The sequence below is a fragment of the Streptomyces sp. NPDC058469 genome (genome assembly GCF_042721125.1).
In the GTDB taxonomy this organism is placed as follows: domain Bacteria; phylum Actinomycetota; class Actinomycetes; order Streptomycetales; family Streptomycetaceae; genus Streptomyces.
On the sequence record NZ_JBHXME010000093.1, the window covers coordinates 1 to 42,431 of the forward strand.

General features: G+C 68.8%; 40 protein-coding genes and 1 pseudogene. 25 read left to right on the forward strand and 16 right to left on the reverse strand.

Features of this window, described 5'->3' with window-relative positions; genetic code table 11:
• The 4 genes and pseudogenes from ACFWP5_RS32110 to ACFWP5_RS32125 all read right to left on the reverse strand — a co-directional run.
• Nucleotides 1-502: pseudogene (locus tag ACFWP5_RS32110) on the reverse strand (hypothetical protein); the annotation flags it as partial.
• Nucleotides 484-1,224: an ABC transporter ATP-binding protein gene (locus tag ACFWP5_RS32115; RefSeq protein ID WP_384164389.1), complete on the reverse strand. Its 741-nt coding sequence runs from the start codon at nucleotides 1,222-1,224 to the stop codon at nucleotides 484-486. The pseudogene ACFWP5_RS32110 and the gene ACFWP5_RS32115, both read right to left, overlap by 19 nt.
• A 201-nt stretch (nucleotides 1,225-1,425) precedes the next feature.
• Nucleotides 1,426-2,805, reverse strand: coding sequence for an aspartate aminotransferase family protein (locus ACFWP5_RS32120; protein ID WP_384164392.1), 1,380 nt, complete (start codon nucleotides 2,803-2,805; stop codon nucleotides 1,426-1,428).
• Nucleotides 2,790-3,308, reverse strand: a complete 519-nt coding sequence (locus ACFWP5_RS32125) for an Lrp/AsnC family transcriptional regulator (protein WP_384164395.1) — start codon at nucleotides 3,306-3,308, stop codon at nucleotides 2,790-2,792. Before ACFWP5_RS32125 ends, ACFWP5_RS32120 begins: the two co-directional genes overlap by 16 nt.
• Nucleotides 3,309-3,473: 165 nt before the next feature.
• Between ACFWP5_RS32125 and ACFWP5_RS32130 the strand changes: the two genes are divergently transcribed.
• Nucleotides 3,474-4,913, forward strand: coding sequence for a gamma-aminobutyraldehyde dehydrogenase (locus tag ACFWP5_RS32130; RefSeq protein ID WP_384164398.1), 1,440 nt, complete (start codon nucleotides 3,474-3,476; stop codon nucleotides 4,911-4,913).
• 87 nt (nucleotides 4,914-5,000) lie between these two features.
• Here ACFWP5_RS32130 and ACFWP5_RS32135 read toward each other — a convergent pair whose 3' ends face one another.
• Complete coding sequence (locus ACFWP5_RS32135; RefSeq protein ID WP_384164400.1) at nucleotides 5,001-5,573, reverse strand: hypothetical protein; 573 nt, start codon at nucleotides 5,571-5,573, stop codon at nucleotides 5,001-5,003.
• Between the two features lie 124 nt (nucleotides 5,574-5,697).
• On the opposite strand from ACFWP5_RS32135, the gene ACFWP5_RS32140 reads away from it, so the two are divergent.
• From ACFWP5_RS32140 to ACFWP5_RS32155, 4 genes are all read left to right on the forward strand, one after another.
• Nucleotides 5,698-6,354, forward strand: coding sequence for a response regulator transcription factor (locus ACFWP5_RS32140; RefSeq protein WP_384164403.1), 657 nt, complete (start codon nucleotides 5,698-5,700; stop codon nucleotides 6,352-6,354).
• Nucleotides 6,351-7,601, forward strand: coding sequence for a sensor histidine kinase (locus tag ACFWP5_RS32145; RefSeq protein WP_384164406.1), 1,251 nt, complete (start codon nucleotides 6,351-6,353; stop codon nucleotides 7,599-7,601). The genes ACFWP5_RS32140 and ACFWP5_RS32145 overlap by 4 nt, the downstream gene beginning before the upstream one ends.
• A gap of 109 nt (nucleotides 7,602-7,710) precedes the next feature.
• Nucleotides 7,711-8,901 carry an extracellular solute-binding protein gene (locus ACFWP5_RS32150; protein WP_384164409.1) on the forward strand — a complete coding sequence of 397 codons (1,191 nt, stop codon included), beginning with the start codon at nucleotides 7,711-7,713 and terminating at the stop codon, nucleotides 8,899-8,901.
• A gap of 317 nt (nucleotides 8,902-9,218) precedes the next feature.
• Nucleotides 9,219-10,142, forward strand: a complete 924-nt coding sequence (locus tag ACFWP5_RS32155) for an endo-beta-N-acetylglucosaminidase H (protein WP_384164411.1) — start codon at nucleotides 9,219-9,221, stop codon at nucleotides 10,140-10,142.
• A 412-nt stretch (nucleotides 10,143-10,554) separates the two neighbouring features.
• On the opposite strand, the gene ACFWP5_RS32160 is transcribed toward ACFWP5_RS32155, so the two are convergent.
• Nucleotides 10,555-11,175, reverse strand: coding sequence for a TetR/AcrR family transcriptional regulator (locus ACFWP5_RS32160; protein ID WP_384164414.1), 621 nt, complete (start codon nucleotides 11,173-11,175; stop codon nucleotides 10,555-10,557).
• A gap of 544 nt (nucleotides 11,176-11,719) precedes the next feature.
• Between ACFWP5_RS32160 and ACFWP5_RS32165 the strand changes: the two genes are divergently transcribed.
• From ACFWP5_RS32165 to ACFWP5_RS32215, 11 genes are all read left to right on the forward strand, one after another.
• On the forward strand, nucleotides 11,720-11,920 hold the full coding sequence (locus ACFWP5_RS32165) for a DUF6059 family protein (RefSeq protein ID WP_384164417.1): 201 nt from the start codon (nucleotides 11,720-11,722) through the stop codon (nucleotides 11,918-11,920).
• A gap of 16 nt (nucleotides 11,921-11,936) precedes the next feature.
• Nucleotides 11,937-12,587 (forward strand): FMN-dependent NADH-azoreductase, encoded by a 651-nt coding sequence (locus ACFWP5_RS32170; protein WP_384164420.1) that lies wholly within the window; start codon nucleotides 11,937-11,939, stop codon nucleotides 12,585-12,587.
• 455 nt (nucleotides 12,588-13,042) lie between these two features.
• Nucleotides 13,043-13,744 carry an alpha/beta fold hydrolase gene (locus tag ACFWP5_RS32175; RefSeq protein WP_384164424.1) on the forward strand — a complete coding sequence of 234 codons (702 nt, stop codon included), beginning with the start codon at nucleotides 13,043-13,045 and terminating at the stop codon, nucleotides 13,742-13,744.
• Between the two features lie 329 nt (nucleotides 13,745-14,073).
• The gene (locus tag ACFWP5_RS32180; protein ID WP_384164427.1) at nucleotides 14,074-15,786 is read left to right on the forward strand and encodes an FAD-dependent monooxygenase; all 1,713 of its coding nucleotides are present in this window, start codon (nucleotides 14,074-14,076) and stop codon (nucleotides 15,784-15,786) included.
• 95 nt (nucleotides 15,787-15,881) lie between these two features.
• Entirely contained in the window at nucleotides 15,882-16,754 is an 873-nt protein-coding gene (locus ACFWP5_RS32185) for an enoyl-CoA hydratase/isomerase family protein (RefSeq protein ID WP_384164430.1), read from the forward strand.
• Nucleotides 16,755-17,232: 478 nt separating this feature from the next.
• The gene (locus ACFWP5_RS32190) at nucleotides 17,233-17,793 is read left to right on the forward strand and encodes a VOC family protein (RefSeq protein WP_384164433.1); all 561 of its coding nucleotides are present in this window, start codon (nucleotides 17,233-17,235) and stop codon (nucleotides 17,791-17,793) included.
• Nucleotides 17,794-17,876: 83 nt separating this feature from the next.
• On the forward strand, nucleotides 17,877-18,815 hold the full coding sequence (locus ACFWP5_RS32195) for a fumarylacetoacetate hydrolase family protein (RefSeq protein WP_384164436.1): 939 nt from the start codon (nucleotides 17,877-17,879) through the stop codon (nucleotides 18,813-18,815).
• A 525-nt stretch (nucleotides 18,816-19,340) separates the two neighbouring features.
• Nucleotides 19,341-19,805: a hypothetical protein gene (locus tag ACFWP5_RS32200; protein WP_384164439.1), complete on the forward strand. Its 465-nt coding sequence runs from the start codon at nucleotides 19,341-19,343 to the stop codon at nucleotides 19,803-19,805.
• Nucleotides 19,765-20,169 (forward strand): transposase, encoded by a 405-nt coding sequence (locus ACFWP5_RS32205; protein WP_384164442.1) that lies wholly within the window; start codon nucleotides 19,765-19,767, stop codon nucleotides 20,167-20,169. The genes ACFWP5_RS32200 and ACFWP5_RS32205 overlap by 41 nt, the downstream gene beginning before the upstream one ends.
• Nucleotides 20,156-20,623, forward strand: a complete 468-nt coding sequence (locus tag ACFWP5_RS32210; protein ID WP_384164445.1) for a MarR family winged helix-turn-helix transcriptional regulator — start codon at nucleotides 20,156-20,158, stop codon at nucleotides 20,621-20,623. The genes ACFWP5_RS32205 and ACFWP5_RS32210 overlap by 14 nt, the downstream gene beginning before the upstream one ends.
• 356 nt (nucleotides 20,624-20,979) lie before the next feature.
• The gene (locus tag ACFWP5_RS32215; RefSeq protein WP_384164448.1) at nucleotides 20,980-21,516 is read left to right on the forward strand and encodes a lipocalin-like domain-containing protein; all 537 of its coding nucleotides are present in this window, start codon (nucleotides 20,980-20,982) and stop codon (nucleotides 21,514-21,516) included.
• 184 nt (nucleotides 21,517-21,700) lie between these two features.
• Here ACFWP5_RS32215 and ACFWP5_RS32220 read toward each other — a convergent pair whose 3' ends face one another.
• The gene (locus tag ACFWP5_RS32220; protein WP_384164451.1) at nucleotides 21,701-22,261 is read right to left on the reverse strand and encodes a YceI family protein; all 561 of its coding nucleotides are present in this window, start codon (nucleotides 22,259-22,261) and stop codon (nucleotides 21,701-21,703) included.
• A gap of 162 nt (nucleotides 22,262-22,423) precedes the next feature.
• Between ACFWP5_RS32220 and ACFWP5_RS32225 the strand changes: the two genes are divergently transcribed.
• Nucleotides 22,424-22,756, forward strand: coding sequence for a winged helix-turn-helix transcriptional regulator (locus tag ACFWP5_RS32225; protein ID WP_384164503.1), 333 nt, complete (start codon nucleotides 22,424-22,426; stop codon nucleotides 22,754-22,756).
• A 398-nt stretch (nucleotides 22,757-23,154) separates the two neighbouring features.
• Here ACFWP5_RS32225 and ACFWP5_RS32230 read toward each other — a convergent pair whose 3' ends face one another.
• Entirely contained in the window at nucleotides 23,155-24,195 is a 1,041-nt protein-coding gene (locus tag ACFWP5_RS32230) for an Lrp/AsnC family transcriptional regulator (RefSeq protein WP_384164455.1), read from the reverse strand.
• Nucleotides 24,196-24,307: 112 nt separating this feature from the next.
• Between ACFWP5_RS32230 and ACFWP5_RS32235 the strand changes: the two genes are divergently transcribed.
• Together ACFWP5_RS32235 and ACFWP5_RS32240 are read left to right on the forward strand one after the other, a co-directional pair.
• A complete protein-coding gene (locus tag ACFWP5_RS32235; protein ID WP_384164506.1) occupies nucleotides 24,308-25,747 on the forward strand; it encodes a carboxylesterase/lipase family protein in 1,440 nt (479 codons plus the stop codon).
• 160 nt (nucleotides 25,748-25,907) lie between these two features.
• A complete protein-coding gene (locus ACFWP5_RS32240) occupies nucleotides 25,908-26,756 on the forward strand; it encodes a PhzF family phenazine biosynthesis protein (RefSeq protein WP_384164458.1) in 849 nt (282 codons plus the stop codon).
• Nucleotides 26,757-26,773: 17 nt separating this feature from the next.
• Here ACFWP5_RS32240 and ACFWP5_RS32245 read toward each other — a convergent pair whose 3' ends face one another.
• Nucleotides 26,774-27,229, reverse strand: a complete 456-nt coding sequence (locus tag ACFWP5_RS32245; protein WP_384164461.1) for an Lrp/AsnC family transcriptional regulator — start codon at nucleotides 27,227-27,229, stop codon at nucleotides 26,774-26,776.
• Between the two features lie 174 nt (nucleotides 27,230-27,403).
• Here ACFWP5_RS32245 and ACFWP5_RS32250 point away from each other — a divergent pair, with 174 nt between their 5' ends.
• Both ACFWP5_RS32250 and ACFWP5_RS32255 read left to right on the forward strand, forming a co-directional pair.
• Nucleotides 27,404-28,588: a trans-sulfuration enzyme family protein gene (locus ACFWP5_RS32250; protein ID WP_384164464.1), complete on the forward strand. Its 1,185-nt coding sequence runs from the start codon at nucleotides 27,404-27,406 to the stop codon at nucleotides 28,586-28,588.
• Nucleotides 28,589-28,748: 160 nt separating this feature from the next.
• Nucleotides 28,749-30,038 carry an amidohydrolase family protein gene (locus ACFWP5_RS32255; protein ID WP_384164467.1) on the forward strand — a complete coding sequence of 430 codons (1,290 nt, stop codon included), beginning with the start codon at nucleotides 28,749-28,751 and terminating at the stop codon, nucleotides 30,036-30,038.
• A 118-nt stretch (nucleotides 30,039-30,156) separates the two neighbouring features.
• Here ACFWP5_RS32255 and ACFWP5_RS32260 read toward each other — a convergent pair whose 3' ends face one another.
• From ACFWP5_RS32260 to manD, 6 genes are all read right to left on the reverse strand, one after another.
• Nucleotides 30,157-30,798 (reverse strand): bifunctional 4-hydroxy-2-oxoglutarate aldolase/2-dehydro-3-deoxy-phosphogluconate aldolase, encoded by a 642-nt coding sequence (locus tag ACFWP5_RS32260; RefSeq protein ID WP_384164470.1) that lies wholly within the window; start codon nucleotides 30,796-30,798, stop codon nucleotides 30,157-30,159.
• A gap of 533 nt (nucleotides 30,799-31,331) precedes the next feature.
• Complete coding sequence (locus ACFWP5_RS32265; protein WP_384164473.1) at nucleotides 31,332-32,360, reverse strand: sugar kinase; 1,029 nt, start codon at nucleotides 32,358-32,360, stop codon at nucleotides 31,332-31,334.
• Nucleotides 32,361-32,403: 43 nt separating this feature from the next.
• Nucleotides 32,404-33,603, reverse strand: a complete 1,200-nt coding sequence (locus ACFWP5_RS32270; RefSeq protein ID WP_384164476.1) for an L-idonate 5-dehydrogenase — start codon at nucleotides 33,601-33,603, stop codon at nucleotides 32,404-32,406.
• Nucleotides 33,600-34,997, reverse strand: coding sequence for an MFS transporter (locus ACFWP5_RS32275; protein ID WP_384164479.1), 1,398 nt, complete (start codon nucleotides 34,995-34,997; stop codon nucleotides 33,600-33,602). The genes ACFWP5_RS32270 and ACFWP5_RS32275 overlap by 4 nt, the downstream gene beginning before the upstream one ends.
• Nucleotides 34,998-35,061: 64 nt before the next feature.
• The gene (locus tag ACFWP5_RS32280) at nucleotides 35,062-36,495 is read right to left on the reverse strand and encodes a mannitol dehydrogenase family protein (protein ID WP_384164482.1); all 1,434 of its coding nucleotides are present in this window, start codon (nucleotides 36,493-36,495) and stop codon (nucleotides 35,062-35,064) included.
• Entirely contained in the window at nucleotides 36,492-37,700 is a 1,209-nt protein-coding gene (gene manD / locus ACFWP5_RS32285; protein WP_384164485.1) for a D-mannonate dehydratase ManD, read from the reverse strand. Before manD ends, ACFWP5_RS32280 begins: the two co-directional genes overlap by 4 nt.
• 185 nt (nucleotides 37,701-37,885) lie before the next feature.
• On the opposite strand from manD, the gene ACFWP5_RS32290 reads away from it, so the two are divergent.
• Nucleotides 37,886-38,599 carry a GntR family transcriptional regulator gene (locus ACFWP5_RS32290; protein ID WP_384164488.1) on the forward strand — a complete coding sequence of 238 codons (714 nt, stop codon included), beginning with the start codon at nucleotides 37,886-37,888 and terminating at the stop codon, nucleotides 38,597-38,599.
• Nucleotides 38,600-38,628: 29 nt separating this feature from the next.
• Here ACFWP5_RS32290 and ACFWP5_RS32295 read toward each other — a convergent pair whose 3' ends face one another.
• On the reverse strand, nucleotides 38,629-39,078 hold the full coding sequence (locus ACFWP5_RS32295; protein ID WP_384164491.1) for a MarR family winged helix-turn-helix transcriptional regulator: 450 nt from the start codon (nucleotides 39,076-39,078) through the stop codon (nucleotides 38,629-38,631).
• A 128-nt stretch (nucleotides 39,079-39,206) separates the two neighbouring features.
• Here ACFWP5_RS32295 and ACFWP5_RS32300 point away from each other — a divergent pair, with 128 nt between their 5' ends.
• The 3 genes from ACFWP5_RS32300 to lpdA all read left to right on the forward strand — a co-directional run bounded on the left by ACFWP5_RS32300 (nucleotide 39,207) and on the right by lpdA (nucleotide 42,310).
• On the forward strand, nucleotides 39,207-40,301 hold the full coding sequence (locus ACFWP5_RS32300; RefSeq protein ID WP_384164494.1) for an ABC transporter permease: 1,095 nt from the start codon (nucleotides 39,207-39,209) through the stop codon (nucleotides 40,299-40,301).
• 144 nt (nucleotides 40,302-40,445) lie between these two features.
• Nucleotides 40,446-40,805, forward strand: coding sequence for a nuclear transport factor 2 family protein (locus ACFWP5_RS32305; protein ID WP_384164497.1), 360 nt, complete (start codon nucleotides 40,446-40,448; stop codon nucleotides 40,803-40,805).
• Between the two features lie 74 nt (nucleotides 40,806-40,879).
• Entirely contained in the window at nucleotides 40,880-42,310 is a 1,431-nt protein-coding gene (gene lpdA, locus ACFWP5_RS32310) for a dihydrolipoyl dehydrogenase (protein ID WP_384164500.1), read from the forward strand.
• The last annotated feature ends 121 nt before the right edge of the window (nucleotides 42,311-42,431 follow it).

Consider the following 42,431-nt stretch of genomic DNA (forward strand, 5'->3'; position numbering starts at 1 on the left):
GGCGTAGGACGAGTGCTACGGCCAGGGAGGCGATCACCGGGACGAGGGACAGCAGGGTCAACGCGGCGGGGAGGGGGAGGGGTTGGTCCGACGCCAGGAACTCCGCCGCCGCTCCGTCGAAGGGCATGCCCGTGAGGTCGCCGCGGAGGTGGAGGAAGAAGAGCAGGGCCAGCATGGAGCCGAGGGTGCAGGCGAGGGCCGTCGTCGTCGCCGAGATCGCCATCAGGCGGCCCGGGCCGAGGCCGATCGCGGAGAGGCCGGGGCGGGGTTTCGTCGCCGGGTCGGTGCGGGCGACGGCCACCGCGAAGTACACGGTGGCGGCCATCGGGGTCGCGCACCAGGCCAGGCGGAGGGCCGCGGCGGCGGGGGAGTCGGGGTGGCCGATCGCGTAGCCGAGGGTGCACAGCAGCAGGAAGCCCGTGCCCGCCGAGGCCACCGCGACCAGCAGGCGGCGCAGTTGGACGGCGGGGTGCGAGCCGCGGGTCAGACGGAGAGCGAGCACGCGGCCCGGCCTTCCGTCTCGGCGACCGGCGGCAGGTGGACCGTGTTCACCCGGCGGCCGTCGAGGAGCGACACCGTACGGTCCGCGAGGGCCGCGGTCTCCGCCTCATGGGTCGCGAGGACCACCGTGATGCCGTGCGAGCGCGCGGCTGTCGTGAGCGTGCGCAGGACCTGGGCGCGGTCCGCGCGGTGCAGCGGGGCGGTCGGCTCGTCGGCGAACAGGACCGTGGGCGCCGGGGCCAGCGCGCGGGCGATCGAGACGCGCTGGCGCTCCGCCTGGCGCAGTTCGTGCGGGCGTTTGCGGGCGTGGTCGCCGATGTCGAGGCGGTCCAGCCACTCCAGGGCGGCGGTCTTGGCGCGACGGCGGCTGGTGCCGCGCAGCATCAGGGGGAGCGCCGCGTTCTCCCAGACGTTCAGCTCCGGGACGAGCACGGGGGCCGGGTCGATCCAGCCGAAGCGGTCGCGGCGCAGCCGTTCCCGGGTGAGCGGGCCCATGGTGTGCACGGGCACGCTGTTGAACCAGACCTCGCCGCGGCTCGGGCGCTCCAGACCGGCGAGACAGCGCAGCAGGGTCGTCTTGCCGCTGCCGCGCGGGCCCATGACGGCGAGGATCTCGCCCTCCCGGACACCGAGCGAGACGCCGCCGAGCGCGGGCGATCCGTCGTTGTGCTGGAAGTGCAGGGCACGTGCCCAGAGCACGTCGTTGTCCGGCGGGGCCACCATGCGCGTACACCTCGTTCAGATCCGTTTTCCCGTGCCGCATCCCCCATGCGGGGGAACGAAGACAGGGCCGATCGGTCACTGGCACGCTAAGGAGCGGTCGGGGGGAGCCCGCACAGCACACGGCCCCGGGCCGCCGTTTCTCACTCGAACGGCGGCCCGGGGCCGGTGTTGATCATCCAGAAGTAAGATCCCTCTGAACGATCAGAGCTTCGTCCAGGCCTCGGTCAGCACCTGGCGGACGATCGTCTCGATCTCGTCGAAGGTCGACTGGTCGGAGATCAGCGGCGGCGACAGCTGGATGACCGGGTCACCGCGGTCGTCGGCGCGGCAGTAGAGGCCGTACTCGAAGAGCTTCTTGGAGACGAAGCCGTAGAGCACGCGCTCCGACTCCTCGTCCGTGAAGGTCTCCTTGGTGGCCTTGTCCTTGACCAGCTCGATGCCGTAGAAGAAGCCGTTTCCGCGCACGTCGCCGACGATCGGGAGGTCGTGCAGCTTCTGCAGGGTCTGCAGGAAGTTGGCCTCGTTGTCGAGGACGTGCTGGTTGAGGCCCTCGCGCTCGAAGATGTCGAGGTTGGCGAGGCCGACCGCCGCGGACACCGGGTGACCGCCGAAGGTGTAGCCGTGCAGGAAGGTGTTGTCGCCCTTGTAGAACGGCTCGGCCAGGCGGTCGGAGATGACGCAGGCGCCGATCGGGGAGTAGCCCGAGGTCATGCCCTTGGCGCAGGTGATCATGTCCGGCACGTAGTCGAACTTGTCGCAGGCGAACATCGTGCCCAGGCGGCCGAAGGCGCAGATGACCTCGTCCGACACGAGCAGCACGTCGTACTGGTCGCAGATCTCGCGCACCCGCTGGAAGTAGCCGGGCGGCGGCGGGAAGCAGCCGCCCGCGTTCTGCACCGGCTCCAGGAAGACCGCGGCGACCGTCTCGGGGCCCTCGAAGAGGATCTCCTGCTCGATCTGGTCGGCGGCCCAGCGGCCGTACGCCTCCGGGTCGTCACCGTGGATCGGGGCGCGGTAGATGTTGGTGTTCGGCACCTTGTGCGCGCCCGGGACGAGCGGCTCGAAGGGAGCCTTCAGGGCCGGCAGGCCGGTGATGGACAGGGCGCCCTGCGGAGTGCCGTGGTAGGCGACCGCGCGGGAGATGACCTTGTACTTGGTGGGCTTGCCGACGAGCTTGAAGTACTGCTTGGCGAGCTTCCAGGCGGTCTCGACCGCCTCGCCGCCGCCGGTGGTGAAGAAGACCTTGTTCAGGTCGCCGGGCGCGTAGTTGGCCAGACGCTCCGCCAGTTCTACGGCCTTGGGGTGGGCGTACGACCAGATGGGGAAGAACGCCAGCTCCTGCGCCTGCTTGGCCGCGGTCTCGGCCAGCTCGGCGCGGCCATGACCGGCCTGGACCACGAACAGACCCGCGAGACCGTCGAGGTAGCGCTTGCCCTTGTCGTCGTAGATGTAGGTGCCCTCACCACGGACGATCGTGGGAACGGGCGCGTTCTCGTACGAGGACATGCGGGTGAAGTGCATCCACAGGTGGTCGTACGCGGTGCGGCTGAGGTCCTTGCTCACGGTTATCGGGTTCCCCACATGTAGGTCTGCTTCTTGAGCTTCAGATAGACGAAGCTCTCGGTGGAGCGCACGCCGGGGAGGGCCCGGATGCGTTTGTTGATGACGTCCAGCAGGTGGTCGTCGTCCTCGCAGACGATCTCGGCGAGGAGGTCGTACGAGCCCGCGGTCATCACCACGTACTCCACTTCCGGCATGGCCGTCAGCGCGTCCGCCACGTTCTCGACATCGCCCTCGACGTTGACACCGACCATCGCCTGCCTGCGGAAGCCCACGGTGAGCGGGTCCGTGACGGCGACGATCTGCATGACGCCCTGGTCGAGCAGCTTCTGGACGCGCTGGCGCACGGCCGCCTCGGAGAGGCCGACGGCCTTGCCGATCGCGGCGTACGGCCGGCGGCCGTCCTCCTGGAGCTGCTCGATGATGGCGAGGGAGACGGCGTCCAGGTGAGGACTGCTGCCGTTCCTGGACTCGCGGGAGTCCCTGTGTTCTGCGCTGCGACTGGCCACGGCTTCACTGTGCACGACGTCTCGACCGTTCCGCAAGGCCGCTTCGATGAAATTCGTTGTTTACGTGGCCGAGACTTGCGGATTTCGTAGCCTTGACGCGATCGGGGGTGTTGAAAACGTGGGCCGGGCGATTAGGGTGGGTGTCTCAGTGATTGGACACCTGAACTTGGAGGGCCGGCAGTGAGCACCGAGCTGCGTCGTCTGCGCAATTACATCGACGGTGAGTTCCGTGACGCCGTCGACGGACGGACCACCGAGGTGGTCAACCCCGTGACGGGCGAGGCGTACGCGACCGCGCCGCTGTCCGGGACGGGGGACGTCGACGCCGCGATGGCGGCCGCCGCCGCCGCCTTCCCGGCCTGGCGGGACGAGACCCCGGCCAAGCGGCAGAAGTTCCTGCTGGACATCGCGGACGCGTTCGAGGAGCGCGCGGAGGAACTGATCGCGGCCGAGGTGGAGAACACCGGCAAGCCGATCGGGCTCACCCGCTCCGAAGAGATCCCGCCGATGGTCGACCAGATCCGCTTCTTCGCGGGCGCCGCGCGCATGCTCGAAGGCCGTTCGGCCGGCGAGTACATGGAGGGCATGACCTCCATCGTCCGGCGCGAGCCGATCGGCGTCTGCGCGCAGGTCGCGCCGTGGAACTACCCGATGATGATGGCCGTCTGGAAGTTCGCCCCCGCGCTCGCGGCCGGCAACACGGTCGTCCTGAAGCCCTCGGACACCACCCCCGCCTCCACGGTCCTGATCGCCGAGATCATCGGCTCGATCGTGCCCAAGGGCGTCTTCAACGTCGTGTGCGGCGACCGCGACACCGGCCGCGCGATGGTCGAGCACCCCACGCCGGCGATGGCCTCCATCACCGGTTCGGTGCGCGCGGGCATGTCGGTCGCCGAGTCCGCGTCCAAGGACCTCAAGCGGGTCCACCTGGAACTGGGCGGCAAGGCCCCCGTGGTGGTCTTCGAGGACACCGACATCGCCAAGGCCGTCGAGGACATCTCGGTCGCGGGCTTCTTCAATGCCGGGCAGGACTGTACGGCGGCGACGCGCGTCCTGGTCCAGGAGTCGATCCACGACGAGTTCGTGGCGGCGCTCGCGAAGGCGGCGGCCGAGACGAAGACCGGGCAGCCGGACGACGAGGACGTGCTGTACGGCCCGCTCAACAACGCCAACCAGCTCAAGCAGGTGACCGGCTTCATCGAGCGGCTGCCGGCGCACGCGAAGGTGGAGGCGGGCGGTCAACGGGTGGGCGAGGTCGGCTACTTCTACGCGCCGACCGTCGTCTCGGGCCTCAAGCAGGACGACGAGATCATCCAGAACGAGGTCTTCGGGCCCGTCATCACCGTGCAGTCCTTCACGGACGAGGCGCAGGCCATCAAGTGGGCCAACGGCGTCGACTACGCCCTCGCCTCCTCGGTGTGGACGAAGGACCACGGGCGTGCGATGCGGCTGTCGAAGTCGCTGGACTTCGGCTGCGTGTGGATCAACACCCACATCCCGCTGGTCGCGGAGATGCCGCACGGCGGCTTCAAGAAGTCGGGCTACGGCAAGGACCTCTCGGGCTACGGCTTCGAGGACTACACCCGCATCAAGCACGTCATGACCTCGCTCGACGTATAGCGTCTCCGAGCTCAATTGCGCGGCCCCGGACGGGAGTTGATCCGTCCGGGGCCGCGCTGTTCCCCCTCTTGTCCCCCTCCGGGATGGTCAGGTGTGCGCGAAGGCGCGGGTGAGGGAGGGCAGTTCGGAGGTGACCTTGCCGGGCTTGCCCGGCTTGTCGGGGGTCGGCAGCGGCGGCAGGTCGGCCGGGTTCGGGAAGGTGAGGCCGGCCTTCTCCAGGATCGGGCCGCACACCTTGACGGCCTTCTTGTAGCCGGCCGTAGTCGGGTCGAAGTCCCCGCCGGTCATCAGTACTTGGAGGTTGATGTGCCCGTCCGCGTCCTTCGACGCGTGGACGCGGGGGAACACCGACTGCCCCTGCGCACGCATGCACTTGGCGAAGTCGCCGTTCGCCGTGTTGAGATCGCCGGGCGCGTTCGCGGTCGGGTGGTAGGCGACCGCGAAGGCGGCACCCTTGGGGGGATCGAGGTGTTTCGGGGCGCCCTTCCCGTTGCCCTTCTCCTGTACGACGGACACGCCGGACTCGACGGTCCTGGGGGACTTGGCGGTCGCGGTGTCGGACGCCTGGGCCGCCGACGCGGTGACCGTGCCGAGCGCGGCGGCCGACAGGACGGCGATACCGAGGGCGAGCCGCTGCGGCCTGGTCGCCAGAGCGCGCATGGTTCCTCCTGCTGCTGATGTGCGGGTGCTGCCGGACGGGACCCACACAATCGCCCGGCCGGTTACGCCACGGGAACGGCCGCCCTTATATCCGTGTAACCGCTCGCCCGCCACACTGACGGCCATGCGTGTGCTGGTGGTCGAGGACCACGAAGAACTCGCCGAGACCGTGGCGGCGGGGCTGCGCCGCGAGGGCATGGCGGTCGACCTCGCGTTCGACGGTCCTACGGCCCTGGAGCGCGCGGAGATCAACGGCTACGACGTCGTCGTACTCGACCGTGATCTGCCCGGCATCCACGGCGACCAGGTGTGCCGGACGCTCGCCGCCGGGGACAGCCGGGCGAGGGTGCTGATGCTCACCGCGTCCGGGACGGTCGCCGACCGGGTCGCGGGGCTCGGCCTCGGCGCCGACGACTATCTGCCCAAGCCGTTCGCGTTCACCGAACTCGTCGCCCGTATAAGGGCGTTGGCACGTCGTGCGCAGCCCGCGCTGCCGCCGGTGCTGGTGCGCGGGGAACTCCGGCTCGACCCGGCGCGCCGGGTAGCCACCCGGGCCGGCTGCCAACTGCCGCTCAGCCCCAAGGAGTTCGCCGTACTCGAACTCCTTCTCGGCGCGCAGGGGACGGTCGTGTCCACCGAGGAACTCCTGGAGCGCGCATGGGACGAGGCCGCGGATCCGTTCAGCCAGACGGTGAAGGTGACCGTCAGCAGACTGCGACGGAAGCTGGGGGAACCGCAGTTGGTCGAGACGGTGGACCGGGCCGGGTACCGCGTTCGATGAGGGCACGGGCGGCTCTACGAGGGTTGCGGGTGCGCGGTCCGCGTACGGTCCGGTGGCGGCTGACCCTGCTCTACAGCTCGCTGTTCGTGGTGGCCGGGGCGCTGTTGCTGGCCTTCACGTATCTCCTCTACGCGCACAACGAGGCCGGGCAGGCCGTCAGTACCTTCGAGGGGCCCCGGCCGGTGGGCGGCGCGCCCGGAGTCGGCCCCGACGCCGCGCCGATGGTCACCGCCGTCGTCGCCGCCGTGCGCGAGGACCAGCGGCACCAACTGCTCGTCGAGGCCTGTATCGCGCTCGCGGTGATGGCGCTGGCGTCGCTCGCGCTGGGCTGGCTGATGGCCGGCCGGGTGCTGTCCCCGCTGCGGGCGATGACGGTCTCGGCGCGCCGGATCTCCGCCGACAATCTCCACGAACGGCTCGCGGTGCCCGGCCCCGACGACGAGTTGAAGGCGGTGGCGGACACCTTCGATGCCGTACTGGCGCGGCTGGAGGGCGCGTTCGAGGCGCAGAAGCAGTTCGTCGCCAACGCCTCGCACGAGCTGCGCACCCCCCTCACGCTCCAGCAGACCATCGTGGACGTCACCCTCGCCGATCCGGACGCCTCGGTGGAGACCCTGCGCGCTGCGCTGGCCCGGGTGCGGGCGGCCGGGCAGGAGCAGGAACGGCTGATCGACGCGCTGTTGACACTGGCGCGCAGCCAACGGGGGTTGGAGGCGAGGGAGTGCGTGGATCTCGCAGCGGTCGTACGGGAATGGCTGCCCGATGCGGACCGGTCCGACGCGGCCCTGTCCGATGCGGGCCCGCGTGTCGAGGCCCGGCTCGCGTTCGCTCCCGTCCTCGGTGATCCGCAGCTCATCGAGCGGCTGGTGGTCAACCTGACCGACAACGCCGTACGGCACAACCTGCCGACGGGGGAGGGGAGTTGGGTGAGTGTGTGGACGGGACTCGACGCGTTCGGCCGGCCCGGGCTGCGGATCGAGAACAGTGGGCCGGTGATCGCGGCCGACCAGGCGGCGGGGCTTTTCGAGCCGTTCAGGCGGCTGGGGGTGGAGCGGGTCGGCAGGGCCGGGAGGAGGGACGGGCTCGGTCTGGGGATGTCCATCGTGGCGGCGGTCGTAGCCGCGCACGGGGGTCGGGTGTGGGCGTGGACGCGTCCGCAGGGCGGGCTGGTGGTGGAGGTGAGCCTGCCGAGGTACGCCCTGCCGCCGGCCCCGGTGCCCGCCGGGGTGGGCGGGCACCTCATGTGAACAGGCGGTCACTTCACAGACAACCGATCGACAAGGTGTCGGGTCCGCGGGAACCCGCTCGACGCAGCGTCCATTGATCGGACACGGGTTCGCAGGTCATGCTGCGCGGGTGCCCCAGACTCCGAAGTCGTACCCGTCCTCCCGTCGCTCCCTGCTGCGCGCGCTCGGCTCAACGGCCGCGCTCGGTGCGCTCGCCGGGTGCGGTGTGCCCGCCGCGTATGTGAAGGCGGGGGACCGTGCCGGCGCCGATCTGTCCGCCACGGACAAGCGACTGACCTGGGCGAACTGGCCGCTGTACATCGACACCGACGAGGATGACGAGACCAAGCGGCCCACGCTGGACGCGTTCGAGAAGCGCACCGGGATCTCCGTCGACTACATCGAGGAGATCAACGACAACGACGAGTTCTTCGGCAAGATCAGCCCGGCGCTGATGAACCACCAGCAGACCGGCCGCGACCTGATCGTCATGAGCGACTGGATGTGCGCGCGGTTCGTCCGCCTCGGCTGGGTCCAGCGGATGGACCGGTCCGCGCAGCCCAACGTGGCGAAGCACCTCGACCCGCAGCTCAGCTCGCCCGCGTTCGACCCGGGGCGCCGGTACACGGTGCCGTGGCAGTCGGGCATCACCGGTATCGCGTACAACCACCGCAAGCTCGGCCGCGAGATCCGTCAGGTCTCCGACCTGTGGGCCGGCGACCTGAAGGGCCGGGTCACGCTGCTCTCCGGCCTGGACGAGGCGTTCGCGCTGCTGATGCAGGGCAACGGCGTCGACATCACCAAGTGGACGGCCGCGGACTTCTACAAGGTGTGCGACCAGATACAGACCCAGATCAGCCGGAACCAGATCCGCCGCTTCACCGGCAACGACTACACCAAGGACCTCGTCAGCGGCGACGTCCTGGCCTGCCAGGCCTACTCCGGCGACGTGATCCAGCTCCAGGCCGACAACCCGGACATCCGCTTCGTCGTCCCCGAGGAGGGCGCCGAACTCTGGGCGGACTCCCTGATGATCCCCGACCTGGCCCGCCACAAGACCAACGCGGAACGTCTGATCGACTACTACTACGACCCCGAGGTCGCCGCGGAACTCGCCGCCTGGGTCAACTACGTCTGCCCCGTCCCGGCAGCCCAGGCCGTCCTCGCGGCCTCCAAGGACAAGGACACCGCGGCCCTGGCCGAGAACCCGCTGATATTCCCGGACACGACGATGCGCAAGCACCTCGCGATCGCGCGGGACATCACGTCGACGGAACGGGTGGAGTTCGCGAAGGAGTGGAACAAGATCGTGGGGTTGTAGGGGGCCTTTCCGGGGAGTGCGACGAGGATTCGCTGCGGTCCGCGGCGTGCATGCCTGGTTCGTCCGCGTCGGCGGTGATCGCGTCGATGTCGGTCTCCCGTGGGTTCCGTCGGTCGCGGGCCTGAGACAGCGCGGCAGCGTAGCGTTCCAGCAACTCCCTTGCCCGGATTGAGAGTTGTGGCGGGACATGGGTGGAGTCGGGAAGAGTTCTCGCAGGGTTCCGGGGATTCGGTCCCGGGAACGGAAGGGTCGGGAGACCCACTCGGCGCTCGCGAACAGGTCGGGCGCCGCTCCATGCGATGGGAGACCGATCAACGATGTTCACTCCGGTGCGGAGCAGAGTACGGACGGCCGCGCTCGCGCTCTTGGCCACTACGGCCCTCGCCTTCGGCGCGACCACCACGACCGGCGCGGAAGCGGCCCCCGTTGCCGCTTCCGCGAAACAGGGACCAACCTCGGTGGCGTACGTCGAGGTGAACAACAACAGCATGCTGAACGTCGGCAAGTACACCCTCGCCAACGGCGGCGGCAACGTCTTCGACGTCGCCGTGATCTTCGCGGCGAACATCAACTACGACACGGGCACGAAGGCGGCGACCCTGTACTTCAACCCGAACGTGCAACGCGTCCTCGACAACGCCGCCACCCAGATACGGCCGCTGCAGCAGAAGGGCATCAAGGTCGTCCTCTCGGTGCTCGGCAACCACCAGGGCGCGGGCTTCGCCAACTTCCCCTCCCAGCAGGCGGCTTCGACGTACGCGAAACAACTGTCGGACACCGTGGCCAAGTACGGCCTCGACGGCATCGACTTCGACGACGAGTACGCCGACTACGGCAACAACGGCACCAGCCAGCCCAACGCCAGTTCGTTCGTGTACCTGGTGTCTGCACTGCGCGCCAACATGCCGGACAAGATCATCAGCCTCTACAACATCGGCCCGGCAGCGTCGCGCCTGTCCTACGGCGGCGTCGACGTCTCGTCCAAGTTCGACTACGCCTGGAACCCGTACTACGGCACCTGGCAGGTCCCCGGCATCGCACTGCCCAAGTCGAAGCTGTCGCCGGCGGCCGTCGAGATCGGCGGGACCTCGCAAAGCACGGCCGCCGCCCTCGCCAGCCGCACGGTCAGCGAGGGGTACGGCGTCTACCTGACGTACAACCTCGACGGCGCCGATCGCAGCGCCGATGTCTCCGCGTTCACCAAGGAGCTGTACGGCAGTGACGCCAACTACACGCCGTAGGACAACCACACTCACGGGCGTCCGGTGCCCCCTCGGGGCTTGCCGCATCCCGTAGGGCCGCGCCTCGGGCAGGCCGCGCTTTCGACAACGATGTCGGAGGCGCGGTCGCCACAGATACCGTGACCTGCGCTGTACCAGAGTGCCAACTGTCTCCCTGATTCCGCGCTTCCGGCCGCTGAAGCTCGTTGGCATCCGCAGGCCACGAACGCCGCCCGATGCCAGCCGGCAATCCTCGTCACGGTTTGTGGCTGGACGGGATTCCCCACGTCTGGGGTCGCTGCCCAGTTGGCCAACCGGCCCATCGCGCGGATTGCCGTCCGGCCGGCTTCGTCACCGGGCTGTGCGTACCGGGGCCGGCCCCGGCGGATCAGGCGCAGAGGCTCGCGCTGACTGTGAAATCGCCGAGGCAGCGCTATCTCGGGGAGGCCAGGACGAGGGGGAGCAGTACCTGGTCGATCATCTCGGCGATGTCCTGCTCCGTCAGATCGTGCGTGTCGAGGAGGGCGCGCTTGATGACCAGTGCGTGGAGGACCTCCAGGACGGGAGGGGTCAGCCGTTCGGGATTCACCTCGCCGCGCTCGGCGCCGTCGAGCAGCACGGCGGTCAACGCCGCGAAGAGCGGCTCGAGTACCTGCGATGTGAACCTGGCCAGAAGCTGTGGGTAGCGGTGCGCTTCTCCCAGCAGGCTGCGGAACGCCTCGGCCCTTTCGCCTGTCAGCGACGCGGTCATGTGGCGGGTGAGCCCGATGAGGTCGTCCCGCAGTCGCCCGGTCCGTTCATAGCTGTCTGGATCCGAGCCCAGCTTCTCCAGCGTGTCGATCACCAGAGACGTCGTGTCGGGCCACCGCCGGTACAGCGGGCTCTTGCCCGTGCCCGCGCGCTCGGCGACGCCGTCGAAGGTGAGCCGCCCGAACCCGACCTCGGCCAGTTCGGCGAGGACCGCATCGGAGATCGCCTTCTCCACCGCGGCTCCCCGTCGCCGTGTACGGACAGGGCGCTCGGTCGGATCAGCGGTGCTTTGACGGCTGGCCATATCGCAAGCGTATACGAGCTGGGTGCGCCGAAGTTCGACGTACCGGGTGGAGGTGGTACGGGTGCGCAACGGCCAGGGATCAGTAGAAGGGCTCACGCGGGAACAGCACTCGACCTGCAACTTCGCGGGCCGCTGACTGACCGGCAGCAAATAAGGACGAATCTGTCCTTGACGGATGGAGGGACCGTAACTACTGTTCCGCATTAAGGCGGTTCCTCGGAGAAAGGGACCGTGAGGTGCTGGCAACTGGACGGTCGCGAGGCGACGACCGGCCGGACCGGCGACACACAGCAGGCACTACCCGACACCGTCGCAAGCGCTCGGCCGCAACGCCGTGCGGATCTCTCTTGAGGAGAGCCACGAGACGGTCACCTCTTCAAGTCGCCGGATCGGCGCGCCGACAAAGACGCCGACACCGGCCCGAGGAACATCAGCTCGACCTTCAACTCTTCAGACGTGGTTGGGGCTTGGACATCACCTGGTCAGAGGTTCTGCGATGTCTGATTCGCGCTCCATGTGCATGTCCTGGTGGAGCGTGGGGTGAGTGGGCGGGACAGGTTCAGATGGGCAGGGCGTTGGGAGGCGTCCCACAACGGTCGGCCCACCCCCGGGCCACCCGGAACGGCTTGTCCAAAGCGCCGCCCTGGACGCTGAGAAGGGGATGTTGTGGGCCGACATCCTCGGCCCCTATCGCGCGGGGCCCCACCCAGCCGCCGACCGCAGCAAGCCGGTGGGCATCCCATAGCGACCAGGAGGTAGTCATGTCCCTGTTCCGTCTCGACGCGAGCATACGAGTCGAGGGCTCACACAGCCGCGAGATCGCCGACATCGTCGAGCAGGAATGGCGCACCGCCCACCCTGATGCACAGGTCGTCACGCGGCATATCGGCATAGACCCGATCCCGGCGACCGCGTGGTCGACCGCCGTGAACGCGACCTACGTGCCGGAGGATCATCGCTCCCCGGAACAGATCGGGGCGGTGAGCCTGGCCGCAGTGGCGGCTGATCAACTGATCGGCGCAGACGCCCTGTTGTTCGCTGTACCCCTGTACAACTTCGGCGTGTCACAGCACTTCAAGGCCTGGGTGGACCTGGTGATCTGCGATCCGAGGATGACTGCGGGCGTTGAGCCGGCAACTGCGGGCAAGCCGGCGGTGCTGGTGACCGTACGCGGCGGCAGCTACGCACAGGGCACACCGCGCGAAGGATGGGATCACGCGACCGCCTGGATGCGCCGCGTCCTTGCCGACGTGTGGAAACTGGACCTGAAGGTCGTGGAGTCGGAGTTCACGTTGGCCGGTGTGAACCCGGCGTTTGAGCAGTTCAAGGTTCTGGCCACGCAGATCCGCGCCGCCGCCGAGCAGACCGCACACGAGCACGGCCGCAGCCTGGCCGGCGCGATCAGGGTCTGACGCCCGCCCATCGTCAGAGGCCACCTGTACGTGGCGTCTTTGACGCATCATCGGCATCGTTTTGAGCTCCACACTTTGCGATGACTCCTCAGCCCGCGCTGGTTTCGCGGTGCGGCTCTCAACAGGTGCGAAAACCATGGGTGTTCTGCTGCTGAATGTGAGGTGAGTTCAGTGATGCGTCCGAGCTCAGCCGTCGGTCGCGCACAAATATCAGCGCCTTGTTTCGGCAGATAGTCTTGCGCGAGAACATCTTGGTTCGTATCATCTGGATAGAGCCTATCGCTGACCCTGAGTCGCGAAAGCGCCTTCCCGGCCGAGGGTTTGCCCGCCCGTCGCGATTCGGGCGAACAGGCATTCGCCCCCCTCGGTCGAGACAGCATTCAGAGCAAACAGGCCGGCGCCGCACAGACGTATGCCAGGCGCGTATTGCGCCCCGCATCACAAGGAGACAAGGCATGAGTATCAATACTTCTCCCAACCGTCCGGTCATTCTCATCAACGGCATGGCGTCCAACTTCGAGACGCAGTGGCGCAGGGGCGGCTGGGTCGACAGCCTGGAGGCGGCGGGTCGAACTGTGATCGGCGTCGACCTTCCCGGACATGGGGAGAACACGGATGCCGTGGGCCGCGACGCCGCTGACCTCATTCTCGAAGAGGCGGCCAAGCACGGATCGGTCGACGCCATTGGGTTTTCCGCCGGCGCCTGGGCCCTGTTGCTGGCGGCCAGCGAGCAGCCGGCCCTGTTCGAGCGGATCGCCGTTCTCGGTGCCGCCGACATGGTGCTGACCGCCGGGCTGCATCACGAGAACATGCAGCAGCCGCTCGTCGAGGCTCTGCGCTCGGCGGAGGAGCCGACGGACAATCTCATGGCGCTGCTGATCCGCACGATGATCGCCGACGCGGGCAACGACCGAGAGGCGGTCGCGGGCCACCTCGCGTCGAGCCATCGCTTCGTCACCGTCGAGGGCCTGGGCGCAATCAAGGCCACAACCCTGGTCGTCGACGGTGGCTCCGACGGGGCCGGCCCCTCGGACCTGGTGGCGGAGAAGATTCCGAACGCGACGCGCTTCACTGTCGACGGCGCAGACCACTTCGACATCCCGACCAGTAAGGAATGCGAGGAGGAAGTCGAGACATTCATCAACAAGGCCGGCTGACAGTCGACGCAGGCCGGGCGCGGTCGGCCCTCGCGGGGTGACGTAGACGCATTACCACGCAGAATGCACGTTTCACCAGACCGCCCCTGCCGCCGCCCGATACGGCGTGTATGTGCAATCCCGCTGTGGGGCCTCGCCATCGTGACGCCGCCAGCAGGTATCCGGGTAACCAGGTATCCGGGTAACCAGGTAACGGGTATTCGGGCGAGCGTCTTCGATTTCCCGTGATTGAACAATTCGCCTCTGTTGCCGATCGAGTCCACAGCTCGACTTGATATGCGCCAGATCGCAGTCCAGCGCCCCCGCATCATGACGAGGAGACGTTGATAATGAGCGAAGAAACCGAAGTATTGATCATCGGGGCGGGTCCGGTGGGCCTGAGCGCAGCGCTGGCTCTCGGCCGGGCCGGCATCAGGTGCCTGGTACTGGAACGACGCGATGAGTTCTCCAGGTACCCGAAGGCCAACGGGGTACATGCGCGGACCATGGAGATCTTTCGTGAGTGGGGCGTCGCCAACCTCATAAGGGACCTCACCGCGGGCATGCCCGACGACGTCACGATCGCGTGGATGACGCGCTTGAACGGTATCGAGATCGGCCAGATGTCCGTCAGCGATGCCGACGAGACCTCTCGCCTGTTCGACGAGCAATCGCCCGAGCGCATCTCGACAGTGGGGCAGCACATGTTCGAGCCGATCCTCGCGAGGGTGGCCGAGGACATGGACAGCGTGACGATCAGACTCGGGTGCGAGGTCGTCGACCTGGCCAGTGGCCCCGGCTCGGTTGAGGCGACCTACACCGACCCTGACGGTGCGCGGCACACGACCGTCGCACAGTACGTGATCGCGGCGGACGGCATCCGCAGCGTCACTCGCCGCACTCTGGGTATCGGTGAGCACGGCCAGGAATCACTCGGCACCGCGATCAACGTCCAGTTCGACGCCGACCTGGAACCGTTTCTGGGCGGACAGTTCATCCCGATCATCTGGATCATCAACGCCGATACCCAGGGGGCGTTCATCCGCGACGGTGCCACCCGGTGGCGCTACAACTTCGAGATCGCGCCCGGAGTCGATCCCTCTGCCGTGACGACGGAGGACTGCGAGAAGCAGGTCGCCGCGGCGATCGGTGAGACCGTCGCCATCAAGATTCACCACATCTGGTCCTGGAGCCACGACTTGTCCGTCACGGACACATGGCGGGACGGGCGGGTCTTCCTGGCCGGCGACGCAGCCCATCACTTCCCTCCCCACGGCGGCTTCGGACTCAACAGCGGGGTACAGGACGCGCAGAACATCGCGTGGAAGCTGGCTGCGAGGCTTCGTTGGAACGCCGGCGACGGACTGCTCGCAACGTACGAGGACGAGCGGCTCCCGGTCGCGGAGTTCAACGGCGAACAGATGATGCACAACACGCGGCAGATGGAAAAGACCGGTTTCATGATGCAGGACAAGAACTTTCTTGTGATGCTCGAGACGCCGGAAGGGGCGCCCGCGCGCCAGGCCATCGCCGAAGGCATACCTGCCCAGCGGGCCATGCTGGCCTCGCACGGCCAGCAGTTCGGATACCAGTACCGGAGCGAGGCGCTCGTGCCGGACGGCACGGAGATCGTCGAATCGAGCATCGCCGAGTACCGCCCGACGGCCCGACCGGGCGCCCGGGCACCGCACTCCTGGGTGCACTCCCAGGGCGAGACGATTTCGACCATCGATCTCTACGACGGCGGGTTCATCCTTCTCACCGGTCCGGACAACGCCGACTGGGCGAGAGCGGCAGAGCAGCTTCGCGAGCAGCTGAAGATCCCGCTCAGGACGTTCGGCCTGGGCTCGAACCTCCTGCCGGTCGACGAGACCGTCGCCGAACTCCTGCGGCGTTACGGGCTGCAGCCATCCGGTGCCCTGATGATCCGCCCGGACGGATTCGTCGGTTTCCGCTACGGCGGGGGCGTTGACGACGCGCACCAGGCGCTGGGCGACGCGCTGCACCAGATCCTGGATCTGCCCCGGACCGAGCGCGGTCCGGCACCCGCCGACGGCGTCTGAACGTGGATGGATACAGGCAGAGCTGAATATCCCTCAAGCGCCGGACGCTGCTTTTCGAAGCACGTTGTGAGCGATACGTCGAAGGAGACGAAGACATGGAGAACGGTGCTGCTTCAAAGGATTCGTTGATCAAAAATGCGGCGGTCCGCCTCCGTGAGATCTCGCCGGGTTGCTTCGGGGTGGTGATCGACAACCCACCCTTCAACTTGATCGACTCGCAGGTCTTCGCCGGCCTGAAGGCGGTGAGGTCTTTTGCCGAGGAATCGGCGAATGACGTTCGGGTACTCGTTTTCGAGAGCGCGAATCCGGAGTTCTTCGGCGCTCACCTGGATCTCATGGGCGGCGACCAGGGCGGCCCGGGTCATGAGGTGAACGAACCCATGGAGATCATCCAGGAGTGGCCTGCGTTCAGTTACTGGCTCGGCACCACCCCGGTCGTCAGTATCGCCATCCTTCGCGGGCGGGCCCGCGGGTTCGCTTTCGCTTTTGCCGCAGCTACCGACATGCGGTTCGCGAGCAAGCAGAACACCCGACTGTGTCTGCCTGAGGTCGGCTTCGGAGCATTCCCGGGCGGCGGGGGAATCGAATGGGCTCAACTGCATGCCGGCCGCGCACGCGCCATGGAGTTCCTGCTCGGCTCCGACGACCTGGACGGCGACACCGCCGAGCTGTACGGGTTGGTGAACCGGTCGATAGATGATGCCGAACTGGACGAATTTGCCTACAGGCTCGGCCGTCGCATCGCGAGCTTCACCCCGGCCTCGATTGCCGCGGTCAAGAGCGGCCTGACGAAACTGCAACCCATTCCTCTCCCGGAGGAGATGGCTGGAACCCTCGCCGTGGCAGGCGCCCTGCAGTCGTCGGACGCGGCGCAGGCAGTCGCGATACGGATCATGACCAAGGCGGGTGGGCTGCCCTTCAGCCGCGCCGTAGAGCTCGATCTCCCCAGGCTCTGCGACGTCGACTGACCGGAACGCTCTCCAGCTTCGGTGGACGACGCTCGGCAGACGGATGGCCCGCCCGGGTGCGCTGCAGCAGAGTCTGGGATGTCCTGACGCCGGTCCGGGGAAAGCGTGCGGTTGCCATCATCAAAGTCTGGCGGTACTTGCACATCGAAAGCCGCCAGTATGTGACCGCCTTCATGGACATGTTCCACGCTGCCATCGATCTGTTGTTTCCCGAGGGGCTTCTGGATAATCATCCGGATTCCGCTGTGACCAGATCCGTCAAATGTGATGTGCGGCATGACCGGATATCCCAATCGACAAGCATGGAAAGTCCTCTTGACAGAGAACATCTTGCTTCATAGCATCTATGGAAGAAGTAGACGGGCTCTGGTTCGCGAAACCCATACCGATCAGATTTGCCCAGGCGGTTGATCCTGGCCGGCCCATCAACGTAACGGGCTGAGCTCAATTGCGCGGCCCACTCAGAGAAGAGGCAGCGATGCCCTCGCCCAAGCTTGCCCACGTCATCTTGAACACCAGCAACTTCGAAACGGTGAAGAACTGGTACATGCAGGTTCTCGAGGCGACGGTCGGCGTCGAGACCTCGGACCACTCCGTGTGCTTCCTCCGCACGGACGAGAGCCACCATCGCTTCGGCATCTTCAAGGCCGCCAAGATCGACGACTCGACTGCCGTTGTGCCGCCCGGTGTTGACGAGCTCATCCAGCAGTCCCGACTCCACCATTTCTCGTTCGAGCACCCGACCTTGCCCGAGCTGCTCGATGCGCACATCCGGCTCGTGGATGTCGGCATCGTGCCGACGATGTGCCTCAACCACGGGCCCACGATCTCCATGTACTACACGGACCCTGACAAGAACGTCGTCGAACTGTTCTTCGACACGGCCTACACCGAAGAGCAGATCGTCGAGTTCTACGCCGGCGGCGACGGCAACGCCTTCGGCGCCACCCCCTTCGACCCTGCGGAGATGCTGCAAGGGCTCCTCGGCGGGAAGTCGGTGGCCGAACTCATCGCCTGGTCCCCGCCGGACAAGCGATAGGGCCCGGCAGATGAGGTCGACCCAGCGTCCGGCCTCATCCCCACGCAGTCAGCACGATGTGCCACTCGGAAGGACACATGCTCATGCGGTTCGTCAGCTTCGGCCCTCGCGGAAATGAACGCCCGGGCGTTCTGGTCAACGACAGCTCCATCCTCCCGCTGTCGAGGGTGATGGCAGACATCGGTATCGCGCCGAACGGGACCATTCGCAACCTGTTGCCGTTCCTCGATCGGGTCAGTGAGGGCGTCGCGGCGGCAGTTGACCGCGGCGACGAGGTGATCCCGGTGACCCAGACACGTCTTGGCCCTCCGATCACCGACCCGCCGAACCTTTTCAACTGCGGCGCGAACTACCTCTCCCACCTGGTCGAGATCGGCGCTGAGGCGACGCCGACGCTTCCTGTCGTCTTCCAGAAGCCGAGCTCGGCACTGGCGGGCCCCACGGACCCGATCGTGCGTCCGCTCGAATGCGTGAACCTCGACTACGAGGCCGAACTCGTGGTCGTCATCGGCAAGGCCGGGCACAGGATCCCCGCAGAGCGCGCTGCTGAGCACATCGCCGGTTTCATGATCACCAACGATGTCAGCGCCCGTGACCTCGGTGAGGGAGAGAGCAGGAAACTCAACGCGCCGGCCCTCTTCCAGCTGATGCGGACCAAGGGCTGGGACACCTTCCAGCCGACCGGCCCCTGGCTGGTCACGCTCGACGAGGCCCACGGCTACGAGGACATCCGGATCCAGACCTGGGTCAACGACGAGCTGCGACAGGACGCGTACGCAAAGGAGATGCTCCACAGCCCGTACGAGATCATCGAGTGGCTGAGTGCGACCACGACGCTTCAGCCGGGCGACATCATCACCACCGGCACTCCTGGCGGCGTTGCAGCCGGGATGGCCTCCCCCAAGTGGCTGGTGCCCGGCGACACCGTCCGCATCGAAATGACCGGACTCGGCAGGATGAACACACCCGTGCTCGACGAGCAGGGCGCACGAGCGGGAGACGGAGGTGGAAGCGATGGCTGACATGCCTGGAGCGGAGGCGCACAGCGAGTTGGGTCGGTGCGGTGTCCGCGACATTCACGCGGCCGCACCGAGCAAGTCCGCCGTTGGGCACCGGAGGTGCTGAGAGGGAGAGTGCGATGTCTCAACAGCGTTGGCGGAGCCTTGCCAGTGCCGTCGTAGCCGCACCCTGCCTGGTGCCGGCCTCGTGCAGCACCAGCAACAGCGGTGGTGGCTCGACTCCGTCCAGCAGGAGCGTGGCGCCCTCGGCAGCTGCCGGCGCCGGGTATCAAAAGGTGGTCTCCGAGGCGCGTAGCGGTCTGGTGACCGCGAAAGGCGCGTCCTCTCGCGCTCTCACGAGCAGCGAAGAGTTGACGAGCTTCGACGACCCAACGCCGGTCAAGCAGCCGACGGGGCAGCGATACAAGATCGCTGTCATCGGATGCGCGCCGGTCGGGGCATGTCTCAACACTGCGAACAACATCCGCGAGACAGCGACCAACTGGGCTGGCCGGCAAGGCTCTCAAGCGGAGATGGAACCCCCAGAGCTTGAAGCAACTCTTCAGTACGGCCTTGTCGCAGCATCCCGACGCGACAGTGGCGGTCGCGGTGTCAGGGATCTTCGTCCAGCAGCAACTCGCCCAAGCCAAGCAACAGGGCGTCGTGACGATCGGCGTGAACGCGTCGTCGCTGGGCGGCCCCGGTTACGTCGACGGACGGGAACCAGTGTCGAAGGCCGTGCTGGCGTCGTGGATTGCCACCGACAGCCACGAGAAGGCTGGAGCCATCTTCCTGGACACCCAAGGCAATCCGGAACTTGCCGTCGCGGTAGGCGCGACGCTGCTCAAGCGGTGCTCGACCTGTTCTGTGAAGACCGAGTCGTGGTCGCCTACGGGCTTCGTCGACCCCGTGAAGGAACAGCAGAAGGTCACTGCGCTGCTGCGGACGAATCCGGATTCGGAGCGCCGAACGTATGACGACGTCTCTTGCCCCGGACGCGTGGGCCATCGATGACGCGTCAGGTCCCGAAGGACGGCCGGATGACGGTCGGAGTGGTTGCTCGGTACTGCGGAGGCTTGCGGGAACGGGCCAACTGCCAGGTCTTGGTGAGAGTGCACGCCCCTCTGCCACGGCGGCGTGTCCAGTGCGGTGGCAGCTGTTCCTGCCCGCGGAGTGGGCGAACGATGAGGAACGGCGGACCAGTTCCCGAGGCTGCCGGGCGTACGAGAAGTGGCTGCTCACCCTGGACATCCTCGACGAGGTCGCGGCCGGGGACCCGACCCCGCCGGTGAACGCCCAGATCACACGCTTGATCAGCTTGCGGAGAGTGCCATCGAGGGAGGAGCACTCGGTACCATCGTTGAATGGGGAACGCTGAGCATCCGCTGAATGGCGATGTCAACTGGCTGCTGAATCGGGCGTGGCTCGGCTTCGGCGAGCGTAAGGCGGCTGCTCTGGAGGCGGTTGGCGTCAACATCAAAGAGCACTTCGTCATGGTCGCGCTGATGACCACGCCGATGGCGCAGCTCGAGTTGTCCGCACTGGTCAAGATCGACAAGTCCGTCATCACGGCAACCGTCGACTCTCTTGAGGCCAAGGGGCTGGTTGTCCGAGCGCCCGACCCGCGGGACCGAAGGGTTCGCAGGCCGACGCTCACTCCCCGCGGCCGTCAGGTCTGCCTGCGTGCGAGTGCGGCGACGGAGAAGGTCGAGCGGGAGCTGCTCGGCCTACTCGATCCGACCCAACGCGATGCCTTTCTTGAGGTGCTCCGCTTTTACGCATTCGATGAGTTCGTCGACGTTCCTGAGTTCACCCGTCGTCTGCGGAAGTAGCCGGGTCCAGGCACCACCGAACTGGCCTTGACCGAGAACAACTCGGTGGGGTCGACCACGATCCGAGCGAGGCTCCTGACCGACGGCAGGATGCTGCGGCCCAAAGTCCTGGCATGGCCGCCGGCCGAGGGACCCAACTACCTGATCGCCGAGGTAGCCACCGAAGTCGACATCGACCTCACTGGGCCAGGTTCACTCGGGCTGTCGGTGGAATCCGTCTCCGGGCCGCCGACTCGGTGGCTCCTTCTCTCTGAACTCCTGTGCCAGGCCACCGCAATCAGGCCCCGGTAACGGCTTTCATCATGGTGCCGTACCGCTGCTGTGCCGGGCTGAGCCTTGGGCGGAACTGGCGCGAGATGCACATCGACGTGGCTGGGTACCTTGACGAGATCCACCGGAAAGGTTACGTATCCATGCAGATTGGTGCCGATGGCCGGTCACTCCAAGAGCGCCTGGTGGGTTACTGGCGGTTGACGTCGTACGAGGTGCGCGACGGGCTCGGCGTGCTCGTCGGCCACCCGCTGGGAGACGATGCCGCGGGCTGTCTTCGCTACACAGCGGATGGCCTCATGTCGGTACAGATCATGCGGCTCGACCGACCGCGCTATCAGGCCGGCGGACTCGGCGACGGCACTGATGCCGAGTCCGCTGCCGCCGCCCGTGGCTATGTGGCGTACGCCGGTTCTTACCATGTCGACGGCGATTCGATGGTCGTGCACGAGCCGGAAGTGAGCCTGTTCCCGAACTGGGTCCACGCGTCCATGGCTCGCAAGGTCGTGCTTGTCGAGCCGCGTCTCGAACTGATCACGCCGGAGCCCCTGCCGTTCGCAGGGCGGCAACTTACCGCCGTCCTGAGATGGCAGCGGGTCGTGCAGCCGGGTTCGACCACATGACCGTCCGACATCAAGTGCGCGGCTTGCCGGCCCGACCGTCAGCGCCCAGCCGGAGATCGCCGCCGACATGCGCGTGGGCGCCGATCCGAAGACCGCCACGACTGTCACCCTTCCCGCCTTCTGTGCCCTGCCCACCGGCAGGGCACAGAAGGCGGGAAGACCGGCGGCCGGATGTCGCTCCCGATCAGGCCCGGGTGAAGCGGGTCTTGAGGGTGACCGTGGTGAGGCCTCGCACGGTGCCGCCCGGGTTCTTCCAGGCCATCGAGAAGTTCTTGTAGTCGATCTCCACCTCGCCGGTGAGCGTGACGTCGGTGGTGCTCGCGGCGGTGACCTGGGTGGTGAAGGTGAGCGGGTGGGACTTCCCGCGGACCGTCAGCACGCCACTGACCCGGGCGTCGCCGTCGCCGTCGACGGTGATGCGGTCGGCCGCGAAAGTGAAGGTCGGGTGCTTGTCGACCTCGAAGAAGTCTGCCGAGCGTAGGTGGGTGTCGAGCCTCTTCTTCTTGGTGTCGACCGATGCCGCGTCGATGACCAGCGTCCCGCGGCCACGGCCCGGTGCGTCGATCTCGCCTTCGCCGCTGATCTTGGTGAAGGTGCCCTTGATGGTGACCAGGCCCCAGAGCGACTTGTGGCGGAATCCGACCGAGGACGCGGCCGGGTCCAATACCCATTCGCCGGTGGCGAGGTCGGCTGCGGAAACGGAGCCGACTGCGGAGTTCGTCGAGTCGTTGGTCATGGCGGTCATGCCTTTCGGGGCTGTCGACGCTGTGGTGCCTTTTCGTACACTCCTATTAATACCGTACTCGCTTACTTTTTGATACCTCTAGCGGGAGCTCAAGAAGAGTGGCCGTAGAGTGGCTCCATGGCGACGCAGCGGGGGCCACGGCGGGCCGAAGAGTACGGGGCGATGTGCACCGGTGCCGGCAGCGCGGTCCAACGCGTATTCGAGCTCCTTGGTAAGCGCTGGACCGGGATGATCATTGCCGCGCTCATGGGCGGCCCGATCCACTTCGCAGACTTCCGTCATGTGGTCCCCGGCATCACCGGGCGTATGCTCTCCGGCCGCCTCGCCGAGTTGGTGGCCACCGGCATGGTCCTCCGCACCGTCGACCCCGGGCCGCCGCTGCGCGTCAGTTACTGCCTCACCGCGACGGGGGAGGCGCTGCGCCCCGCCTTGGTTGAGCTGGGCCGCTGGGCCGAAGAGCACTTGCCGGACGGTGAGGGAGACACACAGCCCTGACCTCGGCCCGGTGGAGGGGCGTGCGTATCGGCTGTGTCTGTAGGGCGTTCTGTACGTCCTCTGCAACGACAGGGCCTGGCAATTCCTGCCGAACAGAACGCGGCCGGCGAACTCGACTGGTCCCTCGCGTGCGTGGACGGCTCCCACATCCGCGCGAAAAAAGGGGAGCCGACACCGGTCCGTCGCCGGTCGGCCGACGGGCAGCAAGCATCACTTGATCTACGACGGACGCGGCACCCCGCTCATGATCACGCATCGTGACCTGCGCTGTACCGAAGTGCCAACCATCTCTCTGATTCCGTGTCTGCCAAGCGCTGAAGCTACTTGGCATCAGTGCAGGTCACGAACCTTGGCTAGTGCCGACTAGCAATCTTGGTCACAAGGGGCGGTCGGGTGGTTCAGAGGCTGCCGGGGCGGACCAGGCCCGTTCTCTTGACGCCGCTCAGGATGGGGGTGACCTCGATCGTGGAGATGTGGGTGAGGGCTCCGATCGTGTCGCTCAGGAAGTGGTAGAGCGCGTTGAGGTCGGCGGCGGCGACGGCCACGAGGAGGTTGGCCGAGCCGGTGGTGGCGGAGGCGAAGCGGACCTGGGGGTGGCGGCTGAGTTCCCGGCCCGTTTCCTCCAGGCCGCCTGGGGCGACCGTGATCCACAGCAGTGCCTCGGTACGGATGCCAAGCCGGGCCAGGTCGACCTCCGTCGCGAGTCTGACGACCTGGTCGCCGGTCAGTGCCTCCAGTCGGCGGCGGGCGGTGAGGGCGGTGGTGTCGGCGCGGCGGGTGAGGTCGGCGTAGGAGGCTCGTCCGTCCTCGACCAGGGTTGTGATCAGCGCGTGGTCGAGGGGCTGGAGGGCTGGGCGGGGGGCCGGGGCGGTGGCGGCCGGGGCGGAGGTGTCCGGCCTCCCTGAACTGTTCGGCTTCAGGTTGTCCGGGCGTGGGCTGTCCGGTCGTAGGCTCGTCAGTTCGGTTTCCGTCAGTAGGCCGCCGCTCCAGTCGAAGGCCGCCGGGAAGACGCGTAGGAGGATGTGCGAGGTCCACGACTGGACCGCGGGGGTGGCCGGGAGGTCGCGCAGCAGCAGGGAGTTGCGTGCGTCCGGGCCGTCCAGGAACAGGATCGTGCAGATCTCGTCGCCGCCTCCGAGGATGTCCACCCAGATGGTGTCGGGGCGGCGGGCCAGGGTGGCGGCGATGGCGCTGATCTGGTTGGGGCGGCAGCGGATGCGCAGGGCCAGCGGGATCAGGTCGGGGAACCACACCGGGTTGCGTACGGCGGTGGCGCGCAGCGTCTTGTCGTGGAACAGCGGTGCCGCGCGACGCACCACGGTGCGTTCCGAGATGCCCAGGACGCGGCCGACCGTGCGCCACGAGGCCCGTGGGGAAGCCAGCATCGCGGCGGCGATCCGGCGGTCCGTCTCGTTCAAGGCGTGGCTTGCTTTCGCCATATCTGCCCGGTCCTCTGTCCTTCTTTCCGGCTTCTGTTTCCTCGTTCTGGCTCGGATCGATGCTCGCAGCTAGAAACGGTTCAGAGCAACCGACGGAGAGAGGGTGAGCACGATGGTGAGTGTCGCGGAGACGGATCGCGGTCGGGTCAGGGGGGTCGCGCAGGGCGGCGTGGTCTCCTTCCGGGGGATTCCCTATGCCGCTTCGCCTGTTGGTGAGTTGCGGTTCGCGCCGCCTCAACCGCACGTGGGGTGGACCGGAGTGCGGGAGGCCGCGCAGGCCGGGCCGGCTGTTCCGCAGGGGGCCTCCCGGCTGGAACGGGTGATGGGGGTCCGCGTGCCGGACTGGGACGAGGACGGCAGTCTGACCGTCAACGTGCATGCTCCGGCAGGGGCGTTCGAGGGCGGTGCGGCCCGGCCGGTTCTGGTGTGGTGGCACGGGGGCGGCTTCACCAGTGGTTCCGGCGGCTGGGACTGGTACGACGGCGGGCGGCTCGCCGCGCTCGGCGACATCGTGGTGGTCACCGCCAACTACCGGGTGGGGCCCCTGGGTTACCTGTATCTGCCGGAGATCGGCACCGCCAACCTCGGCGCTCAGGACCAGGCCGCCGTGCTGGCCTGGGTGCGGGACAACATCGCCTCCTTCGGCGGCGATCCGCGCGAGGTGACGGTCGGCGGGCAGTCGGCCGGAGCGTATTCGTCGCTGGCGCTGGCGCTCGATCCGCGGACGTCGGGACTTGTGAACCGGGTGCTGCTGGAGAGTGGTCCGTTCGGGCTGCCGCCGCAGGACCCGCGGCACGCGGCCGAGAACGCCGAAGCGTATCTACGGCTGCTCGGTGTGCCGGGGGGAGCGGACGTGGCAACTGCCCTGCGTGCGCTGCCGGTTGAGCAACTGCTGTCCGCCTATGGTCAGCTCGCGGGGCAGCTCGCGCGTCCGGGCAACGCCGCTCCGCCCATGTATCCGGTGCTCGGCGGGCCCGGTGTTCCCCGCGATCTGCATCGGGGGCTCGTGGGCGGTGGGCTGGAGGGCAAGTCGCTGCTGATCGGTACCGCCCGGGACGAGGCGACGGCCTTCACCGCCTTCGACCCGCGCATCCAGAACCTCACCACCGACGGTGCGTTGGACCTCCTGACCGGCCAACTGGGCAAAGGGGCGCATGAGTTCTACCAGCGGTGTGCCGCCCGGTTTGAAGAGCCCACCGCTGCAAGGGTGTTCACCGCACTGCAGACTGATGGGCTGTTCCGGGACGGGTCGTTGCGAATCGCCGACCATCACGCTGCGGGCGGCAACACTACCTACGTCTACGAGTTCGACTACCGGCCGGCTGAGGACCCGTATGCCCTGGGAGCCACCCACTGCGGTGAACTTCCCTTCCTTTTCGGCACGTTCGACGCCTATCCGGACAGTCCGATGCTGGGTCGGGCCACCGATGCCGTACGGGAGCTGGGGCGCACCTTCGCTACCGCGGTCGCCGAGTTCGTCACGAGTGGGTCGGTGCATGACTGGTTGCCGTACACGCCTGCGACGGCCGCTCGCATTCGGCACTTCGGCTGAGGCGGGAGCCTTGGCTCGGTCTACTTCGTTCAGTCCACTTTGTCGGGGGTGGCTCTGTTCCGGCAGGGCGGGCGCCCGTTGGAATGGGAGCGGGGCCCGCTCCGCTTCCGCCGACCGGTGGGGCGTACGGAATCTGCTGCAGCCGTTTGGAAGGGGCTTGATGACCTTGCCGCGTACCCGTTCGTTCGTGCAGGTCGACGTGTTTTCCACCAGCCCTTATTCCGGCAATCCGGTCGCGGTCGTCCTGGACGGGACGGAGCTGAGCGATGAGGAGATGCAGCGGCTGGCGCGGTGGACGAATCTGTCCGAGACGACGTTCGTGCTGCCGCCCACTGTCCCGGAGGCGGATTACCGGGTGCGGATCTTCACTCCGCAGGGGGAGTTGCCGTTCGCCGGGCATCCCACGCTCGGGTCCGCGCGTGCCTGGCTGGACGGGGGTGGCACACCGCGGGACGCCGAACGCATCGTGCAGGAGTGCGCCGTAGGACTGGTCGCCGTGCGGCGGGGTGAGGGCACGCTGGCCTTCGCCGCTCCGCCTCGGGTGCGTGAGGGGGCGCTCGACGAGGATCAACTGCTGCGGATCGTGGGCGCGTTCGGGATCTCGCGTGATCGGGTCGTGGCGCATCAGTGGGTCGACAACGGGCCCGGGTGGGCCGTGGTGCAGTTGGCCACGGCCGAGGAGGTTCTCGCCCTCGAACCTGATTTCTCGCTCATGCCGGACGCGATGGTCGGTGCGATCGGGGCCTGTTCCGAGGGGTCCCAGCACGCGTTCGAGATGCGTACCTTCGCTCCCGGTGCGGGTGTGTCCGAGGATCCTGCGTGCGGGAGCATGAACGCCGCCGTGGGGCAGTGGCTCACCTCGACCGGCGGTGCGCCTTCGTCCTACCGGGTCTCGCAGGGCACGCGGCTGGGGCGGGCCGCGAGTATCGAGATCACCGCCGATGCGGACGGCGCTGTCTGGGTCAGCGGTGCTGCCGTCGTGTGCATTCGCGGCACCATCACGCTCTGATCGTCACTCTCCGACCGTCATGTGGTGTTGGTGTCGGTGTCGGCGGTGAGTGTCTTCATGGTGACGTAGCTGGTCACCGTGGCCACGCCGGGGAGGGTGGCCAGCTGGTTGGCGTGGAAGTCCTCGTAGGCGGGCAGGTCGGCCACCTCGACCTGGAGCAGATAGTCGAAGTTGCCGGTGATGTGGTGGCAGGCGACCACCTCCGGCAGCCGGGTGACCCCGCGCTCGAAGGCGACCACGTCCGCGCGGGTGTGCCGCATCAGCCGTACGCCCGCGAAGACCCGCAGACTGCGGCCGATCGCGGCGGGATCGATCAGCGCGCGGTAGCCCCGGATGACTCCGGCCTCCTCCAGTTGGCGCACGCGCCGCAGGCAGGGGGACGGGGAGAGCCCGACCCGGGCGGCGAGCTCGCTGTTGCTGATGCGGCCGTGCGTTTCGAGTACGGCCAGAATCGATCGGTCCACCTCGTCCATGGCGGCAGATTATTGCGCGCTGGGGTCACCTACCACAATCGTGCGCCTGTACGCGGCGCAATGTGCTGCCAAAGTTGCCGAGATCCGGGCACATCGGGCTGCCGGTCGGTCACGCTTCATGGAGTCAGACCTCATGGAGTCACACCGACGGTCCAGGTCAATGGAAGGGCAGCCATGCCGGGCAAGAGCACCATCACCGTTCACGCCGATCGCGATGTCCATCCCAGCCGTGCCGTCGCGCCGCCCATCTACCAGACGGCGGCGTTCTCGGCCGAGGACGCGGAGACGTTCGCGAGGGGGGCCGTAGACCCGCGGGGCAAGGACTTCTACACGCGCTTCGGCAACCCGAACCACGCCCAAGTCGCCGCCGTCGTCGCCGAGTTGGAGAACACCGAGGCGGCCATGGTCACGGCGTCCGGGATGGCCGCGCTCACCACGGCCGTGCTGGCGCTGGTGTCCGCCGGTGACCATGTCATCGGGCAGCGGTCCACCTACGGGGGTACGGCGTCGGTGCTGCTGAACCTGCTGCCGCGGTTCGGTGTGACGACCACGCTGGTGGACCAGACCGACCCGGAGGCGTTCGCGAGGGCGCTGACCCCGCAGACCCGGCTGATCCTGGTGGAGACCCCGAGCAATCCGTTGCTGCAGATCACCGACCTGCGGGCCGTAGCGGATCTGGCTCGCGCGCACGGCGTGCCGACCATGGCGGACAACACCTTCGCCACCCCTCTGAATCAGCGGCCCGTGGACTTCGGCATCGATCTGGTGTGGCACAGCGCGACCAAGTATCTGAACGGCCACTCGGACGTCTCCGCGGGAGTGCTGGCCGGGCCCGCCGAGATCCTCGACCGAATATGGGACGTCGGGCTCCTCACCGGCGCCACGCTCGGCCCGATCGACGCGTGGCTGCTGCTGCGGGGCATGCGCACCCTGCCGTTGCGGGTGCCGCGCCACAACGCCAACGGCCTTGCCCTCGCGGAGGTGTTGAGCTCGCATCCGGCGGTGACGAAGGTGCACTATCCCGGGCTGGCGACGCACCCGCAGCACAAGGTGGCCGTGGACCAGATGAGTGGATTCGGTGGGGTGCTCGGTATCGAGTTCGCCGGTGGGTTCGAGATGGCCGACGCGTTTCTCGGGCGGCTGCGTTACCCGCGCCGGTCGGCCAGCCTCGGTGGCGTGGAGTCGCTGGCGGTGCATCCGGCGTCCATGTGGCGCGGGATGCTCAGCGACGAACAGCTCGCGGAATCCGTTCCGTTGGGGCTGGTCCGGCTGGCGGCGGGCACGGAGGACACGGCGGATCTCGTCGCGGACGCGGTTGCCGCGGCCGACGCGGTGCTGGCCGAAGCCGCGACCACCTGAATGACCAACCGCTCGCGAACGGCCTTTTCGCGAGCTGGAGTTCGGCCGCGTCCTCACCGGCCAGGGCCGCCGCTGGTTCACCTGACCGCGCGGCCGAACCTTTGGCACCCCCCACTACTGCCGAACCTCTGGCACCCCCCACTACTAAGGAGTTCCTCCGATGAAGACCCTGCTCACCGGCGGCACCGTCGTCAGCATGGACCCGGCTGTCGGCGATCTCGAGCGCGGTGACGTGCTGATCGAGGACGGTGTGATCGTCGAGGTGGCCGAGCGCGTCGACGCGCCGGACGCCGAGGTGATCGACGCGACCGACCGGATCGTCATGCCCGGCTTCGTCGACAACCACCGTCACTCCTGGCAGACCGCGTTCCGGGGCGTCGGCGCGGACTGGACGTTCCCCGAGTGGGCGCTGGCCATGCACGGCACGGTCAAACCCCACTACCGGCCCGAGGACGTCTACGCCGGCACCCTGCTCGGCCGCCTGGAGGCGCTGCACTCCGGCGTGACCACGATGCTGGACTGGTACCACGTCGCGCAGAGCCACGCGCACGAGGACGCCGCCGTCGCCGCGCTGCGGGACGCGCCGGGACGGTCGATCTTCTGCCTCGGCGCCGGCTGGGGCACCGCCGACTCCGTCGACGCCGACATCCGCCGCGTCCGCTCCGACCTGACCGGCGACGGCCTGGTCACCATGGCGTTCGGCCTGCGCGGACCCGACGACACCGGGATGGACACCGTCGCCCGGGAACTGAAACTGGCCGCCGAACTCGGCCTGCGCACCAGCCTGCACATCGAATCCAGCGGGACGGTCTCCGATCTGCGCGAGCACGGTCTGCTGCGGGACACCACCACGTTCGTGCACGCCAACGGGATCAGTGACGAAGAGCTGCGGATGCTCGCCGACGCGGGCAGTTCGCTGTCGATCAGTCCGGACGTCGAGCTGAAGATGGGGTTCGGATCGCCCATCACCGGCCGGGCGTTGGCCGCCGGTCTGCGCCCGACGCTGTCCATCGACGACGTCCCGTCGGTCGGCGGTGACATGTTCTCCACGATGCGTACGGCCTTCGCCGTGCAGCGAGGATTGGACGGCGGGCTGCTCTCCCGGGACCTGCTGGAGTTCGCCACCGTCGACGCCGCCCGGTCCTGCGGGCTCGACACCCGCACCGGCAGCATCACGCCCGGCAAGGACGCCGACCTCATCCTTCTCCGCGCCGACGACCTGACGGTGTTCCCCGTCACCGACCCGGTCGCCACCGTCGTCAGCGCCGGTCACCCCGGCCTGGTGGACACCGTCCTCGTCGCCGGCCAAGTGGTCAAACGCGACGGCGTGTTGGTGGGCGTGGACCTGCCGGCGCTTCGGACCCGACTGCTCGCGTCCCGCGACCGGATCGCGGCCGCCGCGGGCATCCCGCTCGACGGCACGTGGAGTCCGCGGCCGGAAGCGGCGTAGAAGCACTTGGCCGTACCCGTCGGAACGGCGGCCGGAGGGCGCCACGCGAAGGTGCGCGGTGCCCTCGTGCCCGGTGCCACCCGTCAATCCCGGTCGCATGACGGCCAGTTCGGTTCGGCTACGCCGACGCCGGCACGGTCGACAGCGAGTCGGTGAAGGCGCGGGCCCGTCGGGTGATCTCGGCCCAGTCGCCCGCGGCCACGACGGCGGGCGGTACGACCTCCGAACCGGCGCACACCGCGCGCGCCCCGGCCGCGAGGAAACCGGCCGCGTTCTCCGCGTTGACGCCGCCCGACGCCACCAGCGGTACGTCCGGGAAGGGGCCGGCCAGGTCACGGAAGTGCCGGGGGCCGAAGGCGCGCGCCGGGAAGATCTTCACCGCGTCCACGCCGAGGTCGAGCGCCAGTCCGACCTCCGTCGGGGAGAGGGCGCCCATGACGACCGGTACCCCGGCCGCCGCTGCCGCCTCCGCGACGCCGGGGCGGCAGCCGGGGGTGACGAGGTACTGGGCTCCAGCCTCGATCAGTTCCTCGGCCTGCCCGGCGGTCATCACCGTGCCCGCGCCGACACCGTCCTGCCCGTCGGACACCGCGCGGCGCAGATGCGCGGCGAGTCCGGGAGTGGTGCGGGTGAACTCGATCCAGCGGATGCCACCCGCCCGCAACGCCTCGCACAGCGCCGCGGCGTCGGGTATCTCCGGTGCCCGGACCACGGCGATCACACGGTCCTTCGCCAGCCGGGTGAGGAAGTCGGTGGTCATGGGCGGGGCGCTCCTTCGGTCGGTGGAGGGGGTGGCGGGCGGCTTCGGCCGATTCAGGGCGGTGCCGTCCGGGGTGGAGTGGGTGCCGGTGGTGGGTGTGGTCGCGTCGGCCGGTTCGCCGGGGTGTTGTCGTTCCGGGGGAGGGTGAGGTTGTTCTGCGTGTGCGGCGGTTGGTCGTGGTCGGGCCGATGCGTGGCGGTGCGTGCTGGGCTGGGCGGCGTGGGCCGGGGCGGGGTGGAGGCCGGTGGTGGGTGTGGTCGCGTCGGCCGGTTCGCTCGGGTGTTGTTCCGAGGGAGGGGGAGGCCGTTTTCCGTGTGCGGCGGTCCGTCGTTGCCGGTCGGGCTGCGGCGGGCCCGTTCATCACGGAGCCGTCCTGTACCGGGCGGGCGGTGTTGCCCAGGACCAGGCGGTGCCCGGCCGTGGCTGGACGTGGTCGCCGCGGGCCGATTCGTCACCGTGCCGTCCCGTACCGGCGGCATCGTCCAGAGCGGGCCGGCGACCGGCCACGGGTGAGCGCCGTCGCATCCGCTGGTTCATCCCGTCGCACCCGTGCACCAGCCCGCGTCGTCCAGAGCGAGCCGGCGGTCGATCTCCGTGCGCGGGGGCATGCGGGGGACGTCGTCCCTCGTTCGCAGCGCCGCGGAGGCCGCCGTGTGGCCGAGCCGCAGGCGGGACCGTTCGTCGCGGTTGTCCAGTACCGCGGAGAGGTAGCCGGCGGCGAAGGCGTCGCCCGCGCCGACCGGCTCGACCACCTGGGTGGGCAGTGCGGGGACGAACGTACGGGTGCCGTCGGCGTACGAGGTCGCTCCGTGCTCGGCGTCCTTGACCACGACCAGCGGCGCCGGAGCGAGCAACTCCCCTATGTCGTCCGGGCGGGCGGTGCCCCACAGCGCCTCGGCCTCGTCCCGTCCGACGAAGACGATGTCGGCGGCGCGGGCGAGGGTGAGCAGGTTCTTCGCGGCGTCCGCGGTGCCGGAACGCCACAGCGCGGGGCGGTGGTTGACGTCGAAGGAGACGGTCGGTCCGCCGGACTCACCGGCCCCGTCGTCGAGCGCGCGGTCGACCAGGATCGCCTCCAGCAGCCCGGCGCAGCTGTCGGAGATCGCCGCGGCGACGCCCGACAGGTGCACGACGCGGGCTCGGCGCAGGGCGGGCAGCCGGGTCAGGTCCGGGCCCATCAGGGTGGCGGCCGATCCGCTCCGGTAGTAGTGGGTACGGGTGCCGCCCGGGGCCGGATCCTTGAAGTAGACGCCGGTCGGGCGGGCCGGGTCGGTCTCCACCCCCGTCACGTCCACGCCCCGCGCGGTGAGTTCGGCCAGGATGCGGCGCGCGAACGGATCGTCGCCCAGGCGGCTCAGCCATGCGACACGGTGACCGAGACCGGCCAGACCGCAGGCGACGTTGGACTCGGCACCGCCGACGGCCATCGTGAGCGTCGGCTGTTCGTCGAGCGGGCGGCTGTCCGGCGGGCTGAGGACGGCCATCGTCTCGCCGACGCACACGACATCGGCGGCGGCCTGCTCCGGTCGGTCGGCGCTGCGGGGCGGGGGCGGCAAGGGCACGGGAATCTCCTGGTTCTTGTTCTTCTGAAGGACGACCTGCAGGTCAGGTACCGGAGTTGGACGTACCGGAGTCGGACGTACCGAGGCCGGACGTGCCGGGTCCGGACGCACCGACGCCGGCCGCACCGGGCCCGGGCATACCGGCGTCAGCCGTACCGATGTGAGACGCCCCGGCGTCAGCCATACCGCCGCCCGCCGCACCCCCGCCCAGCCGCAGCATCACCTTGCTGCTCCCGCTCCCCGGGTCGGCCGCGACCACCAGCGCCTCCTCCGCCCGTTCCAACGGGAACCGGTGGGTGATCACCGGCGTCACGTCCAACCCGTCCCGCAGCGCGCGGAGCGCGTCGTCGATCTCCTCGACGAAGCGGTAGGAGCCGATCCAGGTGATCTCGCGGGTGACCAGGTCACCCAGGGCGGCGGAGACCGCCGTACCGGGGAGGTTGCCGACCTGGACGAGGGTGCCGCCGCGCGCGGTGGACCGTAGGACCGGGCCGAGCGCCGAGGGTGCGCCGGACGCCTCGAAGACGACCTCCACGTCCTCGGGCAGGGACTCGCCGCGCGAGATGTCACGCGTCTCGTCGGCGCCCATCGCGCGGGCGACGGCGAGGGAGGTGGCGGAGAGGTCGGCGGCGATGACGATGCCCGCCCCGGAGTGTTTCGCCGCGGCGACCACCAACGAGCCGATCGGACCTGCCCCGTTGACCAGGACCGTCCGCCCGCGCAGCGCCGGAACCCGGCCCACGGCGTGCAGGGCGACCGCCAACGGCTCGGCCAGGGCGCCCTGTTGGGTGTCGACGCCGTCCGGCAGCGGTCGGACCTGGGCCGCGGGGACCGTACGGTATTCGCTGAACCCGCCGTCCGTGTGCGGGTCGAAGGCCGCCGAGCCGAAGTAACGGACGCGCGGGTAGAGGTTGGTGCGTCCGGCGATCCGGTCCGGCAGGACGCCGTCGCCGACCAACCGCGCGGGGTGGACGGTGACTTGCTGTCCTTCGTCCAGGCCGGTGACGCCGTCGCCGAGTGCCGCGATCCGGCCCGCGACCTCATGGCCGAGGATCAGGGGGTGCGCCAGCGAGGCGGTGCCGGACGCGCCGTTCTTCCAGTAGGCGATGTCGGATCCGCAGATCCCGCCCCACTCCAGGGCGAGGAGCACCTCGCCCTCGGCCGGTACCGGGCGGGCCCGTTCGTCGATGCGTACGTCTCCGGGCCCGTGCACCACGACGGCCCTCATACGGCACGTACTCATACGGCGTCCTCCAGTCGGACCAGGTCGCGTCCGCGTGTCTCGGGTGCGAGGAACGCGCTGAGAAAGGTGATGAGCGAGTAGACGATGAGCATCACCGCGATGGGCCACCAGCTGCCGGTGACGGCGGTGAGCGAGGCCGCGAGGACCGGGCCGATCGCGGTGGTGAGGATGCCGCCGATCTCCTTGGCGAGCGCGAGCTGGGTGAACCGGGTGCGGGAGCCGAAGAGTTCGGCCATCGTCACGCTCTCCAGCGAGAACAGGCCGAGGACGCCGACGTTCAGGCCGAGCACCATGCCGAGCATCACCGCCGCCGAGGAGCCGGACGCGATGAGGAACATCACGGGGAAGGCGATGACTACGGTCAGCAGCGAGAACGCCATGTAGACCGGGCGGCGTCCGTAGCGGTCGCCGAGCAGGCCCACGGCCGGCACGGTGGCGAAGCCGAGCAGTGAGCCGTAGACGATCGCGTCCGTGGGGACGGACCGGCCGACGGCGAGGTTGGTGGCGATGTAGCCGACGAGGAACGTCTGGATCAGCCCGGAGTTGCCCGCTTGGCCGAGCCGCAGGCCCAGGGCGAGGAAGAACGCCCTGCCCTTGCGCTGGCGGATGCCCGCCGCGAGGACGCTGCTCTCGCCTTCGCCGGCCGTGACGATGGCCGACTCGACCTCGTCCCGTGCCAGCGCCACGCCGTCCACCACGTCGGGGCGTTCCTCGAAGACCGGGCTCTCCTTGAGGCCGCGCCGCAGCCAGACCGCGAAGAGCATGAGGGCGAAACTCAGCAGGAAGGGCAACCGCCAGCCCCAGGAGAGGAGTTGGTCCTCGCTGAGCACACCGAGGAGGATGGCCCACAGACCGGAGGCGGCGAGCGTCCCGGAGTTCGTGCCGAGCGACACCAGCGAGGCGATCAGGCCGCGCCTGCGCACGGGGGCGTACTCGGCGAGCAGCACGGTCGCCCCGGCGATCTCGGCACCGGCGCCGAAACCCTGCACCAGCCGCAGCAGGACCAGCAGGCTCGGCGCGAGGATGCCGATCGTGGCGTAGGTGGGCAGGGCGCCGATGAGGGTGGTGGACGCGCCCATCAGCAGGATCGTGATGACGAGGACCTTCTTGCGGCCGATCCGGTCGCCCATCCGCCCGAAGTAGACGGCACCGGCGAGCCGGGCGACGTAGCCGACGCCGTAGGTCGCCATCGCGGCGATCAGGCCGATGGCGGGGCTGACGTCCGGGAAGAAGATCTTGTTGAAGACGATCGCGGCGGCCAGTGAGTACAGCTGGAAGTCCATGAACTCCATGGCCGTGCCGAGCCAGCCCGAGACGGCGGCCCTGGTGAGATCGCGGGTGGTGCGTTGAGCGGGGCGGGTGGTCTCCGCGAGAGCGGTGCGGTCCTGCATCATGAACTCCGTTGTTCGTGTGCCGAGTTGAGCGCGCGGACGAGGCAGGGGGTTCGGAGCCGGGGGCTCAGATCTCGATGCGTCCGGCCTGAAGTGCGGGCAGCCGGTCGGCGATCGCGGCGGTGAGCCTGTCGTCGTCGGCCAGGTCCGTCGAGCCGAGGACGCGCAGCAGCGCGCGAACTGTCTCCACGGGGGCGGTGGTTCCGTCCCAGCAGGCGGCGAGGGTGTCGGCCGCCGGGTCGGTGGGTGCGTCCGTCTCGGTCCGCCGGGTGCTCAACACCCAGGCGGCGAGGGCGAGTTCGAGCACCGGCGTACTCGCGCCGCGGGCGCGCAGCGTGCGCAGGGCGGGCAGCCAGCGCTCCGTGATCTTCAGCGATCCGTCGGAGCCGATCTGCCGGAGCAGGTGGTGCATGGCGGGGTTGCGGAAACGTACGACGAGGTCGTCGGCGTAGGCCGACGGGTCGGGGCCGCCTGCCGGGAGGGTGGGGGCGACCTCCGCGCACAGCGCCCGGACGAGGCGCTCGCCCCAGTCGGCCGCCATGGCGTCGGCGATCGTGGTGCGGCCGGCGGCCGTGCCGAGGTAGGCGAGGGCGGAGTGGGAGCCGTTGAGCAGGCGCAGCTTGGTGAGCTGATACGGCGTCACATCCCTTGTGAACAGGGCACCGTCGAGCTCCCAGGGCGGCCGGGGCGCCGCGAAGGAGTCCTCCAGGACCCACTGCCGGTACGGCTCGGCCGTCACGGCGAGTTCGTCGCGGACCCCGAGAGCGGTCGCGGCGGCGAGCCGGTCGGCCTCGGTCACCGCGGGCACGATCCGGTCGACCACCGTCGCGGGGAAACGAACGGTCTCGTCGATCCGGTCCATGATCCGGACGCGGTCGGGCCAGTGGGACGCGGCGACGAATTCCCGTACGACCCGGCTCAACACGGCGCCGTTGTCAGCCATGTTGTCGCAGGACACGACGCTGATCGGTGCGCCGCCCGCCCGTGTCCGCGCCGCCAGTCCGGCGGCCAGGGTGCCGACCACGGTGGTGAACGGCCCGTCGGGGTCCGACACGAGGTCGGCGGCGACGGCGGCCGTGTCCAGGCCGCCCGTGGCCGCGAGACGGTGGTAGCCCTTCTCGGTCACGGTGAGCGTCACCACCGTCACCTCGGGATCGGCGAGCAGCGTGCTGACCGCCCTGGCATCCGGCCCCATGGCCAGAGCGTCGACCACCGAGCCCACGACCCGGGTGCGGGGGCCCTCCGGACGGCGCTCGGTGAGCGAGTACAGGCAGTCCTGGTCCCGCAGGGCGCGTACGGTCTCCGCCGACCGCGGAGCCACGGCGGTGATGCCCCAGGGCTCGCCGGACCGCGCGGCGGCGTTCTCGGTGTAGACCGCCTGGTGGGCGCGGTGGAAGGCGCCGAGGCCGAAGTGGACGATGCCGGGGCGGAGTTCGGCGGGGTCGACCGCGGGCCGGGCCTCCGGTACGAGGGGTGTCGTACGGCTCAGTCGTGCGCTCACCAGTCGTGCACCGACCCGTCGAGACGCCGCGCGACCGGGAGGTAGCGCTGCTGATAGGGGAAGCGCTCCGCCGCCTTCTCGTCGTACTCGACGCCCAGGCCCGCCTCCTCCGACGGATGGAGCATTCCGTCGGCGAACGTGACACCCGTGCGGAACACCTCGGCGGCCTCGTCGGGATGCCCCATGTGCTCCTGGATGCCGAAGTTCGGCACGCTGATGTCGAGGTGCACGGCCGCCGCCATGCTGACGGGGGAGAGGTCGGTCGCGCCGTGCGAACCGGTCCGTACCTGGTACAGCGCGGCGAGGTCGAAGATCCGCCGCAGGTGGGTGATGCCGCCCGCGTGGACGACGGTGGTGCGGACGTAGTCGATGAGCTGCTCGGTGATCAGGTGCTGGACGTCCCAGATCGAGTTCATCACCTCGCCGACGGCGATCGGGGTCGTGGTGTGCTGCCGGATGAGCCGGAACGCCTCCTGGTTCTCGGCCGGGGTCGGGTCCTCCATCCAGAACAGCCGGCACGCCTCGACGCTCTTGCCGAACCGGGCCGCCTCGATCGGCGTGAGCCGGTGATGGACGTCATGGAGCAGGTGGAAGCCGAACCCGAACCGCTCCCGGACGGCTTCCAGATAGGTGGGCGCGAACCCCAAGTAGGCCTCGGTGTCCCACGGTTGCTCGTCGGGCAGCTCGGTCGCGGCCGGTTCGTAGACCTTGCCCTTGCGGACGCCGTAGGTGCCGCCGACGTCGGGCACCGCGGCCTGCGCCCGGACCGCCTTGTAGCCCAGGTCCAGGTAGCGCTCGACATCGTCGAGGAGTGACGGTACGTCGGTGCCGCTGGCGTGCGAGTAGACCAGGACGCCGTCCCGGGACCGGCCGCCGAGCAGCTGGTAGACGGGCAGCCCCGCGGTCTTCCCCTTGATGTCCCAGAGCGCGGTGTCGACGGCCGCGATCGCCGTCATGGTGACCGGCCCGCGCCGCCAGTACGCGCCCCGGTAGAGGTACTGCCACATGTCCTCGATCCGGGCGGGGTCCTTGCCGATCAGCAGCGGTACCAGGTGATCGCGCAGATAGCTCGCCACGGCCAGTTCACGGCCGTTGAGCGTGGCGTCACCGAGGCCCGTCACACCGTCGTCCGTGGTGATGCGCAGCGTGACGAACGTGCGCCCGGGGGAGGCGACGAACACGTCGACGCGCTCGATCTTGCTCACGGGTGGCTCTCCTTCGGGGGGCGTGTCCAGGGGTGGCGCCGAGGGGTCGTGCTGTCGGTCGGCCAGTACTTGTATACAAGCATGTGTCGCGAAGTGGCAATGGGTGTGTCACCACGTTTTCACGTCCGCTCCCGTACCCCGGGCTCCGCAGCTCACCGGTGCCTGCCCACCGATACGATGGCCGCATGGCTCAATCGAACCGGGACCGCACGAGTCGGCGCGCGATCTATCTGAAACTCCGTCAGATGGTCCTGACCCTCGAACTCGCCCCGGGCGCCGCCCTGTCGGAGAACGAGCTCGCGGCGTCGCTCGGCGTGAGCCGGACCCCGGTGCGGGAGAGCCTGATCCTGCTGTCCCAGGAGGGTCTGGTGCAGGTCTTCCCGAAGATCGGGTCGTTCGTCTCCCGTGTGGACCCGGCGCAGGTCGCCGACGCGCAGTTCCTGCGGGAGGCCGTCGAACTCGCCTCGCTGGACGACCTGCCCGCGGAACTCGACCCCGAGGTCGACAGCGAACTCCGCGACAACCTGGCGCGCCAGCAGCGCGCGGATCTCGGCCTGGAGGAGTTCTTCGACCTGGACGAGGCGTTCCACCAGGGCCTGATGCGACTGAGCGGCCACGGCAACGTGTGGACCAACGTCGCCGCGGCCAAGGGTCACCTGGACCGGGCCCGGCGCCTCGGCCTCCACGAGAACGTGTCCCCGGCCGTCTTCGCCATCCAGCACCGCGAGATCTACGACGCGGTCGTCGCCGGCGACGTCCCCCTCGCCCGCGCCGCCATGCGCACCCATCTCCGGGCCGTCTTCAGCGACATCGAGCGCATCCGGGCCCACTCACCGGAACTGTTCGCCAGCGGGCCGTCGACGGTGCCGGTGCGGCGCAATGTGGTGGTGTGGGAGTAGTCCCCGTTCGATGGGTCCGCCCCGGCCCTTCAGGACAGGTCGCCCTCCAGGGCCGACGGATTCAGTGACGCCAGCAACTTGAGCAGCAGTGCGTGGGTCTGCTCCTGCTCCGCCGGTGTCAGTGCCTGAAGCGCCTCGGCGTGGGCCGTGTCCACCGTCTCCGCGGCCCGCGCCGCGAGCCGCACGCCGGCCTCCGTGACGTGCAGGCGCTGGGTGCGCCGGTCGCCGGGGGTGGTGCGCCGCTCCAGGAACCCCCGCTCGACCAGCCCGTTGACCGCCGTACCCATCGACTGCGGGGTGATCGCCGCCCTGCGTGCCGCGGTCGCGCTGGAGACGCCCGGGTCCAGGACGGCCTGCATCAGGGCCCGGTGCTGGGCGAGGGTCAGCTGGAGCGGGCGCAGGGCGCGCTCCATCCGGGCCGCCATGATCTGGCCGATCTGCCAGGCCACATAGCCGGTACGGCGGTCGGGATGGTTCACGGAGTGGACCTCTTCTGCGGGGCGCCTCGCAGCGCACTCGCCGGGCGCTTCTTGGTGGATACTTTTGTAAGGCAGCTGATTGTGATGTACAAATAATATCAGCTGCCTTCTAATCTAGGACCCTCCCGATGTCCCAGCATGTCGCCCCCCGAGTCACCGGCACCACTGGCGTCACCGGCACCACCGGCGCCCCACGCCAGCCGCACAAGCACGCCCTGGACGTGGCCCATCCGCCGCCCGGCCCCGGAAACCTGCGTGCCGTCCTGCTCCCCGTGGCGGTCGTGCTGCTGATCGGCGCCGTGTTCGTCAGCGTCTACCTCGCCGCCTTCCACGCCCCGAGCCCCCACCAACTCCGCGTCGGCACAACGGAGATAGGCACCGCGCAGGCCCACCTGAACCAGGACCTCGACCGCATCGCCCCGGGCGGCTTCACGGTCGAGACGTATCCCGACGAGTCCGCCGCCCGGAACGCCGTACAGGACAGGAAGGTCTACGCGGCCTACCTCGGCGACGGAAAACTGCTCTACGGCAGTGCGAACGGCGCCGCCGTCACCGCGACCGTGACCACCGCCTTCGGCTCCGTGGCGCACGCGGAGCAGCATGAACTCGCCGTCGAGGACGTGGCTCCGGCGGCAGCGGGGGACACCCGAGGTCTCTCCGTGTTCTACGCCGCCTTCGGCCTGGTCCTCGCGGGCTACCTCTTCGGTATGACGACCTACCAACTCGCCCCCCGCCTCCAATACCGCTGGCGGATGGCCAGCCTGGCCCTGTTCGGCATCGTCGGCGGTCTCCTGATCGCCTCCATCGCCGGAAGCACCGGCTTCGGCGCGTTGCCCGGCTCCTTCCTGCCGCTGGTCGTCGTGATCTCCCTGATGGGCGCCGCCGTCGCGGCCACGACCATGGTGCTGCTACGGCTGTTCGGCTCGGCCGGTGTCACCCTCGCCTCGATCCTCATGCTGATCCTCGGCAACAGCAGCAGCGGCGGCATCATGCCGGCGGCGTACCTGCCGGGCTGGCTGCGCCCGCTCTCCGAGATCCTGCCGGTGGGCGTCGGCGTCCGCGCGATGCAGGGCCTGTCCCGGTTCCAGAACGACGGCCTGTCCCGCGCCCTGGTGATCCTCCCGGTGTGGGTGCTCGGCGCCGCCCTCGTGCTCTTCCTGAAGGACGTGTACCGGCGCGGACCCCGGGCCGAGGCGCGGGAACCGGAGCCCGCGACCGGCTGACGCCGACGCGCCGCCGAAGGGGTCCGCCGCCCCCGCGGAGGCCCCAACTCCCTTGAAACGGGACGGACTACGCTCAAGGCCGTACGACGGACGGGACCGGGTCGCCGGTGCCACCACCGGAATCTCGGCTTCAGGGAGCCCGCCATGCCCACAGAGTTCGCCGCCAAGGTGTTCGCCCTGGTCGACGGGACCGACGCCGCCGGCTTCAGCCGGCTGTTCGCCCCGCAGGGCCGGATGCGCTTCGGGAACGGCGAGCCGATGAGCGGACCCGAGGAGATAGCAGCCGGAGTCGCCGGCTTCTTCGCCACCATCAAGGGGCTGCGCCACACGGTCGTCCGCGAGTGGTACGCCGGTTCCGACACCATCATCGAGGAGACGGTCGACTACTACCGGCTGGCCGGCGACACCGTCACCGTCCCCGCCGTCACCATGTGGCACGTCGACGAGACCGGCCTCATCGACGACTTCCGCGTCTACTTCGACCTCGCCCCGCTCTTCGCCTGAGCGTCTCTTCGCCTGATCGTCGGCGAGCGCGGCATCCTGGAGACCGTAGAGGATCTCCGGGAAAGGACCTTTCGATGGACCAGCAGGACGCGCGGGACACGCAGGACGACCGTTTCGACGTCGTCGTACTCGGCGCGGGCCCCGGCGGCTACGTCGCCGCCATCCGTGCCGCCCAACTCGGCAAGCGGGTCGCGGTGATCGAGGAGAAGTACTGGGGCGGCGTCTGTCTGAACGTGGGCTGCATCCCGACCAAGGCCCTGTTGCGCAACGCCGAGTTGGCGCACATCTTCACCCGCGAGGCGAAGACCTTCGGCATCAAGGTCGAGGGGGAGGTCTCCTTCGACTACGGCGAGGCGTTCCGCCGTAGCCGCCGGGTCGCGGACGGCCGGGTCAAGGGCGTCCACTATCTGATGAAGAAGAACAAGATCACGGAGATCGACGGCCGCGGCACGTTCCTCGACCCGCACACCCTCCAAGTGGCGGGCTACGACGGCGAGTCGCGCACGATCGGCTTCGAGCACTGCGTCATCGCGACCGGTGCCACGCCCAGGCTGCTGCCCGGCACCCGCCGCACCGCGCGCGTGGTGACCTACGAGGAGCAGATCCTCGCCGACGACCTGCCGCGGTCGATCGTGATCGCGGGCGCCGGCGCCATCGGCATCGAGTTCGCCTACGTCCTGCACAACTACGGTGTGAAGGTCACGATCGTCGAGTTCCTGGACCGTATGGCGCCCCTTGAGGACGTCGAGGTCTCCACCGAACTCGCCAAGCAGTACCGCAAGTTGGGCATCGACGTCCTCACCTCCACCCGCGTCGAGTCGATCGACGAGTCGGGCCCGCAGGTCCGCGTCACGGTCACCGGCAAGGACGGCGCCCAGCAGGTGCTGGAGGCCGACAAGGTGTTGCAGGCGATCGGCTTCGCCCCGAACGTCACCGGCTTCGGCCTGGAGAACACGGGCGTACGGCTGACCGAGCGTGGCGCGATCGACGTCGACGGCCGGTGCCGTACGTCCGTCCCGCACCTGTACGCCATCGGCGACGTCACCGCGAAGCTGATGCTCGCGCACGCCGCCGAGGCGATGGGCGTGATCGCCGCCGAGACCCTCTCCGACGCGGAGACGATGGAGCTGGACTACGCGATGATCCCGCGCGCCACCTACTGCCAGCCGCAGATCGCCAGCTTCGGCTACACCGAGGCGCAGGCACGGGAGTTGGGGCATGACGTCAAGGTCGCGAAGTTCCCGTTCACCGCGAACGGCAAGTCGCACGGCCTCGGCGACACCACCGGCTTCGTGAAGCTGATCAGCGACGCGAAGTACGGCGAACTCCTCGGCGGCCACCTCATCGGCCCCGACGTCACCGAACTCCTCCCCGAACTCACCCTCGCCCAGCAGTGGGACCTCACCGTCCACGAGGTCGCCCGCAACGTGCACGCCCACCCGACCCTGGGCGAGGCGGTGAAGGAAGCGGTGCACGGACTCGCGGGACACATGATCAACATGTGACGTCCCCCCAACTCGCCGTCTCCGCCTGCCGAGTCGCCCTTGGGGCCACCCTCCGATGGGCCCCTCGAACGTCTTTGCGCGCTCTTTACAACCCGCCCACCCGCTGCCTCGTCTCTCCGTT

Excerpts from the sequence above, each read along its gene's own strand:
- ACFWP5_RS32215 (WP_384164448.1), top strand. The coding sequence starts at position 20,980 with ATGCACATCGACGTGGCTGGGTACCTTGACGAGATCCACCGGAAAGGT.
- ACFWP5_RS32135 (WP_384164400.1), bottom strand. The coding sequence starts at position 5,573 with ATGCGCGCTCTGGCGACCAGGCCGCAGCGGCTCGCCCTCGGTATCGCC.
- ACFWP5_RS32195 (WP_384164436.1), top strand. The coding sequence starts at position 17,877 with ATGCGGTTCGTCAGCTTCGGCCCTCGCGGAAATGAACGCCCGGGCGTT.
- ACFWP5_RS32210 (WP_384164445.1), top strand. The coding sequence starts at position 20,156 with ATGGGGAACGCTGAGCATCCGCTGAATGGCGATGTCAACTGGCTGCTG.
- ACFWP5_RS32305 (WP_384164497.1), top strand. The coding sequence starts at position 40,446 with ATGCCCACAGAGTTCGCCGCCAAGGTGTTCGCCCTGGTCGACGGGACC.
- ACFWP5_RS32300 (WP_384164494.1), top strand. The coding sequence starts at position 39,207 with ATGTCCCAGCATGTCGCCCCCCGAGTCACCGGCACCACTGGCGTCACC.
- ACFWP5_RS32245 (WP_384164461.1), bottom strand. The coding sequence starts at position 27,229 with ATGGACGAGGTGGACCGATCGATTCTGGCCGTACTCGAAACGCACGGC.
- ACFWP5_RS32185 (WP_384164430.1), top strand. The coding sequence starts at position 15,882 with ATGGAGAACGGTGCTGCTTCAAAGGATTCGTTGATCAAAAATGCGGCG.
- ACFWP5_RS32240 (WP_384164458.1), top strand. The coding sequence starts at position 25,908 with ATGACCTTGCCGCGTACCCGTTCGTTCGTGCAGGTCGACGTGTTTTCC.
- ACFWP5_RS32145 (WP_384164406.1), top strand. The coding sequence starts at position 6,351 with ATGAGGGCACGGGCGGCTCTACGAGGGTTGCGGGTGCGCGGTCCGCGT.
- ACFWP5_RS32160 (WP_384164414.1), bottom strand. The coding sequence starts at position 11,175 with ATGGCCAGCCGTCAAAGCACCGCTGATCCGACCGAGCGCCCTGTCCGT.
- ACFWP5_RS32140 (WP_384164403.1), top strand. The coding sequence starts at position 5,698 with ATGCGTGTGCTGGTGGTCGAGGACCACGAAGAACTCGCCGAGACCGTG.
- ACFWP5_RS32205 (WP_384164442.1), top strand. The coding sequence starts at position 19,765 with ATGACGACGTCTCTTGCCCCGGACGCGTGGGCCATCGATGACGCGTCA.
- ACFWP5_RS32235 (WP_384164506.1), top strand. The coding sequence starts at position 24,308 with ATGGTGAGTGTCGCGGAGACGGATCGCGGTCGGGTCAGGGGGGTCGCG.
- ACFWP5_RS32155 (WP_384164411.1), top strand. The coding sequence starts at position 9,219 with ATGTTCACTCCGGTGCGGAGCAGAGTACGGACGGCCGCGCTCGCGCTC.
- ACFWP5_RS32175 (WP_384164424.1), top strand. The coding sequence starts at position 13,043 with ATGAGTATCAATACTTCTCCCAACCGTCCGGTCATTCTCATCAACGGC.
- ACFWP5_RS32250 (WP_384164464.1), top strand. The coding sequence starts at position 27,404 with ATGCCGGGCAAGAGCACCATCACCGTTCACGCCGATCGCGATGTCCAT.
- ACFWP5_RS32115 (WP_384164389.1), bottom strand. The coding sequence starts at position 1,224 with ATGGTGGCCCCGCCGGACAACGACGTGCTCTGGGCACGTGCCCTGCAC.
- ACFWP5_RS32190 (WP_384164433.1), top strand. The coding sequence starts at position 17,233 with ATGCCCTCGCCCAAGCTTGCCCACGTCATCTTGAACACCAGCAACTTC.
- ACFWP5_RS32180 (WP_384164427.1), top strand. The coding sequence starts at position 14,074 with ATGAGCGAAGAAACCGAAGTATTGATCATCGGGGCGGGTCCGGTGGGC.
- ACFWP5_RS32255 (WP_384164467.1), top strand. The coding sequence starts at position 28,749 with ATGAAGACCCTGCTCACCGGCGGCACCGTCGTCAGCATGGACCCGGCT.
- ACFWP5_RS32170 (WP_384164420.1), top strand. The coding sequence starts at position 11,937 with ATGTCCCTGTTCCGTCTCGACGCGAGCATACGAGTCGAGGGCTCACAC.
- ACFWP5_RS32220 (WP_384164451.1), bottom strand. The coding sequence starts at position 22,261 with ATGACCGCCATGACCAACGACTCGACGAACTCCGCAGTCGGCTCCGTT.
- ACFWP5_RS32270 (WP_384164476.1), bottom strand. The coding sequence starts at position 33,603 with ATGAGTACGTGCCGTATGAGGGCCGTCGTGGTGCACGGGCCCGGAGAC.
- ACFWP5_RS32225 (WP_384164503.1), top strand. The coding sequence starts at position 22,424 with ATGTGCACCGGTGCCGGCAGCGCGGTCCAACGCGTATTCGAGCTCCTT.
- lpdA (WP_384164500.1), top strand. The coding sequence starts at position 40,880 with ATGGACCAGCAGGACGCGCGGGACACGCAGGACGACCGTTTCGACGTC.
- ACFWP5_RS32230 (WP_384164455.1), bottom strand. The coding sequence starts at position 24,195 with ATGGCGAAAGCAAGCCACGCCTTGAACGAGACGGACCGCCGGATCGCC.
- ACFWP5_RS32260 (WP_384164470.1), bottom strand. The coding sequence starts at position 30,798 with ATGACCACCGACTTCCTCACCCGGCTGGCGAAGGACCGTGTGATCGCC.
- ACFWP5_RS32275 (WP_384164479.1), bottom strand. The coding sequence starts at position 34,997 with ATGATGCAGGACCGCACCGCTCTCGCGGAGACCACCCGCCCCGCTCAA.
- ACFWP5_RS32290 (WP_384164488.1), top strand. The coding sequence starts at position 37,886 with ATGGCTCAATCGAACCGGGACCGCACGAGTCGGCGCGCGATCTATCTG.